General features: G+C 32.7%; 55 protein-coding genes (1 of these 55 running past the window's edge). 13 read left to right on the plus strand and 42 right to left on the minus strand.

All coding sequences use genetic code 11. The annotated features are described in order from the left end of the window. The first annotated feature begins 887 nt into the window (after positions 1-887). Positions 888-1,529 carry an O-methyltransferase gene (locus tag AC13CQ_RS04230; protein ID WP_456865285.1) on the plus strand — a complete coding sequence of 214 codons (642 nt, stop codon included), beginning with the start codon at positions 888-890 and terminating at the stop codon, positions 1,527-1,529. A gap of 81 nt (positions 1,530-1,610) precedes the next feature. On the opposite strand, the gene AC13CQ_RS04235 is transcribed toward AC13CQ_RS04230, so the two are convergent. From AC13CQ_RS04235 to gpmI, 4 genes are all read right to left on the minus strand, one after another. Then, a complete protein-coding gene (locus tag AC13CQ_RS04235) occupies positions 1,611-2,165 on the minus strand; it encodes a phosphatase PAP2 family protein (RefSeq protein ID WP_456865288.1) in 555 nt (184 codons plus the stop codon). Continuing rightward, positions 2,165-2,437: a Sec-independent protein translocase subunit TatA/TatB gene (locus AC13CQ_RS04240; RefSeq protein ID WP_008612208.1), complete on the minus strand. Its 273-nt coding sequence runs from the start codon at positions 2,435-2,437 to the stop codon at positions 2,165-2,167. Before AC13CQ_RS04240 ends, AC13CQ_RS04235 begins: the two co-directional genes overlap by 1 nt. A gap of 119 nt (positions 2,438-2,556) precedes the next feature. Next, positions 2,557-3,123: a thioredoxin family protein gene (locus AC13CQ_RS04245; RefSeq protein WP_456865292.1), complete on the minus strand. Its 567-nt coding sequence runs from the start codon at positions 3,121-3,123 to the stop codon at positions 2,557-2,559. 108 nt (positions 3,124-3,231) lie between these two features. Then, a complete protein-coding gene (gpmI, locus tag AC13CQ_RS04250) occupies positions 3,232-4,749 on the minus strand; it encodes a 2,3-bisphosphoglycerate-independent phosphoglycerate mutase (protein WP_456865295.1) in 1,518 nt (505 codons plus the stop codon). Between the two features lie 225 nt (positions 4,750-4,974). Between gpmI and AC13CQ_RS04255 the strand changes: the two genes are divergently transcribed. Further along, entirely contained in the window at positions 4,975-5,376 is a 402-nt protein-coding gene (locus AC13CQ_RS04255; RefSeq protein WP_008612211.1) for an ankyrin repeat domain-containing protein, read from the plus strand. A gap of 128 nt (positions 5,377-5,504) precedes the next feature. Here AC13CQ_RS04255 and AC13CQ_RS04260 read toward each other — a convergent pair whose 3' ends face one another. The 3 genes from AC13CQ_RS04260 to AC13CQ_RS04270 all read right to left on the minus strand — a co-directional run bounded on the left by AC13CQ_RS04260 (position 5,505) and on the right by AC13CQ_RS04270 (position 7,448). Then, positions 5,505-5,672: a DUF6747 family protein gene (locus tag AC13CQ_RS04260; protein ID WP_008612212.1), complete on the minus strand. Its 168-nt coding sequence runs from the start codon at positions 5,670-5,672 to the stop codon at positions 5,505-5,507. A 198-nt stretch (positions 5,673-5,870) separates the two neighbouring features. Continuing rightward, positions 5,871-6,644: a M48 family metalloprotease gene (locus tag AC13CQ_RS04265; RefSeq protein ID WP_008612213.1), complete on the minus strand. Its 774-nt coding sequence runs from the start codon at positions 6,642-6,644 to the stop codon at positions 5,871-5,873. 87 nt (positions 6,645-6,731) lie between these two features. Further along, positions 6,732-7,448, minus strand: coding sequence for a M15 family metallopeptidase (locus tag AC13CQ_RS04270; RefSeq protein WP_474507503.1), 717 nt, complete (start codon positions 7,446-7,448; stop codon positions 6,732-6,734). 589 nt (positions 7,449-8,037) lie between these two features. On the opposite strand from AC13CQ_RS04270, the gene kynU reads away from it, so the two are divergent. Continuing rightward, positions 8,038-9,312: a kynureninase gene (kynU, locus tag AC13CQ_RS04275; protein WP_337901596.1), complete on the plus strand. Its 1,275-nt coding sequence runs from the start codon at positions 8,038-8,040 to the stop codon at positions 9,310-9,312. 198 nt (positions 9,313-9,510) lie between these two features. On the opposite strand, the gene AC13CQ_RS04280 is transcribed toward kynU, so the two are convergent. The 6 genes from AC13CQ_RS04280 to AC13CQ_RS04305 form a co-directional block, all read right to left on the minus strand. Further along, positions 9,511-10,221: a pirin family protein gene (locus AC13CQ_RS04280; RefSeq protein WP_008612216.1), complete on the minus strand. Its 711-nt coding sequence runs from the start codon at positions 10,219-10,221 to the stop codon at positions 9,511-9,513. A gap of 837 nt (positions 10,222-11,058) precedes the next feature. Next, entirely contained in the window at positions 11,059-11,727 is a 669-nt protein-coding gene (locus AC13CQ_RS04285) for a hypothetical protein (RefSeq protein WP_474506767.1), read from the minus strand. Positions 11,728-11,820: 93 nt separating this feature from the next. Next, on the minus strand, positions 11,821-12,396 hold the full coding sequence (locus tag AC13CQ_RS04290; protein WP_008612218.1) for a Crp/Fnr family transcriptional regulator: 576 nt from the start codon (positions 12,394-12,396) through the stop codon (positions 11,821-11,823). Positions 12,397-12,597: 201 nt separating this feature from the next. Continuing rightward, positions 12,598-12,756 carry a lmo0937 family membrane protein gene (locus tag AC13CQ_RS04295; protein WP_008612219.1) on the minus strand — a complete coding sequence of 53 codons (159 nt, stop codon included), beginning with the start codon at positions 12,754-12,756 and terminating at the stop codon, positions 12,598-12,600. Between the two features lie 548 nt (positions 12,757-13,304). After that, on the minus strand, positions 13,305-13,550 hold the full coding sequence (locus AC13CQ_RS04300; RefSeq protein WP_008612220.1) for a hypothetical protein: 246 nt from the start codon (positions 13,548-13,550) through the stop codon (positions 13,305-13,307). Positions 13,551-13,738: 188 nt separating this feature from the next. Beyond that, positions 13,739-14,833 (minus strand): alkene reductase, encoded by a 1,095-nt coding sequence (locus AC13CQ_RS04305; RefSeq protein ID WP_008612221.1) that lies wholly within the window; start codon positions 14,831-14,833, stop codon positions 13,739-13,741. Positions 14,834-15,107: 274 nt separating this feature from the next. Here AC13CQ_RS04305 and AC13CQ_RS04310 point away from each other — a divergent pair, with 274 nt between their 5' ends. The 3 genes from AC13CQ_RS04310 to AC13CQ_RS04320 all read left to right on the plus strand — a co-directional run bounded on the left by AC13CQ_RS04310 (position 15,108) and on the right by AC13CQ_RS04320 (position 17,577). Further along, on the plus strand, positions 15,108-16,451 hold the full coding sequence (locus AC13CQ_RS04310) for an FAD-dependent oxidoreductase (RefSeq protein WP_008612222.1): 1,344 nt from the start codon (positions 15,108-15,110) through the stop codon (positions 16,449-16,451). Next, the gene (locus tag AC13CQ_RS04315) at positions 16,451-16,798 is read left to right on the plus strand and encodes an avidin-fold protein (RefSeq protein WP_474506769.1); all 348 of its coding nucleotides are present in this window, start codon (positions 16,451-16,453) and stop codon (positions 16,796-16,798) included. The genes AC13CQ_RS04310 and AC13CQ_RS04315 overlap by 1 nt, the downstream gene beginning before the upstream one ends. A gap of 131 nt (positions 16,799-16,929) precedes the next feature. After that, positions 16,930-17,577: an NAD(P)-dependent oxidoreductase gene (locus AC13CQ_RS04320; protein WP_335588229.1), complete on the plus strand. Its 648-nt coding sequence runs from the start codon at positions 16,930-16,932 to the stop codon at positions 17,575-17,577. 2 nt (positions 17,578-17,579) lie between these two features. Here the strand turns inward: AC13CQ_RS04320 and AC13CQ_RS04325 are convergent, their stop codons facing one another. The 3 genes from AC13CQ_RS04325 to AC13CQ_RS04335 form a co-directional block, all read right to left on the minus strand. Beyond that, a complete protein-coding gene (locus tag AC13CQ_RS04325; RefSeq protein ID WP_008612226.1) occupies positions 17,580-19,418 on the minus strand; it encodes an ABC transporter ATP-binding protein in 1,839 nt (612 codons plus the stop codon). A 120-nt stretch (positions 19,419-19,538) separates the two neighbouring features. Continuing rightward, positions 19,539-20,318: a zinc ribbon domain-containing protein gene (locus AC13CQ_RS04330; protein ID WP_474506770.1), complete on the minus strand. Its 780-nt coding sequence runs from the start codon at positions 20,316-20,318 to the stop codon at positions 19,539-19,541. A 5-nt stretch (positions 20,319-20,323) separates the two neighbouring features. Then, entirely contained in the window at positions 20,324-21,418 is a 1,095-nt protein-coding gene (locus AC13CQ_RS04335) for a Nif3-like dinuclear metal center hexameric protein (protein WP_456865322.1), read from the minus strand. A 43-nt stretch (positions 21,419-21,461) separates the two neighbouring features. Here AC13CQ_RS04335 and lpxK point away from each other — a divergent pair, with 43 nt between their 5' ends. Continuing rightward, positions 21,462-22,466: a tetraacyldisaccharide 4'-kinase gene (gene lpxK, locus AC13CQ_RS04340; protein WP_474507672.1), complete on the plus strand. Its 1,005-nt coding sequence runs from the start codon at positions 21,462-21,464 to the stop codon at positions 22,464-22,466. Here the strand turns inward: lpxK and AC13CQ_RS04345 are convergent. The 10 genes from AC13CQ_RS04345 to AC13CQ_RS04390 all read right to left on the minus strand — a co-directional run bounded on the left by AC13CQ_RS04345 (position 22,463) and on the right by AC13CQ_RS04390 (position 33,037). After that, complete coding sequence (locus AC13CQ_RS04345; RefSeq protein ID WP_335588225.1) at positions 22,463-24,622, minus strand: tetratricopeptide repeat-containing hybrid sensor histidine kinase/response regulator; 2,160 nt, start codon at positions 24,620-24,622, stop codon at positions 22,463-22,465. The genes lpxK and AC13CQ_RS04345 overlap by 4 nt on opposite strands. Before the next feature lie 70 nt (positions 24,623-24,692). Continuing rightward, positions 24,693-25,688 carry a type I glyceraldehyde-3-phosphate dehydrogenase gene (gene gap / locus AC13CQ_RS04350; protein WP_008612236.1) on the minus strand — a complete coding sequence of 332 codons (996 nt, stop codon included), beginning with the start codon at positions 25,686-25,688 and terminating at the stop codon, positions 24,693-24,695. Between the two features lie 90 nt (positions 25,689-25,778). Then, on the minus strand, positions 25,779-26,657 hold the full coding sequence (lipA, locus tag AC13CQ_RS04355; RefSeq protein ID WP_008612238.1) for a lipoyl synthase: 879 nt from the start codon (positions 26,655-26,657) through the stop codon (positions 25,779-25,781). Positions 26,658-26,747: 90 nt separating this feature from the next. After that, entirely contained in the window at positions 26,748-27,962 is a 1,215-nt protein-coding gene (locus AC13CQ_RS04360; protein ID WP_008612239.1) for an Nramp family divalent metal transporter, read from the minus strand. Between the two features lie 44 nt (positions 27,963-28,006). Continuing rightward, positions 28,007-28,576 carry an RNA polymerase sigma factor gene (locus AC13CQ_RS04365; protein ID WP_008612240.1) on the minus strand — a complete coding sequence of 190 codons (570 nt, stop codon included), beginning with the start codon at positions 28,574-28,576 and terminating at the stop codon, positions 28,007-28,009. A gap of 261 nt (positions 28,577-28,837) precedes the next feature. Continuing rightward, positions 28,838-29,041, minus strand: coding sequence for a hypothetical protein (locus AC13CQ_RS04370; RefSeq protein ID WP_040879965.1), 204 nt, complete (start codon positions 29,039-29,041; stop codon positions 28,838-28,840). Positions 29,042-29,342: 301 nt separating this feature from the next. Continuing rightward, complete coding sequence (locus AC13CQ_RS04375) at positions 29,343-30,134, minus strand: anti-sigma factor (protein ID WP_008612242.1); 792 nt, start codon at positions 30,132-30,134, stop codon at positions 29,343-29,345. A gap of 5 nt (positions 30,135-30,139) precedes the next feature. Further along, entirely contained in the window at positions 30,140-30,706 is a 567-nt protein-coding gene (locus tag AC13CQ_RS04380) for an RNA polymerase sigma factor (protein WP_008612243.1), read from the minus strand. A 125-nt stretch (positions 30,707-30,831) separates the two neighbouring features. Then, the gene (murB, locus tag AC13CQ_RS04385; protein WP_474506773.1) at positions 30,832-31,854 is read right to left on the minus strand and encodes a UDP-N-acetylmuramate dehydrogenase; all 1,023 of its coding nucleotides are present in this window, start codon (positions 31,852-31,854) and stop codon (positions 30,832-30,834) included. Then, a complete protein-coding gene (locus AC13CQ_RS04390; protein ID WP_008612245.1) occupies positions 31,847-33,037 on the minus strand; it encodes a pyridoxal phosphate-dependent aminotransferase in 1,191 nt (396 codons plus the stop codon). The genes murB and AC13CQ_RS04390 overlap by 8 nt, the downstream gene beginning before the upstream one ends. A 153-nt stretch (positions 33,038-33,190) precedes the next feature. Between AC13CQ_RS04390 and AC13CQ_RS04395 the strand changes: the two genes are divergently transcribed. After that, a complete protein-coding gene (locus AC13CQ_RS04395) occupies positions 33,191-34,528 on the plus strand; it encodes an aspartyl protease family protein (RefSeq protein WP_008612247.1) in 1,338 nt (445 codons plus the stop codon). 69 nt (positions 34,529-34,597) lie between these two features. Here the strand turns inward: AC13CQ_RS04395 and AC13CQ_RS04400 are convergent, their stop codons facing one another. Continuing rightward, positions 34,598-34,987, minus strand: a complete 390-nt coding sequence (locus AC13CQ_RS04400; protein WP_040879607.1) for a DUF1573 domain-containing protein — start codon at positions 34,985-34,987, stop codon at positions 34,598-34,600. Between the two features lie 128 nt (positions 34,988-35,115). Between AC13CQ_RS04400 and AC13CQ_RS04405 the strand changes: the two genes are divergently transcribed. Beyond that, a complete protein-coding gene (locus AC13CQ_RS04405; protein WP_456865338.1) occupies positions 35,116-37,773 on the plus strand; it encodes a valine--tRNA ligase in 2,658 nt (885 codons plus the stop codon). 766 nt (positions 37,774-38,539) lie between these two features. Here AC13CQ_RS04405 and AC13CQ_RS04410 read toward each other — a convergent pair. From AC13CQ_RS04410 to rsfS, 6 genes are all read right to left on the minus strand, one after another. After that, complete coding sequence (locus tag AC13CQ_RS04410) at positions 38,540-38,800, minus strand: acyl-CoA-binding protein (protein ID WP_008612252.1); 261 nt, start codon at positions 38,798-38,800, stop codon at positions 38,540-38,542. 3 nt (positions 38,801-38,803) lie between these two features. Beyond that, positions 38,804-39,451 carry a phosphatidylserine decarboxylase family protein gene (locus AC13CQ_RS04415; protein WP_008612253.1) on the minus strand — a complete coding sequence of 216 codons (648 nt, stop codon included), beginning with the start codon at positions 39,449-39,451 and terminating at the stop codon, positions 38,804-38,806. Beyond that, positions 39,441-40,256, minus strand: coding sequence for a phosphatidate cytidylyltransferase (locus AC13CQ_RS04420; RefSeq protein ID WP_008612254.1), 816 nt, complete (start codon positions 40,254-40,256; stop codon positions 39,441-39,443). The genes AC13CQ_RS04415 and AC13CQ_RS04420 overlap by 11 nt, the downstream gene beginning before the upstream one ends. Positions 40,257-40,301: 45 nt before the next feature. Then, positions 40,302-40,910: an LUD domain-containing protein gene (locus AC13CQ_RS04425; RefSeq protein WP_008612256.1), complete on the minus strand. Its 609-nt coding sequence runs from the start codon at positions 40,908-40,910 to the stop codon at positions 40,302-40,304. A 120-nt stretch (positions 40,911-41,030) separates the two neighbouring features. Then, a complete protein-coding gene (gene ftsH, locus AC13CQ_RS04430) occupies positions 41,031-42,995 on the minus strand; it encodes an ATP-dependent zinc metalloprotease FtsH (RefSeq protein ID WP_335588222.1) in 1,965 nt (654 codons plus the stop codon). 110 nt (positions 42,996-43,105) lie between these two features. Next, positions 43,106-43,471 carry a ribosome silencing factor gene (rsfS, locus tag AC13CQ_RS04435; RefSeq protein ID WP_008612258.1) on the minus strand — a complete coding sequence of 122 codons (366 nt, stop codon included), beginning with the start codon at positions 43,469-43,471 and terminating at the stop codon, positions 43,106-43,108. Between the two features lie 91 nt (positions 43,472-43,562). On the opposite strand from rsfS, the gene AC13CQ_RS04440 reads away from it, so the two are divergent. Then, complete coding sequence (locus AC13CQ_RS04440; protein WP_008612259.1) at positions 43,563-44,294, plus strand: biotin--[acetyl-CoA-carboxylase] ligase; 732 nt, start codon at positions 43,563-43,565, stop codon at positions 44,292-44,294. A gap of 9 nt (positions 44,295-44,303) precedes the next feature. Here the strand turns inward: AC13CQ_RS04440 and AC13CQ_RS04445 are convergent, their stop codons facing one another. After that, positions 44,304-45,068: an ABC transporter ATP-binding protein gene (locus AC13CQ_RS04445; protein WP_008612260.1), complete on the minus strand. Its 765-nt coding sequence runs from the start codon at positions 45,066-45,068 to the stop codon at positions 44,304-44,306. After that, a complete protein-coding gene (locus AC13CQ_RS04450) occupies positions 45,068-45,805 on the minus strand; it encodes an MlaE family ABC transporter permease (RefSeq protein WP_337901583.1) in 738 nt (245 codons plus the stop codon). Before AC13CQ_RS04450 ends, AC13CQ_RS04445 begins: the two co-directional genes overlap by 1 nt. A 181-nt stretch (positions 45,806-45,986) precedes the next feature. Between AC13CQ_RS04450 and pafA the strand changes: the two genes are divergently transcribed. After that, positions 45,987-47,633, plus strand: a complete 1,647-nt coding sequence (gene pafA / locus AC13CQ_RS04455; protein ID WP_456865347.1) for an alkaline phosphatase PafA — start codon at positions 45,987-45,989, stop codon at positions 47,631-47,633. A gap of 256 nt (positions 47,634-47,889) precedes the next feature. On the opposite strand, the gene AC13CQ_RS04460 is transcribed toward pafA, so the two are convergent. The 4 genes from AC13CQ_RS04460 to gcvP all read right to left on the minus strand — a co-directional run bounded on the left by AC13CQ_RS04460 (position 47,890) and on the right by gcvP (position 53,472). After that, complete coding sequence (locus AC13CQ_RS04460) at positions 47,890-48,741, minus strand: glycosyltransferase family 2 protein (RefSeq protein WP_456865350.1); 852 nt, start codon at positions 48,739-48,741, stop codon at positions 47,890-47,892. A 13-nt stretch (positions 48,742-48,754) separates the two neighbouring features. Then, on the minus strand, positions 48,755-49,279 hold the full coding sequence (locus tag AC13CQ_RS04465) for a class I SAM-dependent methyltransferase (protein WP_456865353.1): 525 nt from the start codon (positions 49,277-49,279) through the stop codon (positions 48,755-48,757). A 113-nt stretch (positions 49,280-49,392) separates the two neighbouring features. Then, positions 49,393-50,448, minus strand: a complete 1,056-nt coding sequence (locus AC13CQ_RS04470; protein WP_456865358.1) for a 3-oxoacyl-ACP synthase III family protein — start codon at positions 50,446-50,448, stop codon at positions 49,393-49,395. A 174-nt stretch (positions 50,449-50,622) separates the two neighbouring features. Then, on the minus strand, positions 50,623-53,472 hold the full coding sequence (gcvP, locus tag AC13CQ_RS04475) for an aminomethyl-transferring glycine dehydrogenase (protein ID WP_456865361.1): 2,850 nt from the start codon (positions 53,470-53,472) through the stop codon (positions 50,623-50,625). 138 nt (positions 53,473-53,610) lie between these two features. Between gcvP and AC13CQ_RS04480 the strand changes: the two genes are divergently transcribed. Further along, positions 53,611-54,423 (plus strand): UbiA prenyltransferase family protein, encoded by an 813-nt coding sequence (locus AC13CQ_RS04480; RefSeq protein ID WP_474506774.1) that lies wholly within the window; start codon positions 53,611-53,613, stop codon positions 54,421-54,423. On the opposite strand, the gene AC13CQ_RS04485 is transcribed toward AC13CQ_RS04480, so the two are convergent. Together AC13CQ_RS04485 and AC13CQ_RS04490 are read right to left on the minus strand one after the other, a co-directional pair. Next, complete coding sequence (locus AC13CQ_RS04485; protein ID WP_008612268.1) at positions 54,414-54,674, minus strand: hypothetical protein; 261 nt, start codon at positions 54,672-54,674, stop codon at positions 54,414-54,416. The two genes, AC13CQ_RS04480 and AC13CQ_RS04485, sit on opposite strands and share 10 nt — an antisense overlap. Beyond that, the gene (locus AC13CQ_RS04490) at positions 54,671-55,231 is read right to left on the minus strand and encodes a sigma-70 family RNA polymerase sigma factor (RefSeq protein WP_008612269.1); all 561 of its coding nucleotides are present in this window, start codon (positions 55,229-55,231) and stop codon (positions 54,671-54,673) included. The genes AC13CQ_RS04485 and AC13CQ_RS04490 overlap by 4 nt, the downstream gene beginning before the upstream one ends. Positions 55,232-55,579: 348 nt before the next feature. On the opposite strand from AC13CQ_RS04490, the gene AC13CQ_RS04495 reads away from it, so the two are divergent. Continuing rightward, complete coding sequence (locus tag AC13CQ_RS04495; protein ID WP_474506775.1) at positions 55,580-55,954, plus strand: rhodanese-like domain-containing protein; 375 nt, start codon at positions 55,580-55,582, stop codon at positions 55,952-55,954. Between the two features lie 200 nt (positions 55,955-56,154). Here AC13CQ_RS04495 and lysS read toward each other — a convergent pair whose 3' ends face one another. Then, positions 56,155-57,671: the 3' portion of a lysine--tRNA ligase gene (lysS, locus tag AC13CQ_RS04500; RefSeq protein ID WP_474506776.1), read on the minus strand. It continues 175 nt past the right edge of the window; the window shows 1,517 of its 1,692 coding nt (coding positions 176-1,692); its start codon lies off the right edge, out of view; it ends in the stop codon at positions 56,155-56,157.

Below are 57,671 nucleotides of genomic sequence, written 5' to 3' on the forward strand. Positions count from 1 at the left end.
TACGTTATAAATTTCAGCCACAAATATCACAGATTTATGCCATTTCATTCCTTGAAGAGATATTCAGTAGGGCGATACAATGAAAAAATATTAGTGAATTCGTGGCAATTTTTTATACGTTATAAATTTCAGCCACTAATATCACAGGTTTATGCCATTCTATTCCTTGAAGAGATATTCAGTAGGGCGTATACAATGAAAAAATATTAGTGAATCCGTGGCAATTTTTTAAACGTTATAAATTTCAGCCACTAATATCACGGATTTATGCCATTTCATTCCTTGAAGAGATATTCAGTAGGGCGATACAATTAAAAAATATTAGTGAATTCGTGGCAATTTTTTATACGTTATAAATTTTAGCCACAAATATCACAGATTTATGCCATTTCATTCCTTGAAGAGATATTCAGTAGGGCGTATACAATGAAAAAATATTAGTGAATTCGTGGCAATTTTTTTAAACGTTATAAATTTCAGCCACTAATATCACAGGTTTATGCCATTCTATTCCTTGAAGAGATATTCAGTAGGGCGTATACAATGAAAAAATATTAGTGAATCCGTGGCAATTTTTTAAACGTTATAAATTTTAGCTACTAATATCACAGGTTTATGCCATTTCATTCCTTGAAGAGATATTCAGTAGGGCGTATACAATGAAAAAAAATATTAGTAAATCCGTGGCAATTTTTTATACGTTATAAATTTCAGCCACAAATATCACAGATTTATGCATTTCATTCCTTGAAGAGATATTCAGTAGGGCGTATACAATGAAAAAATATTAGTGAATTCGTGGCTGAAATATTTTCAATACGCTATTGTTTTTAGTTCTATGAGTTGAAACTGAATTAAAAAACCGCTAATTTTGAAAAAAAGAAAGTATGCATTTTTTATCGGACGCTATTGAAGATTATGTAACTAATCATTCTGAAGACGAACCAGCAATTTTAAAAGAGCTGGATAGGGAAACAAATTTAAAAACGCTTCAACCAAGAATGCTAAGTGGTCATTTCCAAGGGCGTATTTTAAGTGTTTTATCAAAAATAATAAATCCTAATACAATTCTAGAGATAGGAACCTTTACAGGCTATTCTGCAATTTGTCTTGCTGAAGGATTGGCTAAAGATGGGATGCTACATACAATAGACATTAATGAGGAACTCTATGTTTTTCAGCAAAAATATTTTGAAAAAAGCGGTTTTAAAGACCAAATAAAGCAATATACTGGAGATGCATTGGAGATAATTCCTGAGATAGACGCAAAGTTTGATCTTGTTTTTATTGATGCAGACAAACCAAATTATGTAAACTATTTTGATTTGATTATTGATAAAATGAATTCAGGAGGAGTTATTTTATCCGATAATGTTTTATGGAGTGGGAAGGTTGTGGAAAAATTAAAGAAGGGAGATAAAAGTACCGAAGCTTTATTGGAATACAATAAAAAACTTAAAGAAGATCCACGCATAGAAACTGTATTACTTCCTATTCGAGATGGTTTAACAGTAAGCAGGGTTATTTAATCTCTCATAGAGAGTTTAGTCCAGAGAGCTCCTATATTTTGAGAACGTATAGTTATTTTTAGAAAACCTTTTGGCTTTACTCTAAAGTTGTAACACCCAACGCTTGTGGATTTTATTAAAAGCAAGCGCAATTAAAACCCCTACTAAAGCACCAATTAAAATATCTGAAGGGTAATGAACTCCAACATAGATTCTGCTGAAAGAAAATAGAATTGGCCAGATATAAAATGCATAAATCCATTTGAATCTATGTTTTAAGATAAGTACAAAAAATGTGCAAGCGGCAAAAGAATTTGCAGCATGACCCGAAAAGAAACTATACGACCCTGGTTCAATAAGAATTCTAATGAGTTCTGTAAACTCATCATTTCCACTAGGCCTTGTTCTGGCTATAATTATTTTTACTAAATGAGTAAGTGTACTTGTAGTTAAAATGAGTCCGATGCTCAATAATAATGTTTTGAATAACTGTCTTCTTTTGTAGGCAATTATAATCAAAACTAAAATTAGAAGGTAAAGTGGTAGCCAAGTTACGGGCTGGGTAACAGTTCTCCAAAAAGTATCGTAGTTTTCTACTCCAAGATTGTTTAAAAAAATTAACAAATCCCGGTCGTACTCCAGGAGTTTTTCAAACATTAAAGTTTACGTTTTACAGAACCTGAAAAATCTTCTATTTCGTCTCTTACTTGACCGATTTCCTTTTGAATATCTTTAGTAAAACTAGTATCGACTCCATTTTTGTCTGCACTTTTTTGGATCTCAGACTTTACTTCATTTGTAGCATCTTTAAGCTGACGCATACCTTTTCCTAGTCCTCTGGCAATTTCGGGAAGCTTATCGGCACCAAAAATCATCACTACTAAGAATAGGATGAATACAATCTCTGCTCCGCTAATAAATAAAAACATATTCCTTGCTTTTTTAATCCTTCATGAGCTTAGCCCAAGACGGTTGATTGACTTTTTGTCAACACAAATATAATGAAGTTTATTTCCAAATAAGAAAACATTTAACTAATCAAATTAAATTATTCAGCATAAGGATTTTTGTATTCTTTTCCTTCTAGAATATTTAACATATCTTTTTCTAATGTTTCGATAGTATATTCTACAATTCTATTTATTTCTTTTCCATCTTTATAAAAGATAAAAGTAGGCACATTTGTAATGTTTAAGCCTTCTTCTAAATTTTCAGGAGTGGTTTTCTCTCGAGTCATGGTTATTAAGGTGAGGTTTTTATACGCATAGTCCGCTTCATCCATTATTTTAAAAAAGTGAGGAACCTCTCTTTGACTATCGCTACACCATGTTCCCATAAAAATTTTAATCTCTAGATTTTTTACTAGTGGTTTAAGGGAATTTATAATTTCTGGAGCTGCTTTATATTCATTATAAGTGTTTACAAACCATTCGTTGTGAGGCTCTTTTTCAAGGTCTTCTCTTGTGTGGTATCCTACAAGAATATCGTCTTTGGCTTTCTCAACTTCAGATTTTTTTGTAGTTGTTTCTGTAGGATTTTCTTTAGATTTTTTTGCTTTTGTACCACAGGAAAAAGTGAAAACAATTACGGATAGCAATAAAATAATTTTTCTCATATGTTTTTTGTGTTTATTCTTTTTTAAAGAAAAGGAGGATTACTATAAAAAAAACAGTCTTTTCGAAGTATAGCTTTTAAGTTTGAAAAGACTGTTTGTGTTGTTGTTTTAAACCAAAGAGTGTCTTGTCATTGCTTCTGGTTGTTCAATTCCCATTAGCTTTAAAATTGTAGGAGCAATATCTCCTAAAACACCATCATTAATTTCTTTTAGTTCTTCATCTACCAAAATTAGTGGTACTGGATTTGTTGTGTGCGCTGTATTTGGACTCCCATCTGGATTGACCATAGTATCGCAATTTCCATGATCGGCAATTACAATAGTTGTGTAGCCATTTTCTGTAGCTGTAGTAACAACATCTTTAGCACATTCATCTACAGTTTCACATGCTTTTATTGCTGCTTTCATAATACCAGTATGTCCAACCATATCTGGATTTGCAAAGTTTAAGCATACAAAATCTACTTCTCCTTTTTTAAGTTCAGGAACAATGCTATCTCGAATTTCATATGCGCTCATTTCTGGTTTTAAATCGTAAGTAGCAACTTTTGGAGAAGGGCAAAGTAGTCTTTTTTCGTTAGTAAAAGGTTCTTCCCTACCTCCATTGAAAAAGAATGTTACGTGTGGATATTTTTCAGTTTCGGCAATTCTAATTTGGTTTTTACCTGCTTTAGAAATAGTTTCTCCAAGGGTGTCTATAATATTATCTTTATTGTAAACTACATGTACATTTTTAAATGTTTCATCATAATTTGTCATCGTAACAAAATACACGTCTAACTTGTGCATATTCTGCTCATGAAAATCTTGCTGCGTTAATGCTTGAGATAATTGGCGACCTCTATCTGTTCGGAAATTAAAGAATATTACCACATCTCCTTCTTCTACTTTTGCAATGGCTTTATTATTTGCATCTTGGAGAGATATTGGTTTAATAAACTCATCTGTTACTCCATTGTCGTAACTTTCTTGCATGGCTTCAAGCGCATTTTTGTAAGGAGCGCCTTCACCATTTACAATTAAATCGTAAGCTAGTTTAACACGTTCCCAACGTTTATCTCTGTCCATAGCGTAATAACGACCAATAACAGATGCTAACCTAGCGTTAGTTTTAGCGCAGTGCTTTTGGATTTCTTCAATAAACCCTTTTCCGCTTTGTGGGTCAACATCACGTCCGTCTGTAAAAGCATGTACAAAAACATCTTTTAATCCGTAAGCATTGGTAGCATCCAAAAGCCCTTCTAAATGTTTTATGTGCGAGTGTACACCACCATCACTTAAAAGTCCTAAGAAATGAACTTTTTTATTATTTTCTTTAGCATATTTAAACGCCTTTTGTAACTCTTCTTCTTGAGCCAATGTATTTTTTTCAATAGCCATATTGATTTTGGCTAAATCTTGATATACAATTCTACCAGCCCCTAAATTCATGTGGCCAACTTCACTATTTCCCATTTGTCCTTCTGGAAGACCAACATTCATCCCGTCGGTTAGAAGGTTTGCATTTGGATATTTTTTATATAAAGAATCTATAAAAGGGGTGTTTGCATTTTCGATTGCTGAAATTTTTGGATCAGGAGATTTTCCCCAACCATCCAAAATCATTAGTATAACTTTCTTATTCATGTCTAATTATTGTTTTCATTCAAAGATACTACTATAAAGTTTTTCTTGAAAAAACATCTATTGCTTTCTTTTAAAAGAAATTAAACCGTCAGAAAATAACTTTAAAACAACATTTATGTAACACTTTGTACATAAATAAGTTAAACAAAAGTTAAAGCAGGGATTGGAGTGAAACATTCTTATTTTACACACGTCTCTTTTATATAACCAGTAAATTTTATAATTATGAAAAAGCTAGCATTTTTATCAGCTTTACTCTTAGCAGTAGGAGTAACATTTGCAAACACATCAAAAAACGAAAAAGATCTAGAAACAACTCATCAGGTTTCTGTAATTACAAAATCGCCTAAAGTTTCTCCATTTTGTATGTCTATTGTAAAAGGAGATTTTGACACTGTAAAAAAACTTATCGATTTAGGGGCAGATGTTAACGCCAAATCTAATGGATTAACACCTGCAATGTATGCCGCTAAATTTAATAGAGTGGATATTTTACAGTTGCTTATTACTAGAGAGGCAAATTTAAAGGCAAAATGTTCTGAAAAAGGGTTAACAGCAATGGATTATGCTGAGCTTTCTAATGCTCAGGATGCTAAAGCTGTACTTGAAAAAGCATTGAATTCTTAACATCTAAACTTGATTTGATTTAAGAAATTTAATTTGATTTAGCGATCAAAAAATCCCGCCAATGGCGGGGTTTTTTTTAATACTTTCCATGCTAATCTAAATTAACATCCTAAGTTTTTTCCAACAAATTATATCGGAAATCCAGTAAACAATCGGTAAAAGAATGCGTAAATAACTACTAAAAGTATCGCAAAGCAAAACCATGAGAAAACTTTTAAAAATGTAGCAACGTATCCATTCTTTAATTCTGAAAAAGAACTAACATAAAGTTCTTTAAGGAGTAAAAGTGTTGTCATACAAAATATTTAAAACTAATTAATAAATAATTTTAGCTTTAAATAGATTATTGCAAAGTTAGAGTGTAGGGACTAAAGCTGATTTATAGAACTCTTTTTTACGAGTTCATACCCTAAATCTAGAAATAATTTTAACAAGAAAAAAAGTGTTAAAGTGAAGAAACGATAAGAAACCGTATTTTTAGTTAAAACGCAAGTTTATAGCGTTTTATACATGTCTATAGCTTCTTGTATTTTCTGAATTCTATTTTCTGGGTCTGGATGTGTGCTTTGAAATTCAGGAACATTATTTGGTCCGGCTGCGCTTTTTAGAATCTCCATAACTCCAATCATTTCTTCAGGTTTATAACCTGCTTGAATCATAAATTTCACGCCTAAGTTGTCGCTCTCCAATTCATCATCACGTCCGTATTTCATGTTTACTACATTGGCAATAACAGCCGCCATTTGTGTGGCCGACTGACTCTCACTTCCTACAGCAACACCGCTTAAGATTCCTTGTGTAAGCCCTTGTTTAGAAATTCTATCCGCAGAATGTCGTCCTACAACATGTCCAATTTCATGTCCTAAAACTCCTGCAAGCTGATCCTCATTTTCCAATTGAGAAAACAAAGCATAGGTAATAAATACCTGTCCGCCTGGAAGCGCAAAGGCATTAATAGTATTTGGATCGGCTAATAAATGAAAATCAAATTGATACGGACTTTCGGAAGCAACACTATTAGTTACTAATTTTTCCCCAACAGCATCTACCATTGCTTGGTATTTGTTGTCTGGATACAGCCCACCATGTTGTTGTGCCATTTGTGGGGCACTTTGCAAACCAATAGCAATTTCCTCTTCTGGAGTAAGAGAGATATGTTGATCTTTCCCCGTATATGGGTTTTTATCCGAAGAAGCACAATACTTTATTATTGCAAATAATGCAATTGCAAGCCCTATAAAAAGTTTAATTCTACTTTTTCCACGCATGATTTTAATGATAAGTATAGAAGATAGCGATTAAAATTACGAAAAAAAGTCACTTCTAAATAAGTTTTTAAGCGTATTATTAGGATATTATTTTAACGCAGGATTAATGTCCATCACGTTGTTCTTTAGGTAGTTATTCATGAAATTTTCCGATAAATACTCACTGCCCAATAAGTTATCCGATTTTAAAATGGCAATAATATCTAAATTTTGATACGCCTCAAGCATCGGTTTAGAAATTGCTTTGTAACTATAATGCCAAGGCTCATATTTAAAACCTTTTCTATTTGGATTGTCTGTATAAACTATATAAAATCCGTAGGTATTTGCATTTTTATCGAGCCATTCTTTCAACTTACAAAAAGGACCAATGCCATGGAATTTATCAGGATCCAAAACATCTCCATTTACTCTTTTATTACCGTCTATAATATCAATATCCGTTCCCCAATGATGTCTCGAAGTTCCAGGAATTGTAGAATATTCAATAATTTTACTAATCGCATTCTCAGGAGTTAATCCGCTGTTAATATTACTTTTATACTTGCGTTCATAGATTGCTTTTTGACGCGCAAAATTTCGGTATCCCGACACAACTCTTAGGTTAATTCCGTCTTTTTGAGCAGCAGTTTTCATTCTTAAAAAAGCATCGTAGGCCTCTTTCTGTAAGCCAATTCCATCTCCAAATAATACTGGACTTCCTTTACCTATTAATAGTGCTTCGCTGTATTTTTCTTGAGCATTTCCTTTGGTAAATAGTAATAAACTAATTAATAGAATATTTAGAATGGAGTTGTTTTTCATTATAAAAATAGTTTTTTGGAGCACTTTTTAATGCCTTATTTATTATTGTTGTTTCCTGCTTTCGCCACTACACGGTAGTTGGCTCAATCAGGGCTAGGAAGTTTCGCTTGGGTTACTTTTGTAAAGATACTAAACCAATTGTGTCCTATTTATTGATGTTGTCTATTTTTTTTATCAATAAAAAATTATTGTTGTGCTATAAAAGTTTACGGAATTTATTGGGCTCCATTTATATCAAGGTTCAAATTGGGTTTTCAAAATAGTCTCCTTGCTATTAATAGGAATGAATAAAAAAGGATTTTAGTAATGTTTTTTCTTAAAGAGAAACGGTCTTGTATTTTTACTCGGACATTAATCCCTCATAGAGGGTCTAATTCCCCAGAGCCTGCGCTGAGTTTACCGAAGGGCTCTGCATTGAAATGAATTAAATTTGTTTCCTTTGAATACCTTGTGGGCTTGCCCCGAGGTAGTTGATTGATAAAAAAATGAACAACATTATTTAGGGTAGAATTAATACAAAACCTAGTTGTGTTCTTTTAAACTTCGTCCTTCCAAATTAAGTCGTTATTTTTGCGAAAACCTCAAGATTATGCAATTTGAAAATACAGCGGAGTTTGCAAAAAAATTGGATGCACAAGATAAATTGGCTTCTTATAAAGACGAATTTATTTTTCCAGTAATTAACGAAAAAGAAGTAATTTATTTTACAGGAAACTCTTTAGGACTTCAGCCAAAAAGAAGTCAGAAATACGTAAACGAAATTATGAACGATTGGGGCGGACTCGCTGTAGAAGGTCATTTTAAAGCAGAAAAACCTTGGTGGGATTATCATGAACGTTTGGCTGCTCCTCTAGCAAAAGTAGTAGGTGCAAAACCAGAAGAAGTAACCGTAATGAATACCCTAACGGTAAATCTTCATTTATTAATGGTTTCTTTTTACAGACCTTCAGCAAAGAGATTTAAAATAATATGTGAAGAAAAAGCTTTTCCATCAGATCAATATATGTTGGCTAGTCAAGTGCGTTTTCATGGTTTTAATCCAGAAGAGGCTATTGTAGAAGTAAAAAAGAGAGACGGAGAAAACCATTGGCATCTTGAAGATATTTTAAAAACAATAGAAGAAGTAGGAGATGAACTTGCGTTAGTGTTAATTGGTGGGGTTAATTATTACAACGGGCAAGTTTTTGACATTAAAACTATTACCGAAGCAGGACAAAAGCAAGGTGCATTTGTAGGTTGGGATTTGGCACATGCAGCAGGAAATATAAAGTTACAATTACATAATTGGGGAGTGGATTTTGCTGCTTGGTGCAGTTATAAATACATGAATAGTGGGCCAGGGAATGCATCTGGAATTTTTGTGAATGAAAAATATTTAGATAGAAAAGACATTCCTCGTTTTGAAGGTTGGTGGGGAACAAAAAAGGAAACACGTTTTTTAATGGAGCCAGAGTTTGAGCCTATGCCAAACGCAGAAGCATGGCAAATTAGTAATGCACCAGTATTAAGTATGGCGCCTTATTTGGCATCACTTTCTTTATTTGATGAGGTAAATATGGATTTGCTTATAGAGAAAAGTAAGTTGCTAACTGCATATTTAGAATTTGTTTTGCATGAAATTGATGTTGAACTTGGAGAAACTACCATTTTTGAAATTATAACTCCTAAAGATCGCGGGTGTCAATTATCGGTATTTTTACATGGACAAGGGAAGGCGCTCTTTGATTATTTAATGAAAAATGGAGTGATAACCGATTGGAGAGAACCAAATGTAATTAGATTAGCACCAACTCCTTTTTATAATTCGTTTGAAGAAATGTATCGTTTCGGACAAATATTAAAACAAGGGATTTTAGAGAATTAAAAATAAATTTATCTATATAAAAAGAGGTCTAAAAAGCATCTAAACTCTAAATGTCATCCAGCTTGTCGAAGGATTTTTTTTGAGTGTTAGTTGTTTAAACTTCGACAAGCTCAGTTCAACAGCTTCAAGCTTAGTTTTACAACTAAGAATTGCTTTTTAGACCTCTTCTATTTTGAAGTACTTTTTTTTGACAATAGCTTAAGACATTGGAATCTCCATTAAAAGCAATTTTGCATCTGTATTAGCAACAATAGTTAATAATTCTACTTCTTGGATTCCTAAAGCATCTCGTCGGTTTAATTTTTCTTCATTTATAGAAACATCCCCTTCTAGAATAAAAGCATAAACCCCGTTTTTAGGATTGTGTAATTTGTACTCCAATTCTTTTTCAGCATCCATTTCTGTTATATTAAACCAAGCATCTTGGTTTATAGTTACCCCAGCATCATCACTATTAGGAGAAACTATTTGCTGAAATTTATTTTTTCTATCTTCTAGTTTTAAACTTATTTGATCGTAAAAAGGCGTTACATTTCTTTTTTTAGGCATTAACCAAATTTGTAGAAGCTTTACTTCTTTATCACGATTTTTATTATACTCACTATGCACAACTCCAGTTCCAGCCGACATAGATTGTACGTCTCCTTCTCGAATTACTTCTTTATTCCCCATACTATCTTCATGCTCTAAGTCGCCATAAAGCGGGATAGTTATAATCTCCATATTATCGTGAGGGTGTTTACCAAAGCCCATTCCCGGTGCAATAGTATCATCGTTTAAAACACGTAAAACTCCAAAATTCATACGTTGAGGATCAAAGTAATTAGCAAAACTAAAGCTATGGTAAGCATTTAACCAACCATGATTTGCGTGTCCTCTAGTGTTGGCTTTATAAAGTGTAGTTTTCATCTCTTTTTAATTATATTTATATGTTTGGTTAGACGTTAATAAGCGACTTTTCTTACAAGTAGAATATTGTTAACAAAGTACTTTTATTAGTGTTTAAATTCAATATTAAATGAATTTATTACAATTAATTTCAAGTAATAAAAATACCTCGCACCCGCTAAGGTGTTTGCTTCTCTAAATACTGAAAAACATTAGTGAATCCGTGGCAACAATTTTCAGTTTCTATAGTTTTGGACACTGATACACGGATGGTATTTGTAGCTTCTTAACTCTAAATACTAAGTACTATGTGCTGAAAAATATTAGTGAATCCGTGGCAACAATTATCAGTTTCTATAGTTTTGGACACCGATACACGGAATGGTATTTGTAGCTTCTTAACTCTAAATACTAAGTACTATGTGCTGAAAAATATTAGTGAATTCGTGGCAACAATTTTCAGTTTCTATAGTTTTGGACACTGATACACGGAATGGTATTTGTAGCTTCTTAACTCTAAGTACTATCTGTGTACTGAAAAACATTAGTGAATCCGTGGCAACAATTTTCAGTTTCTATAGTTTTGGACACCGATACACGGATGGTATTTGTAGCTTCTTAACTCTAAATACTAAGTACTATGTGCTGAAAAATATTAGTGAATTCGTGGCAACAATTTTCAGTTTCTATAGTTTTGAACACCGATACACGGATAGTATTTGTAGCTTCTTAACTCTAAGTACTATCTGTGTACTGAAAAACATTAGTGAATTCGTGGCAAACAAAAAAAATCTTAATACTAAGTACTAGATACTAATATTTATTAATTCGGGGCAAACTGAATTTTATTACTCGGGTTTAGTTTTTAGCAACTTTTACTTCAATATTTGTAAAATATAGTTTAAAAACACCATTTTCATTTTGATGCATGGTGGCAATTTTTATCCCATTAAAATCTTTATAATCTTCCCAAGTAGTCATCATACATTTTGAGGTGCTATTATCCTCACGATATATCCATTCTTTTACTTCGTTATTCTTATCTACATAAAAATCGTAGGCATCTCCGGGAGTATATCCTCCTTGATTGGTGTAAGTAATTGTAGTTTTTTGCAAAGAATCTTTACTAATAGGAGCTATTTCCATTATAGGTTCTTCATAATCAATCCCATCATCCCAAACTAGTTTGAAAGGAGCGAGTAACCAATAAACATCGTTAATAAAATTTTTATCGGCTGCTAGTTCAGCATCACTTAAAATCTGACTCCTTTTAAAAGTTAAAGCTTCCCCGTTTTTTATAAGAGTTATTTCATCCGTTTTCGGTTTCCATTCCCAGCTTCTTTCAAAATGGGCGGTATCTCTATCTACATTAAATGTAAATTTTATTTCTTCAACATTCTTCCATTTTTCAAAGCCATTGGCATAAGCTATTTCTTCTAAAGGATTTAAAGTTTTTGGATTGACTTCTTTTTTCTTGCAGCTTAATGCAAGAACTAAAATAGAGAAGAGTAGGAGTATTTGTTTCATAGGAGTTTCAATTTTTATATAAAAATAGGCATTTTTTTTAATCCATTATAGCGTATTTAACTCTTGGATGTTCTGCACTAAAATCATTTAAAGTTATTTTGCTAAATTTCTTCTTAACCTACTCAAACTTTCTGGTTTAATTCCTAAATAGTTTGCAATAAGGTAATTTGGAACTCTTTGTTCAATATTTGGGTAACTTTTTAAAAAATCAAGATACCGTTCTGCACTATTTTTATCTAAAGCTCCAAGGATTCGATCTTGCATTGATAAAAAGGCATTAGTGAGTTTAATTCTAAAAAAACGATTAAACTTTGGCACTTGTACAAATAGTTCTTCTAAATCCGACTTAGTTATTTTTAAAAGCTTGGTGTCTTCAATACATTCTATATAAAGACTAGATTTTTCTTGCCTGTAAAAAGCTTTGAAATCGCTTATCCACCAATCTTCTATAGCAAATTGTATAATGTGTTCTTGACCTTGTTCATCAAGTTCATAAGCTTTTAAACAACCTTCAACTACAAAGTATTGTGCATCTACTGCTTCATTTGCCTCAATTAGATTTTCTTTTTTATTGAGAGACAACGGTGTTAACAAACTGAAAAAAAATGATTTTTCTTCAGCAGTTAAGTTTATATATTCTGATACGTGTTTGTAAATAGATGCTTGCATAAACACAAAAATAGGAGATAACCGTGCAAAATATATTAAAAAGGGAAAAAAGATTAGTAAGAATATATCTATAAATAAAAAGCCTCTCGATATAAAAACGAGAGGCTTTTTCCCTAAACTAATACCTACTACTATGTAATGATTACTTTATATACGGAGCAAATTTGAGTTTGGATCTTTTAAAAGTATTTTTTTTATTTTTTATGGTCTTCTTCCAGTTGCAAGTCGGTAAAGTATACCTATAATAGCCAATACCAGTAAGATATGGATTAAACTTCCAACAGCTTCTCCAAAGCCAAAATAACCAACTAACCATCCAATAATTAAAATAACAACGATTAACCAAATAATATCTCTCATAATTTTTATTTTTTTATTTCACTAATTTCTTACAAATTAGCAAAGGTTGATTTGTAGGTTTAAGTTAATCAAATGATTGCTTCTTGTAAGACGAATTAACATTGTTTAACGCGTAATTTGCTGTTATTAAGTTTTTTATAGGATTTTGTAAAAAGAAAAACCCCTGCTTTAGGCAAGGGTTCATTGAAATATATATAGACGCTTAAAGCGGTATTTTAAATCCTTTATTGAGGGTTTTATTCCCCAAAGCCTGTCCAGAGTTTACCGAAGGGCTCAACGTCGAAATGGGTTAAATTATTTTTTCTTTGAATACCTCGTAGGCTTGCCCTGAGATAGCTGATTTCAACTCATCATATATACGCCCATAAAAACAGTATAGATTTTTTGTTGCTGTTAAAAAAAAGCAAAAAAAAAGTAGAAGTTTTAACTCCTACTTTTTAATAAGTTGCAAATAAAATTACTCGATAATCGAGATTTAAACCTCGAAAACTATTTAAAATGTCTTATTTCTTTTCTTCTAATAACATTTTATAGTACATTGAAGTAGTTTATTCATCGGGTGTAAGCTTGTTAACCCGTTCTTGGTACTCATTCATAGCTTCTCTAACCATGTCTACATTGTCGGAAGCTCTTTGATGTGCATCTTCCATTACTTTTTCAAGTTTTGGATCTGGATGCTGAAATAAATCTGTTATTACATGATTAATTTTATCAATGCTACTTTCTTGGGTGTTTTTAATATCTTCCAATTTTGAAAGTATTTTTCGCATTCTCTCCAATTTATTTTCACTCATAATTTAATGTTTTAAACTACTATAAGATACGGATTATTTTTTAAAACATTAATTATCAGTTTATTTTAATCCCTCATTGAGGGTTTAATTCCCTAGAGCCTGTCCACAGTTTACCGAAGGGCTCTGCATCGAAATGGATTTAATTTGTTTATTTTGAATTCCTCGTAGACTTGCCTCGAGGTAGTTGATTATTTATAAGTTGGATAATCTGTATAACCTTTTGCTCCTGGAGTGTAAAAAGTATCTTGATCCCAATCTGCAATTGGAGCGTTTAAAGCAAAACGTTCTGGTAAATCTGGATTTGATATAAATGGTTTTCCATAGGCAACTAAATCTGCATTTCCTTCTTCTAACACTTTATTCCCTCGCTCTTGATTAAAGTTAGTATTAATCATTAACGTTCCGTTGTATAATGGACGGTAATGTTTAGCAATTTCAGAAACTAAAAAAGGAATTTCAGAAACATCGGTAAAGGGTTCCGATAAATGTAAATAAGCCAAATTGTAATCATTCAACTTCTCTACAATATAGTCAAAAGTTGGAATGGTTTCTTCATCTGCAGTCATTCCAAAGACTCCATTTAAGGATGGATTTAATCGTATTCCTATTCTATTTTCTGGGAAAACCGTCTTTATTTCTTCTAAAACTTCAAAAAAGAATCTTGTTTTATTTACTATGTTTCCACCATAGTCATCAGTTCTTTTATTAGAACTGTTATTAAAAAACTGATGGAATAAATAGCCATTTGACGAATGAATCTCCACCCCATCAAAACCTGCTTCTTTAGCATTTATAGCTGCTTGTTTGAAATCGGCAATTGTTTTTTCAATATCTTCTTGCGTCATTTCTTTTGGAGCAACGGTATCTTTAAATCCTTCTGGAGTATACACTTTATCATTTGGATTTACAGCGCTTGGCGCTAAAGGAAGCGCTCCATTATGAAAATAAGGATGAGACATCCTACCTACATGCCATAGCTGGGCATATATTTTTCCGTCTTTATTATGAACTGCTTTTGTAACTTTTTTCCAACCTTCTACTTGTGCTTTTGAGTGGATGCCAGGCGTATTTATATAACCAACAGCTTCTTTAGATACTTGAGTTCCTTCAGAAATTATTAATCCTGCGCTTGCTCTTTGCTCATAATAGGTAGCCATTAAATCTGTTGGAGCATTTTCAGAGTTGTCTGCCCTGGAGCGCGTCATTGGCGCCATTATAATTTTATTTTTTAAAGTAAAAGCTCCTAAATTATAACTTTCTAATAAAGGCTGATTTGTTTTCATAGGTTTATATTTTTTTATTTTTATAATTGAAATTTGAATCCCTCATTGAGGGTTTAATTCCCCAGAGCCTGTCCTGAGTTTACCGAAGGGCTCTACGTCGAATTGTCTTTTATTTCTTCTAATTAATACTTCATAAGCTTATTATGAGGTAACTAATTTCAAATATAAGTACAGATAGCACTTGTTGTTATTGACATAGGTTAATAAAACGGTATAATTTGTTAACTTTGTGAAGAATCCCGCATAAGCGGGACTTTTTATATTTTATATCCACATGCAAACGCCAAAAAAGATTGCGATTACCGGAAGCGGACTCGTAGGAAGTTTATTAGCTATTTATTTACAAAAAAAAGGACATCAGGTTGACGTGTTTGATAGACGACCAGATATTAGAACGATGGAGTTTTCTGGGAGGTCTATTAACTTGGCTATGTCTACGCGTGGATGGAAAGCGTTAGAAACCATAGGAATTGATGCTCCCATCAAAGAAATAGCTATTCCAATGGATAAAAGAGCAATTCATACGCCTAATAAACCAGTATATTTTCAATATTATGGAAAAGAAGGTGAAGCTATTTATTCTATTTCTAGAGGGATATTAAATAAAAAAATGATTGATTTAGCTGAAGAGGCTGGTGTAAATTTTGTTTTTAATTCTAAAGTGTGGGATGTTTCTCTTTCCGACGCTATTATTTATACCGGAGAAACAGAAAAAGGGGAGTGGGAAGCACATCCATATGATATAGTTTTTGGAGCTGATGGTGCTTTTTCTAGAATCCGACATAAAATGCAACGGCGTAGTATGTTTAATTACAGTCAGCATTTTTTAAAAACAGGGTATAAAGAGTTGAGTATTCCTGCAAATCCAGATGGAACTCATAAATTAAATGATAATTCTCTTCATATCTGGCCCAGAGGCGAGTTTATGCTTATAGCGCTCCCTAATTTGGATGGAAGTTTTACGTGTACATTATTTATGCCAATTGAGGGAGAAATTTCTTTTGAAGGTTTAGATACCGAAGAAAAGTTAGAAGCTTTTTTTATAAAGCATTTTGAAGATGCTGTGGATGTAATTCCAGATTTAATAAAAGATTTTTTTAAAAACCCAACAAGCTCTTTGGTAACTATTAAGTGTGAGCCTTGGAGTTATTGGGATAAAGTAGCCTTAATTGGAGATGCAGCTCATGCTATTGTACCGTTTTATGGACAAGGAATGAATGCTGGTTTTGAAGATATTACTGTTTTAAATGAGCTTATTGAAAAGTATGGGGATGATTGGCATACTATTTTTAATGAATATGAAGCTTCTCGAAAACCCAATACTGATGCAATTGCAGAATTGAGTTATAGGAATTTTGTAGAAATGAGTTCTAAAACTGCTGATGAAAACTTCTTGTTGAGAAAGAAAATAGAAAAGCATTTTTCTGATAAGCATCCAGAAAAATGGATGCCTTTGTACAGTAGGGTTACTTTTTCTGAACATCCTTATTCTGAAGCGCTTCGTGTGGGAGATTTTCAGAAGGAAATTATGGATGAAATTATGAAAATGGAAAACATCAAAGAAAAATGGGATAGTGAAGAGATAGAGAATGCTATCTTAGAAAAATTATCAAAATAATGAGTCTTATAAACTACAATAATAGGGTTTTTAAAGCCATTTCAAATTCTGAAAACGGACAAACATCCAAAGAAACTATTTTTTATTACAAACAAGAAGGAAATATTCTAACAGCTACATATAGTGGAGGAGTAATTTTAAAAGGGCATTTAATTGGTCTCGTAAATGAAGCTGGAGTGATAGATATGCGTTATCATCAAATTGATATCAATGGAGATATAAAAACTGGTAAATGTATCTCAATGCCAGAGGTTTTAGAAAATGGACGTATAAAGCTTCATGAAAGTTGGGAATGGACTTCTGATGATTTTTCTAAAGGAACATCTGTAATTGAGGAGGTGATTTAAGGATTCTAAAACCGTTAAATTCTATTTAATTAGCCTTGAAAACTCTAATATTTTCAATACATTTAATAAGAGATATTAATTATTTAAGAATAATAGAAATTAACGTATCTTGATATTTTAATTTTAAAACTATGGAAATTCTAGTAATTGGTGCTACAGGAAGAACAGGTCGGCATATTGTAAAGTTGGCAGTTAATGAAGGGCATCGTGTAACTGTTTTTGTTCGTTCTCCAGAAAAACTGGATAGACCTCAAACAGGAGTGAAAGTAGTTCATGGAGATGCTCTAGATGAGGTTGCTATAAAAAACCTTATTTGTAATAATAATTTTGAGGCAGTGGTTATAGCTGTTGGAGCGGATAGTCTCAAGTGCTCGTCGGTACGTACTGAAAGCACCAAAAATATAATAGCAGCTTTAGAGGCTCGAAATAGTAACGCCCGTGTGTGGATAATGAGTTCTGCGGGGGTTAACGAGAGTATAGATCAATTAGGTTTTCTAAGTAAAGCGTTTGCAAAAACAATATTGAAAGGGCATATTTTTGACCATTCTAATCAGGAAAAATTAGTGAGAGGGAGTGCTTTACCTTATACAATAATTAGACCTATGGGGCTGAAAGATGAAACTTTTGAAACCCCTAATTATATTGTTTTAGAGAAAGGAAGAGTTCCTACAAATCATATTTCTAGACTTGATGTTGCTCATTTTATTATTGATAATATAAATAATCCAGCATATTTAGGAAAAGCAGTTACTCTCTGCGATGCTCCAGAAAAAGTATAGTCTTATTGATATCCTGAAGCTTGTAATGAGAAAAGCTCGGCGTATAAACTCTCGTTATTCATTAAAGCTTCATGTGTTCCAATTTCATGAACCTTCCCATCTTTCAAAACTAAAATAGTATCTGCCATTCTTACGGTACTAAATCGATGGGAGATAATAATGCTTGTTTTTCCTTTTGTAAGTCCTATAAAGCGTTCAAATACATCAAACTCTGCTTTTGCATCGAGGGCAGAGGTAGGTTCGTCTAAAATTAAAACATCGGCGTCTTTCATATAAGCTCTAGCGAGTGCTATTTTTTGCCATTGTCCGCCAGATAATTCTTGCCCTTTATTAAATCGTTTTCCTAATTGCTGATTGTATCCTTTTTTGAGTTCACTAACTACCTCCGAAGCTAAGCTTTGTACCGCAGCTTTTTCTATACGGTCTTGATTTTCAATTTCATCAATTTTCCCTACTGCAATATTTTCTTTAACGGTAAATTCATACTTAAAGAAATCTTGAAATATTACTCCAAATATTTTTTGATACTCGTCTTTATTAAATCTTTTTATGTCAATACCATCTAAATAAATTGTTCCAGATGTTGGCTCGTAAAAGCGTAAAAATAATTTTATTAAAGTAGTTTTTCCCGCTCCATTTTGTCCCACAAAAGCCATTTTTTCACCTGCCTTTAGTTTAAATGAAATTCCTTTTAAAACATATTCTTTATTTCCAGGGTATTTAAAGCTTACATCTTCTAAAACAAAACCTTCTTTAATAGTGGAAGGAATCGGAATTTCATTAGAAGTATCTTCTTTTACTTCAATATCGATAAAATCAAAATAGTCTTTTAAGTATAAAGCACTTTGAGAAATTCTGGTAAAGCGAGTGAAAAACCCTTGTAAGTTATTTCGTAATCTATTAAAAGATCCACTTAAAAAAGTAAGTTCTCCAATAGATATATTTCCAGTTAAAACCCTATAAATAATAAGAATGTATGCAGAATAGTAGGAGAGAACCCCTAATAGATTAAATAGTGCTCCATAGGTACTTCTTTTAACAGCCAACTTCTTATTAAGCTCGTAATACTCGTCGGATAAAACTTTAAATCTGTTGGCTACATAGTCTGTTAAACCAAAAAGCTTGATTTCTTTTGCAGTTTTGTCATTAGCTCCTACAAAACGTAAATAATCTAATTCTCGGCGTTCGGAAGTCCAACTTCTAGCCAGGGAATAGCTTTGAGAGCTAAATTTTATTTCATTAATAAAAGAAGGGATAATACTCAAAATAAGAATGGCAATAAGAATAGGCTCAAAATAAATAAGTCCCGCAATTAAAGAAATCATACTAATAACACTTTGTACTTGTGTTAGTATGTTGGACATGAGGTTAACGCGACTTGTAGTTTGGGTGCGGGCACGCTCCAGTTTGTCATAAAAATCGGGATCTTCAAGCTGACTAATGCCTATTTCGTTGGTTTTTTTGATAATGGTTACCGAAGACTTATTGGCATATAAATCGCCTAACAAACTATCTGTTAAAGTTATTAGCCTGCTTATTAAATCGGATATTAAAGCCACAAATAATTCTAAAGCAACATATTTCCATAGGAGCGAATAGTCTTTTTCTGGCGTATTTATTTGTAAGATAATCTCATCAATGATAAGTTTTCCCACCCAAAGTAAAATAACAGGAGCAAAGGCATTAAGGAGTCTTGCAAATGTATTTATGGAATACATAACCCTACTTGTTTTCCATATTTCTGATGAAAAACGAGGAATGTACTTAAAAGCATTAAAAGAATCTCTAATGGAGGTTTTTTCCTTTTTTTTATCTTTTAAAGATTCTAGTTTTCTAGGCAATTTTAAACTGTTTAAATATTATGAAATCTACTAAAGAGATAGCTAGTCTAAATATACAAAAGTTGAAGGATAAAAAAAGCCTCGCAAATTTGCGAGGCTTAAATTATATATCTTAGTGTTTTAAATAGAAGCAAAAAGATCTTCCATTTTTTGTTTTTCTTCTTCGGCAAGTGTTGGGTCTACCAAAATTCTACCACTGTGCTCATCTGTAATAATTTTTTTACGAGATGCAATTTCCATTTGTACTTGTGGTGGAATTGTAAAGAAAGAACCTCCAGAAGCACCACGTTCAATAGCTACAACAGCTAATCCGTTTTTAACACTTCCACGGATTCTTTTGTAAGCAGAAAGTAGTCTTTCTTCAATAAGGTCTTCATAAGAGAGACTCTTGTCCATTAAAGTTTTTTCCTCTTTTTCAGTTTCCTTCAAGATGTCATCAAGCTCTCCTTTTTTGTGCTTTAAGTGATTTTCTCTTTCAGATAAACGCTCTTTAGATTGATTAATCACCTCTTTTTTCTGCTCAATTTGAGCTTTGAATTCTTTGATGTGTTTTTCAGCCAATTCAATTTCTAATTCCTGAAATTCAATTTCTTTAGATAAAGAGTTGAACTCTCTATTATTACGAACATTCTTTTGTTGCTCGGTATATTTTTTAATAGAAGATTTAGACTCCTCAATAAGGTTTTTCTTATTGGCAATCTCTTGAGTGATTTCTTCGAGATTCCCGTTGAGTTTATCTAAACGTGTTCTTAAACCTTCTACTTCATCCTCTAAATCTTCAACCTCTAAAGGTAATTCACCACGAACATTTCTTATTTCATCGATTCTAGAATCGATAAGTTGCAAATCGTATAAGGTTCTTAACTTTTCTTCTACTGTTGCTTCTATTTTCTTTGCCATATTTTTTATAAATACTTGACGGGATTTGTATTACAAACTGATAAAACGACTGCAAAATTAGTGAATTTTTTTGTAAGATACTCAACTAAAAGATTTTTTGTGAACTGTTCGGTTTCATAATGACCAATATCGGCTATAATTATCTTGTTTTCAGCCTTGTAAAAGTCGTGATATTTTACATCGCCTGTAATGTAAATATCAGCTCCAGCCATGACGGCATTGGGAATTGCAAATGCTCCACTACCACCCAAAACAGCTACTTTTTTTATTTTCTTATCAATTAGTTTAGAATGCCTTACACACCCCGTTTGCATACGTTCTTTTACGAATTTAAGAAATTCTATTGGATTTTGTGCAGTTTCCAACTCTCCAATCATCCCAATACCAATGTGTTGGTTTGTATTTTCAAGGGTTGTAACTTCATAAGCTACCTCTTCATAAGGATGATTTGCAAATAGTGTATTTAAAATTTTACTTTCTAAATGCTTTGGAAATGTAATTCCAATTTGAGTTTCTTCTTCAAAATGTGTAATTCCCTTTTCTCCAATTACTGGATTTGAAGCTTCATTTCCTTTAAAACTCCCTTTGCCTTGAATATTAAAACTACAATGGTCGTAATTTCCAATAGAACCTCCGCCTACATTAAAAAGAGCTTCTCGTAATTTGTCTGCACTATTTGTTGGAATAAATGTAATTAGTTTCTTAATAGTACTTTTCTGCGGAATTAAAACTTTTTTATTTTTCAGTCCTAGTACATCACAAATCTTTGCGTTTACACCAACAAAACTATTGTCTAATGCAGTATGTGGGGAATAAATGGAAATATTATTTTTAATAGCTTTTAATACCACGCGCTCTACATAATTCTTTCCCGTTATTTTTTTTAATCCGCTAAAAATAATTGGATGAAAACTAACAATAAGATTACAATTTTTCTCAATAGCCTCATCAACAACTTCTTCAAGTGTGTCTAAACACACTAAAACACCTGTTATTTTTTCGGTTTTATCGCCTATAAGCAATCCTACATTGTCAAAATCTTCAGCATAAGGAAGTGGCGCAATTTCTTCTATGGCATTAATTACATCTTGAATAAGCATACAGTCATTTTTTTTCAAAGATAAAATATTCTAATTTCGCTTTATGCGAAGATGGAGAAAATTGCTCTTACCGGTTTCATGGATATATGGAGCTATCATTTTTTTAAGGAACTACTTATTTGATATTCAGTTTTTCAAATCGGTAAGTTACGATTTTCCTGTTATTTGTATCGGGAATGTTAGTGTTGGGGGTACTGGAAAAACTCCAATGACAGAATATATTGCTACACTTCTTCGTAAAAAATATAAAACAGCCATTTTAAGTAGGGGTTATAAACGTGCTTCTAAAGGTTTTGTTTTAGCAAATGAAAATATTTCTGTTGAAAAAATTGGAGACGAACCTTTTCAATATTTTAAGAAATTGAAAGGGGTTGCTGTTGCTGTAGATGAAGATAGACGCCATGGAATTTCTGAATTAAAGGAAGTTTTACATCCTGAAGTTATACTTTTAGATGATGCTTTTCAACACCGAAAAGTGAAGGCTGGATTAAATATTCTTTTAACCATGCATAACGATTTGTATACTAACGATTTTTTGCTCCCAGCTGGGAATCTCCGAGATTTGAAATCGCAGGCTAAAAGAGCGGACGTTATTCTAGTAACTAAATGTCCGTTAGATTTTTCTTCGGAAAATCAACAACAAATAATTCAGCAATTAAAGGTACAACCTAATCAGAAAGTATTTTTTACGGGGATTAATTATAAAAATGAAGTATTTTCTAATACAAGTTCACTTTTAGTTGATACGCTTAAAGAGAAGGAAATTACAGTAGTTACAGGAATTGCACATCCAGAACCTTTTTTGAAGCATTTGTCTGAAAAAGGATTAAGTTTTAAACATTGTAAATATCCAGATCATCACAATTTCTCAGCTTCTGAAATTGAAGGTTTAAAAGAAAAAGACTTCGTCTTAACTACAGAAAAAGATTTTGTAAGATTGGAAAAACAGCTGGATAATGTTTATTATATGCCAATTGAAACTACATTTTTAAATAATCAAGAAATATTTGATACTCTTGTTTTGGACTTTGTGGCTACAAATTCTTAAACTTGATTAGTGGTTTTTAAAATTGAAGCGCCAATAATTTTATAGAATAAATCTGGCTTAAAAGGTTTTGTAATAATATCATTACAGCCGTAACTAAAGAAATCGTCTGTACTTTCATCAATAGTTAATGCCGTTAACGCAATAATAGGGATATTTTTATCGAATTTTCTAATTTCTTCGGTAGCTTTTAATCCGCTAATTCCTGGCATATGGATGTCCATTAAAATAAGATCATATGTGTTTTCTTTAGCTAATTTAATAGCATCATATCCATTGTCTGCAACATCACAATTAATACCTTTCTTGGCTAGCATTTTTTTAGTAATAACTTGATTGATTTTATTGTCTTCAACTATCAAAAAGTATAAATCTTTTAAAATAGCTTCTTCAAGATCTTCAGATCCTACCTCTATAATTTCGGAAGGATCTGGGGTGGTAAATTCAAGACTAAAATAAAATGAACTTCCCATTCCAATTTCACTTTTCACATTTATGTCGCTATTGAATAAGCTTAATAAACTTCTTACAATGGTTAATCCTAATCCTGTACCTCCATATTTTCTATTAATCTGAATAGAACCTTGAGAAAAACTTTCAAAAATATTTTGCTGCATCTCTTCAGAAATGCCTATTCCTTCATCATTTACTTCAAAATGAATTTTATATCTTCCCTTGTCAGAATTTAGAAGTTTAGCATTTACAATAACTTTTCCGTTTTCAGTAAATTTTAAAGCATTTCCAACTAAATTGATTAAGATTTGAGAAAGTTTAAGTGGGTCTCCAATAAGTTTTTTAGGGATGCCCTGGTCAATATTTAGGATAATTACATTCTTGTTCTCTTTGGCGGTTTGCCTTAGGGAATAAATAACATCTTCGAGGGTTTTATTAAAATCGAAAATTATTTTTTCGGCAACTAGCTTATTAGCGTCTATTTTATTAATTTGTAAGATGTCATTAATAAAATCCAAGAGGTATTCTCCAGAAAACTTCAATGATTTTAGATGTTCTTTTTGACTTGCTTTAGGATCTTCTTCTAATAGTAAATGTGTCAATCCAGTTACGGCATAGAGAGGGGTGCGCAATTCGTGACTAACAGTAGATAAGAATTGACCTTTAGCTCGCATGGCTTTTTCGGCATCTTCTTTTGCTATTTGTAACTCTTTATTTTTTTTCAGTAATAAATCGTTTGTTTTAAATTTTATTTGATTGTTTCTGTATAATGAAATTGTTAAAAGAGAAATAATAATTAACAATGCAGAACTTAAAACAGAGGTGAGTTTGGAGATGTTTACTTTTTGTTGTTGTTCAATTTCATCTTGACTCATTCTTGCAATTACATTGTTTAAAAATTGCGCTTCGTTAGTATGAGCAGCTTCATTTTGCTTTCTTAAAATATCTGCCCCGAAATATTTTTCTTTTATGCTATCTGCTTTTTTGTAATATAAAAGAGCCGCATAATAATCTTCTTTTTTATTAGCAATTTGATATTTTAATAAATTGGTTCCAAGTAGAACTTCTGGGAATTTATGGCGTGCAGCAATTCTTAGAACATTATCTAGTAAAATCCCCGCACTTTCGTAGTTACTGTCCTTCGCATAAATATTTGCTAAAACTAATTGTGAAGCAGCAGAGAGGTAATGTTTTTCGTATTTATGATCTGGAGGAATCATTTTTTGAAAAATGGATTTTGCCTTGTTGTATTCTCCTAATTCATTGTGGGTAAGCCCTTCGTAGAAAAGGACACTGTTTAGTAAGCTTTTATCATTATAGTCAACAGCTTCTAAAGCTTCGTTTATGAGTGTATATGCTTTAGTCTTATCTTGATCTTTCGCAGCTAAATAGGCTTCTAAAATTGCAGTAAGCGCTCTACCGTCATTATATTTATATAAACTGAGAACTTCTCTAGCTTCTTTTAAATAAATTCCTGGATTTATAGGTTTCTTGTATTGAATGTTTAGTCTTGCAGAAAGATTGTAGAAATCTACAATAGATTCAATATTATCAGAGCTAGCAGCTAGCTGAAGTCCTTTTTCTATATCTGATAGAGCCTTTTCATAATCGCCATTATTTTTATACTCATATACTCTTTTTGTGATAGATTCAAGACTATCTTTAAAGGCAATATTAGTCTGTGCACCTATAGAAATAGATGACATTAAAAAAAAGATTATGAGGGCTACAAAGCGCATAATTACAATTAGTGCTATGCAGTAAATATAATTATTTCTATTTAATAAGCTGAATTAAATCGACAATCCGACTGCTATATCCGTATTCATTATCATACCACCCAATGATTTTTACCATTTTTCCGATAACCGATGTCATTTGCGAATCGAAAGTGCAAGAGTATGGACTGTTTATAATATCTACAGACACAATAGGGTCTTCTGTGTAGTCTAAAATATTTTTTAAACTGCTATTGGAAGCATCTTTAAAAGCATTATTTACTGCTTCAATGGAAGTTTCTTTTTTAACATTAAAGGTAATATCTGTTAAAGAACCGTCTGGTACGGGAACTCTTATTCCACAACCTCCTATAGTATCACTAAGTTCTGGAAAAATACTTGTTAAGGCTTTAGCCGCGCCTGTTGTTGTAGGAACAATAGATTGACCTGCAGCACGCGCACGCCGTAAATCACGATGGGGTTGATCGTGCAGGCTTTGATCGGATGTGTAGGAATGTACGGTAGTAATATATGCTTGCTCAATGCCACAAAGTTCTTTTATAACTTTAATCATTGGCGCTGCATTATTGGTGGTGCAAGAGGCATTGGAGATAATATCTTCTGTGCCATCCAAAATGTTTTCATTCACTCCTAGCACTACCATTTTTATAGAATCGTCACTTGGAGGAACAGCTAAAATTACCTTTTTAGCTCCTCCAATAATATGATGCTGTAATTGTTCTCTAGATTTAAATTTTCCAGTAGCTTCAATAACAAAATCAACATTAAAAGGTTTCCAATTAATTGCAGTTAAAGTATTGCAATTTAATAGGGGAAAAGATTTTCCGTCTACAATTATGTGGTCTCTATTGTGTTGAATGTCTTTTTTTAAAACACCATGAATACTATCATATTTAAGTAAATGACTTAATGTATGCGTGTCTGCTAAATCATTTATAGCTACAACTTCTATTTCAGAATTTTCTAAAAGTAATCTGAAAACAGTGCGGCCAATTCTTCCGAAACCGTTTATGGCGATTCTAATTTTTTTCAAGATAATTTATTCAATCCCACTAAGGTGGGTTTATCCCTACTATTGATGAGGGTGTGATTAAAAAAGCCGCCTTTTAAAGCGGCGTCATTTTTATAATATGTGTTTATGTGCTTTGTAAGAAGATCTTACCAAAGCTCCACTTTCTACATGTCTAAATCCTAGGTCTAATCCTATTTCTTCATATTTTTTAAATTGATCAGGAGTAACAAACTGTTTTACAGGTAAGTGTTTTTTTGAAGGCTGTAAATATTGTCCAATAGTTACTACATCTACATCAGCTTTTCTAAGGTCGTGTAGGGTTTCAATAACTTCTTCTTCTTTTTCGCCTAAACCAAGCATAATACCCGATTTGGTTCTATTAATTCCTTGATCTTTTAAATATTTTAAAACAGCCAAGCTACGGTCGTATTTTGCTTGAATTCTAACCTCACGTGTTAGTCTTCTTACAGTTTCCATGTTGTGAGAAACCACTTCAGGAGAAACTTCAACAATACGATCTATATTTCTTTCTACTCCTTGGAAATCTGGAATTAGTGTCTCTAATGTGGTAGTAGGATTCATTCTACGGATAGATTTTACAGTTTCTGCCCATATAATAGATCCCATATCTTTTAAGTCGTCTCTATCTACAGAAGTAATTACAGCATGTTTAATGCTCATAATTTTTATAGAACGTGCTACTTTTTCTGGTTCTTCCCAATCTACAGTTTCTGGTCGTCCAGTTTTTACACCACAAAACCCACAAGAACGTGTACAAACATTCCCTAAGATCATAAAAGTAGCAGTACCTTCTCCCCAGCATTCCCCCATATTTGGGCAACTACCAGAAGTACAAATAGTATGAAGGTTGTACTTGTCTACTAAACCTCTTAATTCTGTATATTTTTTTCCGGTCGGCAGTTTTACTCGTAACCATTTAGGTTTCCCTTTTCTAGGTGGAGCAATGCTACTTGCAGTATCTACACTCATATCGAAATTTTAGACTACAAAGATACAAAGTTAAGTTTGAAAATTAAGTTAATCTGTCATCAACTAATAGGATAAGATTTTCTACTTTTTTTAAAGTGATAAAAGATACCAAATCGAAAATCCTATTAAAAAAATAATCCCAGCCCAACTTAAAACATGCATCGACTTACTGGGTCTCCATTTTTTAGGCATATGTTTAGAAGTAACTAATTTATAGTTTATAATGGCGTAAAAAGGAGCGGTAACAAACGATAAAATAGTAGCAATATCAATAAGCATTTTCATTTCTGATAAAAGAAAAAGTAAAATGCAAATTGTTCCAAGAGCCAAAATTATTATCCAACTTGCAAAGTGGTACTTTCCATCAATATTAAATAGTAGGGTAGTGCTTTTTGCCATAGCTCTTGGAGAAGCATCCAACGTGGTTAAGGTTGTGCTAAACATTGCGGTAAATGCAGCAATGGCAATAATATAATAAGTATATGTTCCTAGGGTTTCTGTGTACATGTTTATAAACTGAAATGCAAATTGTGTTGCACCACTATTAAAGCTTTCATTGGCGCTATGCATTACTAAAGCACCAAGACTTAAAAAGAAAATTCCTAAAATAATGGTGCTGAGGTACCCAATATTAAAATCGGTTATAGAGCGTTTAGTTTTGTATGTTTTTTCCATTTTCTTTTTTTCTAGCGCCCATAAGGAATGCCAAACAGAAACATCTAGAGGAGCGGGCATCCAGCCCATAAAAGCAATAATGAAGGCAAGGCCTGCAGTTTCTGTAGGAATAACTTGAGAAAAACTAAGGTGTGCTGTAGATTTTGATGAGGCTATAAAAATGGCAATTACAGTACAAATGGTTAGGGTTGTAATAATAATTTTCATCAAATTATCTAATAACTTATATTTTCCAAGCATTAAAATAACCATACATATAAGAGTAATAATAATACTCCATATAATTGGGTTGGTAGTAATTCCGAATAAATTAGAGGCCAATCCAGCGGTAACAATGGTTACTGCCGTTTGAATGGTAAACATAGTAGTGAAATTCAGGATAAAATAAAGAAGTAAAACTCCCTTTCCTAATTTTCTGTAGCCATCTAAAAGACTCTCTCCAGTGGCCATGGCATACCGAGGCCCGTATTGAAAAAATGGATATTTAAATAAATGAACTAATAGTAATGCCCAAAGTAGGCCATAGCCATAATCGGCTCCTGCTCTGGTAGATTGGACTAAATGGGACACCCCAATTGCTGCACCAGCAAATAAAAGTCCAGGGCCTAATTTTTTAATAAAGCGTATCACTTTTAAGTTAGTCTAGTTAATTAGGCAGTGAAAGTATAAAAAAATTATTTCTTTTTCTGATGAATAATTTCAGCAAGTAATTTTTTTGCTCTGAGGAGTTTAACCTTTACATTATTAAGAGGCTCGTCTAATTCTTGAGCAATTTCGGTGTATGATAATTCTTGGAAGTATCTTAAATTAATAACCTGTTGATAATGTGGTTTTAATTTTTTTATATGCTGAAGTAAAGTAGCTAGGTTTTGTTCGGTAATTAAATTGTCTTCCGCAGTAGGAGTGTCATCTGCTAGATTGTAGATGCTACTTTCTTCTTGTAGAATTGTTTTATGATTCAGTTCGGATTTCTTCTTGCGAATAAGATCAATATGAATGTTTTTGGAAATGGTAATTAACCATGTTTTAAATTCAAAATCGCTATTGTAAGTGTCTATTTTATCAAACGCTTTTGAGAAGGTGCGAATTGTAATATCTTCCGCTTCATTCTCATTTCTAGTTCGTAATAATTGAAAGCTATACACATCAACCCAAAAATTATCAAGAAGAAAGCTGAACGACTTTTGGTCCCCTTCTTTTGCGCGAAGAATAGATTCTTGAATGTGTTGTGCGGTTACTGGCAATATAATTTTTGTTTTTTTTATTTACTCGATAATCGAGATTTGAATCCCTTATTGAGGGTTTTATTCCCCAAAGCCTGTCCAGTGTTTACCGAAGGGCTCTATGTCGGTAGGGATTAAATTATTTTCTTTTGAATACCTCATGGGCTTTCCCCGAGATAGTTTCCTAAAGATAATAAATAGAAAACAGTATAAAGAATTTAAATGTAGATTCTTACACTTTTAGTAGTTTCTATTTATTAAGAAAGAAAATATCAAAAAAAATTAATTATGCTGAGGTTCTGCTTTGCAGTCTTGCTCATCTGGCATCTTACCACAAAAACTACAAGCTTCTCCTTCTTTGTTTAAAAAAGGCGACTGACTAGCGCATGTTCCAGCAAATTTACCGTCTTTTTTACCCCATATTTTTATAGCAATTCCAGCGAATGCTAAACCTAATAATACTATGCTAATTAATAAAAGTTTCATTTTTGACGCTTTCTTTTTATTGTTTAGACGTAAAAGACTCGAAAAAATTTCATAATGGCCTTTTAAATCCTTCATAGAGGGTTTAAGTTCCCAAAGCCCGCTCTGATTTTCTCCGAAGGGCTCTGCACCAAATGAGTCAATTTATTTCTTTTGAATACCTCGTGGACTTGCCTCGAGGCTGTTAATTTGGTGCAAAGTTACAAAACATCAAAATAAATAGTTACAAAGCTTTCATAAAAAATAAAGCCTCAGCAGTTACGCTGAGGCTTTAAATAAATTTAGTTAGCTTGATTTGTAATCTTTATTTTTCTTCTTCTTCAATTTTTATATTGGCAACTTCACTATCAATAGAAGCAAAGTCATTATTACCTTTAGACTCAATAGTTATTTTGTAATTAGTAGCATTGTCTTGAAAAGGGAGTGCCATTAATTTTCGGTCTGCTTTTTCCAAAACTCCTAAGCTTACCATTTCTCCATTTACTTCAGCCCACATTTTAAACTCTTTGTCTTCTGGAAGGTCGGGCATGGAAACAACGTTTATAGCAGAAATTCTTTCTTTAGAATTGATGTATGCTACAGATCTTAAATTTTTTGCTCTTTCATTTCCGTGGATAACATATTTACGAGTTTCAGGATCATTTAAAACGGCGTATTTACTTTTTATGTTTTCTAATTTAGAATTTGTTGTAACAATGTCTTTCTTTAAATTCTCAATTTGGCTAGCTACTGTATTTTTTTCATTGGAAAGCAATTTGTTTTGCTTCCAAAGGGTAATTGTTGTAGCTCCAAAAAGGAAGGTAGTAATACATGCAGCTATAAAATACCATGGAATGGATTTTTTAGTTGAATTATCACTCTCTATGTCACTTTTTATTTCATCTAAAACAGCCTCTTTTATGTTTAAAGGAGCTTGTTTTGCATGTGCTTTAGCGTATAATTCTAAATTATCTTGTAATGTATTGTATTCCTTTTCTACTTCTGGGTAAGTATCTAAATAGTGTTCTACACGAACTTCTTCTTCATAACTTGTTTCGCCAACTAAATAGCGTTCCAACAAGTCGCTTTCTAAAAATATTTTTACTTCGTTTTTCATGGCTTTCACTTAATTATCAAATAAAACAAAATTGACAACATAGCAGGGTCATATATACGTCTTAGTTCTCTAAGACCAATCTTAAGTCTAGACTTTATAGTCCCTAAAGGAATGTCTAATGCTTCACTGGCTTCTTGTTGAGTCATGCCTTGGAAAAATAAGGCTTCCATAACTATTTGATATTTGTCGTCAAGTGAGCCTAAATGCTTCTTTATATCAATGTGCTCAGGGTTTACACTATCAACTCCTAAATTATATACGTCTGAAACTTCGATTTGGATCTCTTGATCGCGTTTTAAATTCAAACTTCTTATTTTATCAATGGCTGTATTTCGAGTAATGCGAAACATCCACGTAAAAAGCTTAGACTTTTTTGCATCGTAAGTGTCTATTTTCTTCCAAATCTTCATTAAACTTATTTGTAAAACGTCCTTGGCAAGATCTTCGTCTTTAGTTATTTTTAAAGCAACACCAAAGAGCGTGTCTCCATAATATTCATATAAAAGGGACATTCCTTTTTCCTCTTTTTTTTCAAGGAGGGTTATAATATTTTTTTCAAGAAGTTGACTCATGCGATTTTATGCTTATAACATATAAATAGAAATTGCCATTGAAGTTTTATAAATTTCGATGGGGTGACCAAATTTATTAATTTAAACGATAAAAAGTACGTGTACGTATATTTTTCTATTTACGTTTAATAAATATTTACTTCTGGTTCTATATTGATATTGAATTTTTCTTTAACCGATTGTTGGATGCTAAGCGCTAGTTCCCATAGTTCTTTTCCGCTTGCATTTCCGTAATTAACTATCACCAAGGCTTGGTTTTTATGGACTCCAGCATCTCCAAATCTTTTTCCTTTAAATCCACATTGTTCTATTAACCAACCTGCTGGAATTTTAATTTCGTTAGCTGAAACTACATAATGGGGCATCATTGGATTGGTTGCCAATAAATTTTCAAATTGTGCCTTATTAATTATTGGATTTTTAAAGAAACTACCGCTATTTCCTAATTCTTTTGGGTCTGGAAGTTTACTTTTTCTAATACTTATAACCGCATTAGAGATGTCTGTAATTGTTGGATGTGTTACTTTCTTATTTTTTAATTCTGCCTCAATAGCACCATAAGAAATATTGAGTTTATGGTCTGTATTGGTAAGCTTAAAAGTAACCGAAGTTATAATATATTCCCCCTTATTTCTCTTGAAGTAAGAATCTCGATATCCAAAATTGCATTCCTCTTTAGAAAATGGTTTAACTTCCAAGGTTTTAGTATTTAAAGCCTCACAAGAATAAAATACATCTTTTAATTCTACTCCATAAGCCCCAATATTTTGAATAGGAGCTGTACCTACATTACCAGGAATTAATGATAAATTCTCTACGCCACCCAAATTTTGACTGAGTGCCCAGAGTACAAATTCATGCCAGTTTTCTCCAGCTTTAACCTTAACAAGGGTAGTATTACCATTTTCAGAAATAATTTCTTTCCCTTTAAGATTAATATTTACCACTAAATCATCAACATCTTTTGTAAGAAGCATATTACTGCCTCCTCCAAGAATAAACTTAGTTGGGTATTCTTTTAATAAGAACACCTCTTTAAGTTCTTTCAAAGAGGAAACAGCAATAAAATTTTTTGCCTTTACATCAATTCCAAAAGTATTGTATGGTTTTAATGAGATGTTATGAAGAATGGCATCTTGTTTATGCATTGTATTTTTTTAGAGCTTCTTTTAAAATAGTAACTGCTTTTACAAGGTTTTCTTTCTTTAAAACATAAGCAATTCTAACTTGGTCGTACCCAATTCCAGGAGTTGAATAAAAACCTGCAGCAGGAGCAACCATAACAGTTTCGCCATTTAGTTCAAATTCCTCTAAAAGCCATTGTGCAAATTCATCAGTGTTTTTTACTGGTAATTTGGCTATACAGTAAAATGCACCTTGAGGTTTTGCTACTGTTACACCTTCTATTTTATGTAATTCAGAAATTAATAAATCTCTTCTTTCAACATATTCTTCAATAACTTCGTCAAAATAACTTTGAGGAGTTTCTAGCGCTGCTTCACTAGCTATTAAAGCAAAAGAAGGCGGAGATAATCTAGCCTGAGCAAATTTTAATGCAGTATTTATTACTTCTTTATTTCTTGTAATTAAACATCCTATTCTAGCGCCACACATGCTGTAGCGTTTAGATACAGAATCAATAACAATAGCATTATTTTCTAATCCTTCTTCTTGTAGGATTGAGTAATGCTCTGCACCATCATATGCAAACTCACGGTATACTTCATCGGCAATTAAAAATAAATCGTGTTTTCTTACAATAGAAGCTAATTTTTTAATTTCTTCTTTAGAGTACATATATCCTGTTGGATTTCCAGGATTACAAATTAAAATAGCCTTTGTTTTAGGAGTAATTAATTTTTCAAAATCCTCAATTGGAGGAAGCGCAAAATTATTGTCAATTTTAGAAACTACCGGAACTACTTTTACTCCAGATGCAGTTGCAAAACCATTATAGTTTGCATAAAAAGGTTCAGGAATAATAATTTCATCATCGGTATCTGTAATAGAGCCCATGCTAAACATTAGTGCTTCTGAACCTCCAGTAGTAATAATAATTTCTTTCGGATCAACATTTATATCACGTCCAGCGTAATATTTAGCTAATTTAGTTCTATACTCCTCAGAACCTTCACTTCTGCTATATTCTAGTATCTCTAGCGTATTATTTTTAACAGCATCAAGAGCTACTTGAGGTGTTTTAATATCGGGCTGACCAATATTTAAATGAAATACATTGATTCCTCTCTTCTTAGCATCTTCAGCATAAGGAACTAACTTTCTTATAGGGGATTCAGGCATTTTTCGGCCTTTGTCAGAAATTATAGGCATAACTCAAATTTTATATCGTGCAAATTTGCAAAATATATTTTATAAATCGTTACATATACAACGTTCTTCTTGATATTACAAAATGTTAAATTATGATTAAAACTGAAGTTTTTTTAGTAATTTTAAAGGAACGAGCAAGTAAAGCTTGTCGTTATGGCTACTTTAAAGAAACATATTGTATGTGGATTACTGTTTGCTGTTTGCTTTTTTTCTTATGCACAAGGAGGATTTAGTTTAAGAGAAGATGAGAAATTTGAAAAAGTCAAATTTGATTTTGTAAATAACCTAATTGTGTTACCAGTAAAAGTAAATGGTGTGGAATTGTCATTTATTTTAGACACAGGAGTTAATAAACCTATCCTTTTTAATATCACAGATAGTGATTCCGTAGAAATTAAAAATACCAAAGAAATTATTCTTCGAGGTCTGGGAGGCGGACAGCCTATAAAAGCATTGCATTCTAAAGGAAATGTTTTTAAACTTGGAGACGTCTATAATTATAATCAAGATTTTTATTTAATTACCGATAGCGGACTAAACTTTTCTCCTCAAATGGGGTATAAAGTACATGGAATTATTGGGTACGATTTACTGAAAAACTTTGTGGTTGAAGTAGATTATAGTGCAAAGAAAATGAAGTTTTATAATCCTGATTCCTATAATTATAAAAGATGTAATAAGTGCGAAACTTTACCTTTAACACTTGAAGGGAGTAAAGCCTATGTGTATGCCAATGTTAAGCAATATACTGCTATAGACGAGAAAAAAGTAAAACTGTTAATAGATAGCGGAAGTTCTGATGCGCTATGGCTTTTTGAGAATACTGAGGGTGAGATTTCTGGACCTCTTAAGTTTTTTGATGATTTTTTAGGATATGGATTAAGTGGTAAAGTACATGGGAAACGTGCTAGAGTACAGCGGTTTACATTAGGAGAATTTGAATTAAAAGAAGCTAAAGTGGCATACCCTGATGCTGTTTCTATACAATATATAACTTCTATGCGCGATAGAAATGGCTCCATAGGTTCAGAGATATTAAGGAGATTTGATCTGGTTTTTGATTATACAAATGAGCAAATTACTTTTAAACGAAATGGAAATTTTAAAGATCCTTTTAAATATAATATGAGCGGAATTGAGCTTCAGCATAACGGACTAAGAATGGTTAAAGCATTAGTAAGAAATGAAGAAGGATATGCTAAAAATGAAAGTAACAATCAAGGGGTTAAAATATACCTTCAAAAACAATATAATTTTGAATTACATCCTGCGCTTGAAATAGCCGAAATTAGAGATGGTAGTCCAGCAGCCATAGTAGGTTTGAGAGAAGGAGATGTTATTTTACAGGTTAATAAAAAGAATGTGCACAATTATTCTTTGCAACAAGTAAGCGAAATGATGAATGAAAGGGTTGGTAAAACTGTTTATGTAACGGTTGAGAGGAGTGGTTCTACCTTAAAATTTAATTTTAAACTTCAAAAAGTATTATAAATTCAACTTAATTAAAATAAAAAAAGCGATTCCCAAACGGGAATCGCTTTCTATTTTCATTTAAAAAATTTATTTTCCTGTACTATTTGCAACTACAGTTCCTTTAATTTTTAAAGCCACTGTAGGGGTTTCAGCATTGGATTGAACAGTAATAGTTTTTCTAATTGGTCCAACACGGTTAGTATCATATTTAACCTCAATAACTCCAGTGTCTCCAGGAGCTATAGGGTCTTTTGGTTTTTTTGGAATAGTACAGCCACAACTTGAACGTACATTAGAAATAACTAAAGGAACAGCCCCTGTGTTTGTAAATTCAAATACACGAACTCCATCACTTCCTTTTGTAATCTCACCATAGTCAATCACATCGTTCTTAAATTCTATTTTTGCAGTTTTGTCTTGAGCGGTGGCAGTAAAACCAATTACTCCAACAAATAAAAGCATTAGTAATTTTTTCATTGTTTTCAGATTTAAGTGAATATCAAATTTACTTACTTTTAACCACCCCGCAAAATTTATCGATTATCTTTTATAATCTTGCGGATATAGCTACTTTTGCAGTCTTAATCCAAAAAGTGTTCCAAAATATGAATATTCCATCAAAGTATGATGCCAAATCGGTTGAGAGTAAGTGGTATGACTACTGGACGAAAAATGAATTTTTTCGCTCAGAGCCAGATGAAAGAGAGCCATATACCATTGTAATTCCGCCACCAAACGTCACTGGAGTATTGCATATGGGACATATGTTGAATAACACTATTCAGGATGTGTTGATTAGAAAAGCACGTTTAAAAGGCTTAAACGCTTGCTGGGTGCCAGGTACAGACCATGCATCAATTGCTACGGAAGCTAAAGTAGTAGCAAAATTGAAGGAGCAAGGAATTAATAAATCCGATCTAACTCGAGAAGAATTTCTAAAACATGCTTGGGATTGGACAGATGAGTATGGAGGTGTAATCTTAGATCAGCTTAAGAAACTTGGATGTTCATGCGATTGGGATCGTACAAAATTTACAATGGATGACGATATGTCGGCTTCTGTAATTAAAGTTTTTGTCGATTTATTTGAAAAAGGAATGATTTACCGTGGATATCGTATGGTAAATTGGGATCCAGAGGCTAAAACTACACTTTCTGATGAAGAGGTTATTTATGAAGAACGCCAAGGACTCCTTTATTATTTAAAATATACTATTGTAGATGGAGATGGTTCCCTACCTTCGGAGGAGGCGGGGGAGGTTGTAACAATTGCAACTACGCGTCCAGAAACTATTTTGGGAGATACTGCTATTTGTATTAACCCTAAGGATGAGCGTTATTCACATTTAAAAGGTAAAAAGGCAATTGTGCCTTTAACCAACCGTGTAATTCCTATTATTGAAGATGAATATGTTGATATTGAATTCGGAACAGGATGTTTAAAAGTAACTCCTGCTCATGATGAAAATGATAAGAATTTAGGTGAAAAACACAAATTGGAAGTAATCGATATTTTTAATGAGGATGCTACTTTAAATAGTAATGGACTTCATTACGAAGGGAAAGATCGATTTGTGGTTCGAAAAGAAATTTCAAAAGAATTAGAAGAAAAAGGATTTTTAGTAAAAACTGAAAATCATATGAATAAAGTAGGGACTTCGGAACGTACAAAAGCGGTAATTGAACCTCGTTTGTCTGATCAGTGGTTTTTAAAAATGGAAGATTTGGTAAAACCTGCTTTGGATGCAGTTTTAACTGATAAAGAAATTCAACTTTTTCCTTCAAAATTTGAAAATACCTACCGTCATTGGTTAGAAAATATCCGAGACTGGAATATTTCTCGTCAGCTTTGGTGGGGGCATCAAATACCAGCATATTATTTTGGTGATGGGGAAAACGATTTTGTAGTTGCAGAAAGTATTGAAGAGGCACTAACAAAAGCTAAAGAAAAATCGGGGAACACAAATTTAACGGTAGCCAATTTGAAGCAAGACGAAGACTCGTTAGATACTTGGTTTTCTTCATGGTTATGGCCAATTAGTGTTTTTAACGGAATTATGGAGCCTGAAAATAAAGAAATTGAATATTATTACCCAACTAACGATTTGGTAACTGGGCCAGATATTCTATTCTTTTGGGTTGCAAGAATGATTTTTGCTGGTTACGAATTCCGCGATCAAAAACCATTTACCAATGTATATTTAACTGGATTGGTAAGAGATAAACAGCGTCGAAAAATGTCGAAGTCTTTAGGGAATTCGCCAGATGCTTTAAAATTAATTGAAGAGTTTGGTGCAGATGGAGTTCGAGTTGGATTGTTGTTGAGCTCTGCTGCTGGAAACGACTTATTGTTTGATGAAAGCTTATGCCAGCAAGGAAAAAACTTTGCCAATAAAATATGGAATGCCTTCCGTTTGGTTAAAGGTTGGGAAGTTGCCGATATTGAGCAGCCAGCATATGCTTCAACTGCAATTAATTGGTACAAAAATAAATTTCAGCATACATTAATAAATATTGAAGAACAGTTTTCTAAATATAGAATATCTGATGCTTTAATGGCAACATATAAGCTTGTTTGGGACGATTTCTGCTCTTGGTTACTAGAAATGGTGAAACCAGCATATCAACAGCCTATAGATGCAAAAACTTATAAAGAGATAATTGCTTTATTTGAAGAAAATTTAAAACTCTTACATCCATTTATGCCATTCTTATCTGAAGAAATATGGCAACTTATGGCAGAGCGTTCTCCTAAGGAAGCATTGATTGTAGCAAAATGGCCTGAAGTTTCTAAAGCAGATGAAAAGGTAATTGCTGATTTTGAATTTGCTGCTGAAGTGATTTCGGGAATAAGAACCATTAGAAAAGAAAAAAATATTGCTTTTAAGAATGAGATTTCTTTATCTGTAATGAATAATGATGGGGTTTTAAAAACATTCGATTCTATTATTAAGAAGTTAGGAAATATAGAGGAACTTTCTTACGTAACAGAAAAAGTGGACGGAGCTTTATCTTTTAGAGTAAAATCTAATGAGTATTTTATTCCAGTAAGCGGTGCTATTGATGTGGAAGAAGAGATAAAGAAAATAGAGGAGGAGCTAAAATATACAGAAGGTTTCTTAAAATCTGTTCAGAAAAAATTATCTAACGAACGTTTTGTAGGAAGTGCTCCAGAAAAAGTAGTAGCGATAGAAAAGCAAAAAGAAGCAGATGCGCTTGCTAAAATTGAAACGCTAAAAGAAAGTTTAAAGAGTTTGAAGTAGAAAAGTATTTCAATCCCTCATTGAGGGTTTTATTATCCGAAGCCTGCCTTGAGTTTGCCGAAGGGTTCTACGTCGAAATGGGTTAAATTATTTTCCTTTGAATACCTCGTAGGCTTGCCTTGAGGTAGTTGATTTTATAATAGTAAAAAGCCTCAGAATTATTTTATTGTTGTTCGATAAAAAAAGTTAAGATGAGTTCATTAAGAAAAAACGAATAAAAAGAGGAGTTTAGTAATGTTATTTCCAGGACAAACTCATACTTTTTATTTAGCTTTCGTTAAAGTAGTATTAATGGCTAGCGCAACTAAATCCCTTATCCGCAGAATAGTGGCCGAAAGCTCTGAAATCAGGAGTGTAGCGACGCAGCGTTTCGGTTACGGTTTTCCGAGCTCGTTGTCGAAAAAATTCATTGGATAAGGTGCCTTTTTCTTTGTTTCGTTTCTTTTGGGCGAGCAAAAGAAACGAAAAGCATAAAGTCACTGATTGTTGGATTGATATTAGAGCTAGCAAATAATCAATATAGTTCTAAACTAAAGCCTTTTATTCCTACTTATTTTTATGTGAAAGCAATTTTTAAGTTCATTGAAAATAAAAAAAGTGTCAAAATTTGAAATTTAAGATTGATTCAAATGGATCTTTACTGAATTTCACTTTGTTTTGCAAAGTGTGAGTTTGCCCTGTTTAACTTTTTACTTTATAAACTTTTATCTTTGTACTGTTTTATTAAAGCGAAGCGGTCTTGTATTTTAACTCAGGCATTAATGTTTTAATACTTAAAATATTCTTTTACTAAAGCAACATAATGTTCTTTGGCTTGGTCTTCGGTGAGTCCTCGGGCTTGAAAAAGTGCGTTTGCTTTGAAAGCATTTATTATAGATCTCCTGCTACTTGGGGGTTCGCTATTTTGAGTAGCTTTTTTGTAATAGGCATATAGGCGCAACAAAAAATCGGCTGGAAATAAATTTTCATAGCTGTTTACTCGCTCTACAGCCTCTTCAAATTCTTTATGTAGTTCTTCAGAAGTCATTTGTTAATTTGCAATTATATCAACACCACCTTTAACTTTTTGGTTTAAAGCTACTTTAATGTCAGTGCCCAAGGGTAAAAATAAATCTACTCTAGAACCAAATTTTATAAATCCTGCATCGGTTCCTTGAACCACTTCGTCTCCTTCTTTTGCATAATTTACAATACGTTTAGCAAGCGCTCCAGCAATTTGTCTGTAAAGAACTTCTCCATAAGAAGCATTCTTAACAACTACAGTAGTTCTTTCATTTTCTTCGGATGCTTTGGGGTGCCATGCAACCAAAAACTTTCCAGGATGGTATTTGCTATATTTTACAATTCCACTTAATGCGTAGCGAGTTACATGAACATTAATAGGGGACATAAATATGGAAACTTGAATTCGTTTGTCTTTAAAATATTCTTTTTCAAATACCTCTTCAATCACCACCACTTTTCCATCTACAGGTGCGATGATATTTTCATCTGTAATTTGTGTTGTGCGTTTAGGATTCCTAAAAAATTGAAGGATCAAAACTAAAATGAAAAGAAAAACAACTTGAATAAGAGTTTTTAGCCAATAAATGTCAATATAAAATTGAGCTATAATAATGGCTGCTGCAACAAGAATAAAGGTAATCGCAATGATTTTATGACCCTCTTTATGAAACATAATGAAAAATTTGAAGTGTTAAATATGCAAATGGAGCAGCAAATATTAAGCTGTCAAGTCTGTCTAATAATCCGCCATGTCCAGGTAAAATAGCGCCGCTATCTTTTACGCCAGCCAAACGTTTAAATTTGGATTCTACTAAGTCTCCAATAGATCCAGTTACCACCACAACAATGGCTAAGATTAACCATTGTTGTAAATTAAGTTCCTCGCTATAGCAATATAAAACATACGCTGCAACTAAGGCAAATAGTAATCCGCCAACAAAACCTTCGATAGTTTTTTTAGGGGAAACACTTGGGAAAAGCTTATTTCTTCCGATACTCTTGCCTACTAAATAAGCAAAAGAATCGTTTACCCATATCAATATAAAAATACCAATTATTAAAGACTTAGCAAAATGCTGAGCTTGGTATGGAATCATGGTTAAAAAGATACATCCTCCACCTATATAACAAAGAGTGATAATAAATTTTTGGGTATTTGAATAATCTAATTTTCGTTTAGAGTAAAGTCGTCCAATTAAAACAATATTAACTGCAATGCAAATAACGAGAAGTATGATTCTAAGTATTTCTTGTTGATCTATTTCGCCTAAGAGATATATAAAAACCCACCAAAAAGCTAAAAAAGCTAGAAAGATATAATAACCACTTAGTCTAATAATTTTTTTGAATTCATAAATACAAGTAATTCCAAAAATTAGAAAGAGGAAATCAAAAGCATCATTACTAAGAAATACTGCTGCTAATAGTAAAAAAACATAGAGAATACCTGTTAAGGCACGTTTAAGAAGTTCTTTCACACAGTTAGGTTTAAGTTGTTTATATTGTTGCTCTTTTAATAAGGATTATAAATCCTCAAGAAGCAGCAAATATAAGTTTTTTGAACTACTTCCGTAAGTAAGAAAATCATTTTCTTCTTTTATGCTAAAGTGCTTAATAGTAGTTATGTTTGTGGGAATCTGATTTTTATTTTTATTCTTAATGCCTCTTAATCCTTCTCCAATTGTGTCTACAAGCTGACTTGTAGTGGCGAAGATTATAAAATTATCAGGTAAATCGTTTAATTTACTTTCTTTTATTTGATTAGAAGAGATAAGAATTGCACCGTTGTCTGCAACTAAATTCTCACAAGGAGATAATAGTAGTGTTGCATTCTGACACGTATTGCTTTTGCTGAAATTATATTTTTGAAATGTAGTGCTTAATTTAGAATCAATGCAACAAACTTGTTCTTGTGTCCAATTATTTTCAGAAAGGATGCTATTAAAACAATCGTAAATTTCTTCAATAGAGTCACAATACAAGAATTTACCACCATTTTTTTTGAAATTGATTGTAAATTTTTCGTCTGTTGGAAGCTTTATTTCTGGCATAAACTTTCCTCTTTGATCAGTTCCTGTACCAGAAGCTTCCTGTTTTTGTTTTGATCCGAAAAGTTTTTTAAATAAGCTCATTCTTAATTTAATGGGGGAGTTATTTTATTGTTTATGCTATTAATATATAAAAGTATGAAATTATTAACTATAACGTAGAAAACGGGGGTAAATTTTATAAACTACCCCCGTTTGTATAAATTAATTTTCTAGTAACTTTTTTTCTGGACCTTCTTCAAGGTCTCTTCCAAAAGGTCTTTTTCCGAAAATTCGTTCTAAATCGTCTTTAAAAATCACCTCTTTCTCAAGCAAGTGTTCTGCTAGCTCTGTTAATTTATCTTTATTGTCTTCTAAAAGTTTTACAGCTCTTACGTATTGAGCTTCAATAATTTTAGAGATTTCTTTATCGATAAGTTGAGCAGTTTCCTCACTATAAGGTTTTGAGAAATTATAGTCTGTTTGTCCGCTTGAATCATAATAAGTTAAATTTCCTATTTTTTCATTCAATCCGTAAATAGTAACCATAGCTCTAGCTTGCTTAGTTACCTTCTCAAGGTCGCTAAGAGCGCCTGTAGAAATTCTGTCGAACATTACTTTTTCTGCAGCTCTTCCTCCTAAAGCGGCACACATTTCGTCTGCCATTTGTTCAGGATGAACAATTAAGCGCTCTTCTGGTAAATACCATGCGGCACCTAAGCTTTGTCCTCTAGGAACAATAGTAACTTTTACAAGGGGAGCGGCGTGTTCTAACATCCAACTAACTGTTGCGTGTCCAGCTTCGTGGAATGCAATAGTTTTTTTCTCGGTTGGAGTAATAATTTTATTTTTCTTTTCTAAACCTCCTACAATTCTATCTACTGCATCTAAGAAAGATTGTTTGTCTACTGCTTTTTTGCCATTTCTAGCAGCAATTAGAGCAGCTTCATTACAAACATTTGCAATATCAGCTCCTGAGAAGCCAGGAGTTTGTTTAGCTAAAAACTCTGGATCTAAAGCTTCAGAAGTTTTAATAGGTCGTAAATGAACTTCAAAAATCTCTTTACGCTCACGAACGTCTGGTAGGTCTACATATATTTGGCGGTCAAAACGACCAGCTCTCATTAATGCTTTATCTAAAATATCTGCACGGTTGGTAGCGGCCAAAACAATTACATTAGTATTGGTTCCAAAACCATCCATTTCGGTTAGCAATTGATTTAGAGTGTTTTCACGCTCATCATTACTACCAGTCATATTATTTTTTCCTCTAGCTCTTCCGATTGCATCAATCTCATCAATAAAGATAATTGCCGGAGATTTATCTTTAGCTTGTTTAAATAAATCACGAACTCTAGAAGCCCCAACTCCTACAAACATTTCCACAAAATCCGAACCAGATAAAGAGAAAAAAGGAACCTTTGCTTCTCCAGCTACTGCTTTTGCTAATAAGGTTTTACCTGTACCAGGAGAACCTACTAATAAAGCACCTTTTGGGATTTTACCTCCTAGCGAAGTATATTTTTCAGGGTTTTTAAGGAAATCTACAATTTCTTGCACTTCCTCTTTTGCACCTTCCAATCCAGCTACGTCTTTAAACGTTACTTTCATATCTGTTTTTTCGTCAAACAAGCGTGCTTTAGATTTTCCAATATTAAATATTTGTCCGCCAGCACCACCTGCGCCTCCACCAGACATTCTTCTCATAAGGAATAACCAGATACCAATTATTAGTACAAATGGTAATAGCGAAAGTAGTAAATCGCCAAAAGCGTTAGATTCTGTATCATATCCTACGGATGTTGATAAGTTATCTTCGGTGATGGTTTTTTTAATATCATTCTCAAAATTCTGAAGATCTCCATAGTTTAATATGTATTGAGGAACTTGAGAAGTAGAGGGGATGATGGATTTATCCGCTGTTTTTTTATGAATCTCTTTATCTTGAGCTTCTTTTGTTAGATAGACTCTTGCCTGTCTAATGTTTGTAATAATTTCAACTTTACTAACATCTCCATCTTTAAGGAATTCTTGCAATTTTGCAGGAGTAATATCTGGGGGTGTTTGCCAGCTACTACCTCCAGAGAAAAACTGTAGACCGATGATGAAAACTAAAATAGCTCCGTAAATCCAGTACGAACTGAATTTAGGTTTTTTAGGGCTTGAATTGTTGTTATTTTCTTTTGCCATTAATTTTTTCTTATTCAACCCAAATATGGGTATTATATTTCGTTAATAACGAAAAATGTTTACTTTTAATTCACCTTAATAATTGTGAAAACTCTAGAAAGCTAAATTGCTTAGTTTGAGATTGCGGTTACTTTTGCGTCTCCCCATAATCCTTCGATATCGTAATATTCTCTTACATGTTTTTGGAAAACATGCACCACTACATTTACATAGTCCATAAGCACCCATTCGGCATTGTCTGTACCTTCTATGTGCCAAGGCTTGTCTTTAATTTCGCGACTAACAATTTTTTGTATGGAATTTACGATGGCATTTACTTGAGTGTTCGAAGTACCATTACAGATTATAAAGTAATCACAAACCGTATTCTCAATATCTCTTAGGTCTAAAATATTTACGTCATTACCCTTAACCTCTTCAATTCCTTTTAAGATAAATGTTATTAATTGATCTGTGCTACTATTCGTTTTTGCCATTAAAAATTTTTATTTTCACAAAGTTATTATTTTTTTAGTTTTTGAACTATTCAAATTAACATAACATTACATATTTAATGTAGTTATTTCTATGAATTTAATCAAACTTGATGCCATCGATTCTACAAATTCTTTTTTAAGACGCTTAGCAGCGCATAAAGAATTGGAAGATTACACTATTGTTACTACCGAAAAACAAAATGAAGGAAGGGGTCAAATGGGGACGCAATGGGTGTCCGAACCGGGGAAAAACCTTACTTTTAGTGTATATAAGAAAATTAATTGCTTGCAAAAAGAGGAGCAATTTTACCTGAGTATGGCTATCTCTTTAGCTATTTATGATGCATTAACTTATTTTGGAATTCCACATTTAAAAATAAAATGGCCTAACGACATTTTGTCAGCAAATAGTAAAATATGCGGTATTTTAATTGAAAGTATCATTAAAAAGGGAGAAATGAGTGCTTCCATTATTGGTATTGGTCTTAATTTGAATCAAACAAACTTTGATGGCGTAACCAATGCTTCTTCTTTAAAATGCTTAACTGGGGTGTTTTATAATAAGGAAGAGGTATTGTTAAAAATAATAGAGCATATTAAAAAATATGAAGAGTGGGTTATTAACCGACAGTTATTTAAAATAAAAGAAACCTTTGAGAGTCAGCTTTTTCGTAAAGATAAACCTTCTACGTTTAAACTTAAAAATGGAGATTTAATAATGGGGTTTATAAAAGGAGTAGCCAATAATGGCTGTTTAATAGTATTATTGGAAGATGAAGTTTTAAAAGAATTTGATTTAAAAGAGTTGAAGTTGCTTTATTAAAAGAAGTTTTTAGTTGTCTTTGATGTAAATTTCTCTCACTTTTTTAAATAAATCAGAGGAATATACAAAACTAGTAACCGCTTCATTATCGGTTCTAAATATTTCTTTATTGGTTCCTTCCCATTCTTTTAACCCATCTTTTAGGAATACAATTTTTTCGCCAATTTCCATAACAGAATTCATGTCATGCGTATTAATTACTGTTGTGATATCAAATTCTTGAGTAATTTCTTGAATTAATTGGTCAATAATAATAGCTGTTTTCGGATCTAAACCAGAATTGGGTTCATCACAAAAAAGATATTTCGGGCGATTTACAATTGCGCGAGCAATAGCAACACGTTTCTGCATTCCACCAGAGATTTCAGAAGGTAATTTTTTGTGTGCATCTATTAATCGTACTCTTTCTAAGACTTCGTCAACACGATCTTTCATTTCATTTCTTGGAAACTTTGAAAACATTCTAAGCGGAAACATTACATTTTCTTCTACCGTCATCGAATCAAAAAGTGCACTTCCTTGAAATACCATGCCCATTTCTTGTCTAAGATCTGTTTTTTGGTCGTCGTCCAATTCAGAATAAATACGGTCATTATAAATAATATTACCTTGATTTGGTTGATGAAGACCTAATAAACATTTCAAAAAAACAGTTTTTCCAGATCCACTTTGCCCGATAATAAGATTTGTTTTTCCCTTATCAAAGCATGTGGAAATCCCTTTTAATACTTCAGTGTCCCCAAAAGATTTATGTACATTCTCTACTTTTATCATTATCCAAGCAACATTTGAGTTAATAAATAATTCGCAATAATAATGGCTACACTGGTCCACACAAAAGAGGAAGTACTCGCTTTTCCTACTTCTAAAGCTCCTCCTTTCATGTAATAACCATAAAACGAAGGGATTGTAGCTAGAATAAAGGCAAAAACAATAGTTTTAATAAAAGCATAAACTACATGGAAAGTATCAAAATCTACTTGTAGACCTCTTATAAATTCGGCACTCGTACTATATCCTCCAAAAACTACAGCCATCCAACCTCCTAAAATCCCCATATACATTGCAATTGCAATTACAAATGGATAGAGTAGCAGTGCTATAATTTTAGGAAACACCAAATAGTTTAAAGAGTTTACCCCCATAACTTCTAGGGCATCAATTTGTTCTGTAACACGCATAGTTCCAATACTGGAAGTAATATAAGAACCTACTTTTCCTGCCATAATTATAGAGGTAAAGGTAGGTGCAAACTCTAGAATAACCGATTGCCGAGTTGTAAAACCAATAAGATATTTAGGAATTAAAGGGTTGTCTATATTTAAAGCTGTTTGTATTGCAACAACACCTCCAATGAAGAACGAAATAAAAATTATAATACCTAAAGACCCATAAATTAAATCGTCAATCTCTTTATAAATAAGTCTTTTAAGGATGCTCCACTTTGTAGGTCTGCTAAAAACTTCTTTTAGCATTATAAAATACCGACCAATATTTTCAAGGTATATCATGTATCAATTATCGAACAGCTAAAGTAAAAAAATAAAATCACATCTCTTTTAACCTACATTTAAAGTTCTAAAAAAATTAAATGAGTAATTTTGGCAAAATAGATATTTTATGCAAAGTTACAAAGCTTAAAAAAGGCTATAAAATATGCTATTAAATTAAAGATATAATTTATATAGACACATGAAAAACACCTATTTATTCGGGTTACTATTTTTTAGTTTCGTTACGTTACAAGCACAAAAAAAATCAGAAGATCAACCTTTTACAAAACCAAAAGTGGTTGTAGGAATTGTTGTTGATCAAATGCGTTATGATTATTTAAATCGTTTTTGGGATAAATATCAGGATGGCGGTTTTAAAAGAATGATAAATGAGGGATTTAATTGTAAGAATAATCATTTTAATTACATTCCTACTAAAACTGCGGCAGGACATGCCTCTGTTTATACAGGGTCAACACCAAAAACGCATGGAATTATAGGGAACGATTGGTATGATAAAAACGAAGACAGGTCGGTTTACTGTACGGAAGATGCTACCGTAAATTCTTTAGGAACAGTTACCGATGCTGGTAAAATGTCTCCGCGTAGAATGTTGTCTAGCACCATGACAGACCAATTGAAGTTAGCAACTGCTTCTAAAGGAAAAGTTATAGGAGTTTCTTTAAAAGATAGAGGTTCTATACTACCTGCTGGTCATGCTGCGGATGCTGCTTATTGGTTTCAAGGAAAAGAGGAAGGACATTGGGTAACTAGTACTTATTATATGGAGGAGCTCCCAAAATGGGTTGAGAAATTTAATAAGTCTAAGGCTGCCGAGAACTATAAAAAAGCTTGGAAGCCACTTTACGATATAGATACTTATACCGAAAGTATTGAGGACGACAATATATATGAAGGTGCTTTTTCAGGAGAAAAAACGCCCACTTTTCCACATGATTTACCTAAGATTTGGAATGAAAATGGAAAATTTGACTTGTTAAAAGGTGTTCCTTTCGGGAATTCTTTAACAGTAGATTTTGCAGAAGCAGCAATTGAAGGGGAAGATATAGGGAAAGATAATATTACAGATTTTATTGCAATAAGTTTCTCTGCTACCGATTATGTAGGACACCGTTTTGGGGTAAGCGCTAAAGAAACTGAAGATACATATTTGAGATTGGATCAAGATTTAGCACGTCTTTTTACTTATTTGGATAAAGAAGTAGGGAAAGGCGAGTATACCGTATTTCTAACAGCAGATCATGCGGCTGTAGAAGTACCAAGTTATTTGGAAAGTATGGAAATTCCAGGAGGGTATTTTAGTAAAAAGGAGTTTTTCGATCCGCTTAACGCTTTTCTAAAAGCAAAATTTGGAAGTGATAAATTGATAAAGAATTTCTCTAATGAACAGTTGTTTTTAGATCAAGATGTTGTTAAAGCACTAGGTGTTAGCGCTACAGAAATTGAAGAAGCAATTGTTAACGAGGTTAAGAATTACGAGAATGTTGCAGAAGCATATACAGGGACTGCCATGAGAAATCAAGAATTTACCAAAGGTTTGGCAAGTAATTTACAAATGGGTTACAATTTTAATAGATCTGGAGATGTATTACTTGTTTTAAGTCCGGGGTATATTCCTTCGTCTTCCCGTACAGGAACTACACACGGGTCGGGTTATGCCTACGATACGCACACTCCATTGTTGTTTTTTGGTAAAGGAATTAACCATGGTGAAACAGTAAAACGCACTGAAATTCCAGATATAGCAAACACTATTTGTTCGTTATTGGGAATTGCATTTCCAAGTGGAAAAAGTGGAGAACCAATTCAAGAAGTTATAAAATAGTTTTTAGGAGCTATTTCCCGCTTTTTGCTATATCTTTTTTATGAAAAATAAAAAAGGATGTCGCTTCAATCGGGGCTAAAGTATAGAAACTCCAAGGGTTTAAATGCCTTTGGAGTTTTTTTAATCCTTTATAAAGAGGCTGATTTCCTAAAGCCTGTTCTGAGTTTATCAAAGGGCTCTGTGTCGAAATGAATTAAAATTGTTTCTTTTGAATATTTCGAGGTTTACTCCGAGGTAGTTATTTCTTAATGAGAATTTAAAAAAGTTTTTTCTTAATGTTTTTTATGCGGTAATCTCTTATAAAAGCACCTTCTTTTTCAGAAACAATAAAAGGAGTTTTGTTCTTTTTCGCATCAAAAAAGCCCTTCATATTGTCAATAAAAGTTTGTGACTTTTTTTGTTTAAGAGCCATTTTTATGGAAGCTATTGCGGTAATAAAAAAACCATAGCGCATGGTATACATGGCTTTTCCTTGTAGCAATTTTGCTTTTTTATTGTAAGATTTCCCTGTAGGGCGTAGGTGTTTTACTTTTAAATTACTATCTGTAAAAATAGCAAACCCATGGTGTTTTGCTAGCAATTCATCTACAGTATCCCAGCCCATTGCGCATTTTAAATATCCTATAGCATTAAAGCAAGATTTTGTATACGCTTTAAAAGCTCCCCGAACATGATTTTTATCCATAGGGTGGTTTAATTTCCATGTTCCATTATCATCCTTTTCATACACAAATCCTCCAGCAATTCCTATGTTTTCTTGTTCTCTGAATATGGTAGCTATTCTTTCAAAATAATTCTCTGGTAGAATGAGGTCGGCGTCCAATTTTACTATAAAATCATAAGATTCATCCAATAACAAAAAACCTTTATTAAAAGCATTAATAACTTTGCTTCCAGGCATGTGTTCGGAAGTAGAGGTGGTGTTTAATTTTTCAATAAAAGGATATTCCGTAGCAAAAGAATTGATAATAGCTTCGGTGTTATCTGTAGAATTATCATTCACTACAATAACTTTTTTAGGAAGTAGGGTTTGTGTTACCAAACTATTTAAAGTGAGCTTTATAAACGCTTCTTCATTGTGCGCAGGGATAACAACGTAATAATCCATAGAAAGATTTTAGTTATTTTTTTCTTTCAGCATATACAATATAATACCTATTTGTAAAGTAGCGTAGTAAGGGTCTAAACCCTATTTTTTTTACGGGATTAGTCCATTTATCTCGTTTTTTAATCTCCCATCCTGCTTTTTCTAAAAGCCAATCAAACTGCCAGTCTTCAAATTCATGGTAATGTCTATCCCACATATCGGTTTTACTGCGGTAAGCAGGAGAAAACCATAAACGTAAGGGAACGGATGCTACTAATTTAGCTGCTTTTATATTCTTTAAAACATTGTATGGTGCAATTAAATGCTCAAAAATTTCGAAGGCAGTTACCACTTCTGCATCGCTATTTACTACATTAGTAAAATCTGTATCTAAATCCTCTCCCTTTGTATTTTTTATAACGTAACCCCGTTGTTGCATTAAATCGCTAAACGGATTAGCAACCCCTAAGTCGAGAATACTAGCAGGTTTAGGAACGGAGGATTCTAAAAATTCTATAGTTTTTTTATAGCGTTTATTCGGGAAATTATTTTCGTACATTCTATTGCTTTGCTTTAGGTTTTTAGACATAATCACCTATACTCCTGCAAATATAGTAATCCGTTTTAATACATCTATTGTTTGGTAATTTATAACTAAAGGCTATTAGTTACTTAAATTTTATAGGTAATTGCATTGATATTCATTCCTGCTCCAACACTGGCAAACATTACAATATCCCCAGTATTAACTTCTTGATTTTCTATCATTCCCTTTTTTACAGAATCGAATAAGGTAGGAATTGTAGCTACAGAACTATTTCCTAGTTCATGGATATTCATGGGCATTATGCCTTCAGGAATCGTTTTGTTATAGAGTCTGTAAAAACGTTTTAAGATAGCTTCATCCATTTTTTCATTTGCCTGATGAATAAATATTTTCTTAACGTCTTCAATAGCTGTGTTGCTTTGGTCTAAACAATCTTTCATTGCTTGAGGAACGTGAGTTACGGCAAATTCATAAATTTTTCTACCATACATTTTTATATATTTTGTACTATCGGCAGTTTGATTGTATGATTTTCCGAAGAATAAATAATCGGCTTCATTATAGGCATAGGTGGCAGAAAGATGGGAGAGAATTCCGGTGTTATTAGGAGTGGCTTCTAGAATGGTAGCTCCAGCACCATCAGAATAAATCATAGAATCCCGGTCGTGTATATCAATTACTCTAGAGAGTGTTTCTGCTCCAATAACCAGACATTTTTTTGCCATTCCTGCTTTTATAAATGCTTGCGCTTGTACTACGCCTTCAATCCAGCCAGGGCAACCAAAAAGTACATCATAGGCTACGCATCTAGGGTTTTTTATCTTTAGGGATTGCTTTACTCGAGATGCAATACTTGGTACAGCATCGCTTTGTGTAGTGCCATGCTTTATATCTCCAAAATTATGAGCTACAATAATATAATCAATCGTTTCTTTATCGGTTTTTGCATCTTCGATAGCTTTTTCGGCAGCAAAAAATGCAATATCGGAGGTTGCATAATTGTCTTTTACATACCTTCTATTCTCAATACCTGTAATGGCTTTGAATTTTTCAATAATCACTTCATTTGAATAATTAATAGGACTTCCGTCGGTATTTAAAAATTCAAATTTTGAAAACGAGCTATTTGTCGTCACTTGGGTAGGAATATAACATCCAGTTCCAGTAATCTTTACATTCATTGAGAATCAGTTTTATCAAATATACAATGTATTAACATAAGATACTATGCATGCATAATTTATTTTACGATGTTCATTAGACTTAAAGGTATTGAAATATTGTTTTTTATAACAAAAAAAAGCCTTTCAAATAAATGAAAGGCCTTCTGAATGTATAATGTTTATGGGCTTTTTCTATGCCTCAATATAATCTTCAATAGGAGCACATGTACACATTAAATTACGATCTCCATAGGCTTCATCAACACGTCTAACGGTTGGCCAGAATTTATTATCGGTAATATAATCTATTGGAAATGCTGCTTCTTCTCTTGAATAAGGGAAATCCCATTCTGAGGCAGTTAGCATTTTTAATGTGTGCGGTGCATTTTTTAAAACGTTATTTGTTTCTCCTTCTTCTAGTGCTTCAATTTCTTTTGTAATAGAAATTAAGGCGTCACAAAAACGATCTAATTCTGCTAGGTTCTCACTTTCTGTAGGCTCAATCATCATTGTTCCTGCTACAGGGAATGATACTGTAGGTGCGTGGAAACCATAATCAATAAGTCTCTTTGCAATATCAGTTACTTCTACTCCTTTTGCTTTAAAAGGGCGACAATCGATAATCATTTCGTGTGCTGCTCTCCCTTTTTCTCCCGTATAAAGTACATCAAAAGAACCGCTTAATCGATTCTTAATATAGTTTGCATTTAAAATTGCCATACTAGTAGCTTGTTTTAAACCTTTAGCTCCTAACATTTTTATATATCCGTAGGAAATTAAACAAACTAATGAGCTTCCCCATGGGGCTGCTGAAATTGCATCAATAGCATTTTCTCCGCCAGTTTTGATTACTGGATTTGAAGGTAAAAACTGAACTAAATGTTCTGCAACACAAATAGGACCAACTCCAGGACCACCACCACCGTGAGGAATGGCAAATGTTTTATGAAGATTTAAGTGGCATACATCTGCGCCAATTGTTGCAGGATTTGTTAAACCTACTTGTGCATTCATGTTGGCACCATCCATATATACTTGTCCGCCGTTATCGTGGATAAGTTGTGTTATTTCTTTAATAGAGGATTCAAAAACTCCGTGCGTAGAAGGGTATGTTACCATTAAAGCAGCAAGTTCTTCTTTATGCTTTTCAGCTTTTTCACGTAAATCTTCAATATCAATATTTCCTTTTTCATCTGTTTTAGTTACTACTACTTTCATTCCTGCTAAAACTGCAGATGCCGGATTAGTACCGTGTGCAGATGCTGGAATTAAACAGATGTTTCTATGCTCTTGGTTACGCGATTTATGATAAGCCCGAATTACTAAAAGTCCGGCATATTCCCCTTGAGCTCCAGAGTTAGGTTGTAGTGAAGTTCCTGTAAAACCTGTTATTACATTTAATTGCTCCTCTAGAGTTTTTAAAACTTCTTGATAACCTTGCGCTTGCTCTATAGGTACAAATGGATGGATATTTCCCCACTCATCCCAACTTATAGGAAGCATTTCTGAAGCAGCATTTAGCTTCATGGTACAAGAACCTAAGGAAATCATAGAGTGATTTAAAGCTAAATCTTTACGCTCTAATTTTTTAATGTAACGCATCAAAGCAGTTTCTGAATGATACGAGTTGAATACTTCATTCTCTAAAAACGGAGAAACACGAGTACTTCCGTTAAGAATACTAGAGTTTTCAACTAAATGATCAATCTTAACAGTATTTTTTCCTGCTGCATCAGCAAAAATTTGAACTATTCTATTTAAATCGTTAAGCGTAGTAGCTTCGTTTAATGAAATAGCAACTTTATCGCCATCAACATATAAAAAGTTTACGTTTTCTAATTCAGCAATTGGTTTTACATGATGCCCATCTGCTTTTATTAAAATAGTATCAAAGTACGATTCGTTTAATTGCTCATACCCTAAACTTGATAAAGCGTTAGAGAGTGTAATAGTTGAATTATGGACTTTATCTGCAATATATTTTAATCCTTTTGGTCCGTGGTAAACAGCATACATTCCAGCCATAACAGCTAGTAAAACTTGTGCTGTACAAATGTTAGATGTTGCTTTGTCTCTTTTAATATGTTGCTCTCTAGTTTGGAGCGCCATACGTAAAGCACGGTTTCCATCGGTATCTTTAGTAACTCCAATAATTCTACCTGGAATGTTACGTTTGTATGCTTCTTTTGTTGCAAAAAAAGCAGCGTGTGGACCACCATAGCCTAACGGAATACCAAAACGTTGCGTTGTTCCAACAACAACTTCTGCTCCGAATTCTCCTGGAGGGGTTAAGTTTACCAAACTTAAAATATCTGCTGCAAAGGCTACTTTTATGTTATTGTTATTTGCTTTTGAAACAAATTCGGAATAATTAAAAACAGCTCCATGTTTTCCTGGGTATTGTAAAAAAGCTCCAAAAAATTCTTCTGAAAAATCAAAAGAAGTATGGTTGCCTACAACTAATTCTATTTCTAATGGCGTGGCATGAGATTTTAAAACAGAAAGCGTTTGAGGTAAAATTTCATCAGAAACAAAGAACTTATTTATTTCCTTTTTTTTCTGATCTCTACTTCTCGCACCAAATAACATCGACATGGCTTCTGCTGCAGCCGTTCCTTCATCTAATAAAGAAGCATTTGCTAATTCCATTCCAGTAAGATCGCATATCATAGTTTGGAAGTTTAATAAGGCTTCCAATCTACCTTGAGCAATTTCTGCTTGGTAAGGTGTGTATGCAGTATACCAGCCTGGATTTTCAAGAATATTTCTCTTGATAACAGATGGCGTAATTGACTCATGGTAACCAAGGCCAATGTATGTTTTAAATACTTTATTTTTAGTTGCCAGTTGTTTTAGATGCGCTAAATACTCATACTCTGTCATTGCTTCCGGAAGGTTTAAGTCCGACTTTAATCGGATACCATCTGGAAATGTCTCATACAGGAGCTCATCCATATTTTTAACACCAACTGTTTTGAACATAGTGTTTAAATCATCTTCTTGGGGGCCAATATGGCGGGTAACAAAAGAATCTGTTTTCATTATAACCGTCTAAAAATGTTTTAATTTGCGCAAAAGTACATATTATATTGGTTTAAAAAAGTACTTTTAAAACGGCTTTAACGAAAGTTTATAAACAGACTGTTAACTAAACCCTTTTTATATAGTTATTTTGTTGATATGAAACTACTTAAACAGGTTTTTGATTTTTATTTGGACTCAAGTATTCATGTGGCTTTGGCGGTTTATGCATTAGCTAGAATAACAATGTATAATTTTAATATACCTTATGATGAGGTTATAGCTTTAGCACTTTTTTTTGGTACCATTGTAGAGTATAGTTTTATAAAGTATAGTCCGCTTGCAAAACATTATGTTTTTGTGACCGAAAAATACATTAGAACTATTCAAATATTTAGTGGTGTTTGTTTTTTAGTAGCAATGTATTATGTTTTTCAGTTGAATTATAAAACACTCATTGCTGCTTCTGTGTTGGTGATTTTAGCTTTTTTATATGTGGTTCCAGCAATTTCAAGAGAAAGAAATTTTAGAAGTTTAAAAGGGGTGAAAATTTATATTGTAGGGATTACATGGTCTGTATCTACAGTTGTTTTACCTCTTTTAAATAATGAAGTAGCTATTTCTACGGATGCGTATTTAGAGTTGCTTCAGCGTTTTGTATTTATTATAGTGCTAATGATTCCTTTTGAGATTAGAGATTTAAAAACCGATGAAGATTGGTTGAGAACCCTCCCTCAGGTATTGGGCGTTAAGGGGGTGAAAATTTTAGGAATAATTTTAATAGTTGCTTTTTGTGGACTTAGCTATTTAATGAAGGATATGTCTAGCAAAAGTCATTTAATAGAAATTATAATAAGCTTTTTACTACTTTTTGCAGTGTTATTTTCAAAAAAAGAACAGGCATCTTACTATTCTAGTTTTTTTGTGGAAAGTATTTCAATTGTATGGTGGTTACTCCTTATTTATGCTTGAGATTGAGAAGTATTTATTTTTTCCTTCATCTCATTTTTTTTCTGTGTATCCAAAGTTTTAATTTCAGCTTCCTGGCAAAGTTTAGTTAAGTTAACATTACGTTTGCTGTAGGACTTTGTAGCCTTACACCATAAAATGCGTAAATTTAATTTTAACTTCTCTAAAAATGTAGCCTCACCATATTGCATTTTATCGCAAATGTGTTTTGCTTCTTCACAAGATATAAGAAGATTATTTTTTTTAGTACTCATTTTTTAAACCAATTATTTTCTAAACAGTCCATTAAATTTGTTCTTGCTCGATGAACTATTACCCATAAATTAGACGCAGAGATATTTAATTCTTTACAAATATCTTCTGTATCCATGCCTTGAATTGTTTTTTTTATAAAAACATCTGCCTGTTTTTTAGGGAGTTTCATTAAGCATTCTTGTATTGCCATTCCTAACTCCTTATTTTGTAAAGCGTCTTCAGCATTAATATCAAAAGGGTCTGCAACAGTGTCCTCAAGCCAATCGCCTTCTTGATCTTCACGATTGGAATAGCCCATTTTAACTTCAGCTTTTCCTTTAGTAGAATTTATTTTTCGATAATGATCAATAATTTTTCTTTTAAGAATAGAAATGAGCCAAGTACGCTCGGCGGCCTCACCTTTGAAGTTTTTAGCAGATTTTAATCCTGCCAAAAAGGTTTCTTGTACCAAATCTTCAGCAACAATAGTGTCGTTCACTCGTGTTATGGTGTAATTATAAAGATAGTCGGCATATTCGTCTACCCACTTCGAAGGATCTAGTTTGTTTTTAGGCACGCTAAATTTAATTTACTTCAAAAATAGGATAAAAACTTTAATAAACACTTTTGTGGATTTACATTTTAAATTTTAACCACAATACACGGATGTATCATTCCTTAACGATTAAAGAAACAAGACTGCTTCGATATAAGGGAAAAGACTAAATTTTAACTTTTATAAAATAAGTAGTTTAATAAATTTCTATTTACTTTTATCGGGGAACAATCAAAAAAAACATTTGTGAATTTGTGGCAAACAGAATTTCAGGATGCATACAAACTATGTACTTTTAAATTTAGTTGCTCAGTGGAGGGATTATTTTGATGTTTCATATAGTCATTAAAAACAATTTAAAATAAGCACATGAAAAAAGAATTTTTATTTTTTTTATTGATGATACTCGTTCAGGTTGCTTACGGACAAGTAAAGAACAAAAGTATTATTGAGTTTAAAGAGGTTGCTTCTGAAGGTTTTGTATTAATAGACGTAAGAACGCCAGAAGAGTACGCACAAGGATTTATAGGTGGAGCAATAAATATGGATATGAAAAATGAAAGTTTTGTTTCTAATATTCAGCAAATAGATAAAAATAAAAAAGTATATCTCTATTGTAAAGCAGGCGGGAGAAGTGCCAAAGCTTCTAAAGTTTTAGATTCTTTAGGCTATAAAAATATTATTAATCTTGAGGGTGGATTTGATGCTTGGAAAGAGGAAGGAAATGTATTTGTAGAACAGTAAAGGGTATTTTATATAAAAATAAAGAGGGTGTGTATATAAAATAAAGAGGGTGTGTATAAAGTATTGTGCTATTATTTTGTCAGTCTGAGCTTGTCGAAGACAGTTTGCGCCTAGGAGCATATAAACTTCGATAAGCTCAGTTTGACAACTTCAAAATACTTTATACACACCCTCTTTTTAGTGTTTTGTTAAGAGTTTATTTATAAGACTTCACAAAACAAGTTGTCATCGGTTTTAGAAACCTTAACTACTTTGTGTTTTGTAAGTCCTTTTATGGTTTTGTCCCATTTTTTATTACTCAATCCAGATTGCTCTTTTAGATCGTTAAGAGGCATTTTAGTTTCTTTTTTCAGTAAATCAAAAACTAATTTTTCATCTTCACTCAAAGCTACTTCTGCTTTTTTCTCTGGACGCATTTGTGGGAAGAAAAGCACTTCTTGGATAGAAGAGTTGTTGGTTAAAAGCATAACCAAACGGTCTATTCCAATCCCGATTCCAGATGTTGGAGGCATTCCGTATTCCAATGCACGTAGAAAATCTTGATCTATAAACATTGCCTCGTCATCTCCTTTTTCAGAAAGTTTTAATTGCTCTTCAAAACGCTCTCTTTGATCTATTGGATCGTTTAACTCTGAATATGCATTAGCTAATTCTTTCCCGTTTACCATTAATTCAAAACGTTCTGTTAAAGCAGGATTGCTTCGGTGTTCTTTGGTAAGCGGACTCATCTCTTTTGGGTAGTCGGTAATAAATGTTGGCTGGATGTAATTGTGTTCGCATTTTTCGCCAAAAATCTCATCTATTAATTTCCCAATTCCCATAGTCTCATCCACAGGAATATCAAGTTTTGTACATACCTCTCGAAGCTCTTCTTCATTCATTCCAGCTACATCAAAACCAGTATGGTCTTTAATAGCTTGTAAAATTGGAACACGAGGGTAGGGTGCTTTAAAATTAATTTCGTTAGCGCCTACTTTGGCAATAGCAGTTCCATTGGCATCGGTAGCAACTTTCTCAAGTAACTCTTCTGTCATGTTCATCATCCAGTTGTAGTCTTTGTAAGAAACATATAATTCCATTACAGTAAACTCTGGGTTGTGAGTTTTATCCATCCCTTCGTTACGGAAATCTTTTGCAAACTCATAAACCCCATCAAAGCCACCAACAATAAGTCTTTTTAAATACAGCTCATTGGCAACACGTAAATAAAGAGGAATGTTTAAAGCGTTGTGGTGTGTAACAAAAGGTCTAGCGGTAGCCCCTCCAGGAATTGATTGTAAGATTGGAGTTTCTACTTCTATATAATCTCGCGAATTAAAAAACTCACGCATACTTGTTGTGATTTTTGTACGCTTTAAAAAAGTTTCTTTTACATGCGGATTTACAATTAAATCTACATAACGTTGACGGTAGCGAAGCTCTGGGTCATTAAATTCATCAAATACTTTTCCTTCACTATCAACTTTAGGTAAAGGTAATGGGCGTAACGATTTATTTAAAACCGTAAAGTTTTTAACCATAACGGTCATTTCTCCTACTTGCGTTTTAAATAGTGTCCCTTCAATACCAATAATATCACCAATGTCGAGTAATTTTTTGTAAACATCGTTGTACAATGTTTTGTCTTCTCCTTGGCAAATTTCATCTCTATTAAAGTACAATTGAATACGACCTTCAGAGTCTTGTAATTCGGCAAAAGAAGCTTTTCCTTGAATAC

Source organism: Galbibacter sp. L-19, from assembly GCF_056857615.1.

Excerpts from the sequence above, each read along its gene's own strand:
- AC13CQ_RS04265 (WP_008612213.1), bottom strand. The coding sequence starts at position 6,644 with ATGCGTGGAAAAAGTAGAATTAAACTTTTTATAGGGCTTGCAATTGCA.
- gpmI (WP_456865295.1), bottom strand. The coding sequence starts at position 4,749 with ATGAATAAGAAAGTTATACTAATGATTTTGGATGGTTGGGGAAAATCT.
- lpxK (WP_474507672.1), top strand. The coding sequence starts at position 21,462 with ATGCGAAGATGGAGAAAATTGCTCTTACCGGTTTCATGGATATATGGA.
- AC13CQ_RS04255 (WP_008612211.1), top strand. The coding sequence starts at position 4,975 with ATGAAAAAGCTAGCATTTTTATCAGCTTTACTCTTAGCAGTAGGAGTA.
- kynU (WP_337901596.1), top strand. The coding sequence starts at position 8,038 with ATGCAATTTGAAAATACAGCGGAGTTTGCAAAAAAATTGGATGCACAA.
- AC13CQ_RS04465 (WP_456865353.1), bottom strand. The coding sequence starts at position 49,279 with ATGTACGAAAATAATTTCCCGAATAAACGCTATAAAAAAACTATAGAA.
- AC13CQ_RS04405 (WP_456865338.1), top strand. The coding sequence starts at position 35,116 with ATGAATATTCCATCAAAGTATGATGCCAAATCGGTTGAGAGTAAGTGG.
- AC13CQ_RS04345 (WP_335588225.1), bottom strand. The coding sequence starts at position 24,622 with ATGTCATCTATTTCTATAGGTGCACAGACTAATATTGCCTTTAAAGAT.
- AC13CQ_RS04380 (WP_008612243.1), bottom strand. The coding sequence starts at position 30,706 with ATGAGTCAACTTCTTGAAAAAAATATTATAACCCTCCTTGAAAAAAAA.
- AC13CQ_RS04315 (WP_474506769.1), top strand. The coding sequence starts at position 16,451 with ATGAGTCTTATAAACTACAATAATAGGGTTTTTAAAGCCATTTCAAAT.
- rsfS (WP_008612258.1), bottom strand. The coding sequence starts at position 43,471 with ATGGCAAAAACGAATAGTAGCACAGATCAATTAATAACATTTATCTTA.
- AC13CQ_RS04295 (WP_008612219.1), bottom strand. The coding sequence starts at position 12,756 with ATGAGAGATATTATTTGGTTAATCGTTGTTATTTTAATTATTGGATGG.
- AC13CQ_RS04320 (WP_335588229.1), top strand. The coding sequence starts at position 16,930 with ATGGAAATTCTAGTAATTGGTGCTACAGGAAGAACAGGTCGGCATATT.
- AC13CQ_RS04450 (WP_337901583.1), bottom strand. The coding sequence starts at position 45,805 with ATGATATACCTTGAAAATATTGGTCGGTATTTTATAATGCTAAAAGAA.
- AC13CQ_RS04440 (WP_008612259.1), top strand. The coding sequence starts at position 43,563 with ATGAATTTAATCAAACTTGATGCCATCGATTCTACAAATTCTTTTTTA.
- AC13CQ_RS04390 (WP_008612245.1), bottom strand. The coding sequence starts at position 33,037 with ATGCCTATAATTTCTGACAAAGGCCGAAAAATGCCTGAATCCCCTATA.
- AC13CQ_RS04280 (WP_008612216.1), bottom strand. The coding sequence starts at position 10,221 with ATGAAAACTACACTTTATAAAGCCAACACTAGAGGACACGCAAATCAT.
- pafA (WP_456865347.1), top strand. The coding sequence starts at position 45,987 with ATGAAAAACACCTATTTATTCGGGTTACTATTTTTTAGTTTCGTTACG.
- gcvP (WP_456865361.1), bottom strand. The coding sequence starts at position 53,472 with ATGAAAACAGATTCTTTTGTTACCCGCCATATTGGCCCCCAAGAAGAT.
- AC13CQ_RS04300 (WP_008612220.1), bottom strand. The coding sequence starts at position 13,550 with ATGAGTGAAAATAAATTGGAGAGAATGCGAAAAATACTTTCAAAATTG.
- AC13CQ_RS04495 (WP_474506775.1), top strand. The coding sequence starts at position 55,580 with ATGAAAAAAGAATTTTTATTTTTTTTATTGATGATACTCGTTCAGGTT.
- ftsH (WP_335588222.1), bottom strand. The coding sequence starts at position 42,995 with ATGGCAAAAGAAAATAACAACAATTCAAGCCCTAAAAAACCTAAATTC.
- AC13CQ_RS04460 (WP_456865350.1), bottom strand. The coding sequence starts at position 48,741 with ATGGATTATTACGTTGTTATCCCTGCGCACAATGAAGAAGCGTTTATA.
- AC13CQ_RS04285 (WP_474506767.1), bottom strand. The coding sequence starts at position 11,727 with ATGAAACAAATACTCCTACTCTTCTCTATTTTAGTTCTTGCATTAAGC.
- AC13CQ_RS04260 (WP_008612212.1), bottom strand. The coding sequence starts at position 5,672 with ATGACAACACTTTTACTCCTTAAAGAACTTTATGTTAGTTCTTTTTCA.
- AC13CQ_RS04245 (WP_456865292.1), bottom strand. The coding sequence starts at position 3,123 with ATGAGAAAAATTATTTTATTGCTATCCGTAATTGTTTTCACTTTTTCC.
- AC13CQ_RS04290 (WP_008612218.1), bottom strand. The coding sequence starts at position 12,396 with ATGCAAGCATCTATTTACAAACACGTATCAGAATATATAAACTTAACT.
- AC13CQ_RS04370 (WP_040879965.1), bottom strand. The coding sequence starts at position 29,041 with ATGAAACTTTTATTAATTAGCATAGTATTATTAGGTTTAGCATTCGCT.
- AC13CQ_RS04485 (WP_008612268.1), bottom strand. The coding sequence starts at position 54,674 with ATGAGTACTAAAAAAAATAATCTTCTTATATCTTGTGAAGAAGCAAAA.
- AC13CQ_RS04235 (WP_456865288.1), bottom strand. The coding sequence starts at position 2,165 with ATGTTTGAAAAACTCCTGGAGTACGACCGGGATTTGTTAATTTTTTTA.
- AC13CQ_RS04330 (WP_474506770.1), bottom strand. The coding sequence starts at position 20,318 with ATGGCAAAGAAAATAGAAGCAACAGTAGAAGAAAAGTTAAGAACCTTA.
- AC13CQ_RS04335 (WP_456865322.1), bottom strand. The coding sequence starts at position 21,418 with ATGCTTATTCAAGATGTAATTAATGCCATAGAAGAAATTGCGCCACTT.
- AC13CQ_RS04470 (WP_456865358.1), bottom strand. The coding sequence starts at position 50,448 with ATGAATGTAAAGATTACTGGAACTGGATGTTATATTCCTACCCAAGTG.
- AC13CQ_RS04400 (WP_040879607.1), bottom strand. The coding sequence starts at position 34,987 with ATGAAAAAATTACTAATGCTTTTATTTGTTGGAGTAATTGGTTTTACT.
- AC13CQ_RS04240 (WP_008612208.1), bottom strand. The coding sequence starts at position 2,437 with ATGTTTTTATTTATTAGCGGAGCAGAGATTGTATTCATCCTATTCTTA.
- AC13CQ_RS04425 (WP_008612256.1), bottom strand. The coding sequence starts at position 40,910 with ATGAGCTTATTTAAAAAACTTTTCGGATCAAAACAAAAACAGGAAGCT.
- lipA (WP_008612238.1), bottom strand. The coding sequence starts at position 26,657 with ATGAGTGTAGATACTGCAAGTAGCATTGCTCCACCTAGAAAAGGGAAA.
- AC13CQ_RS04395 (WP_008612247.1), top strand. The coding sequence starts at position 33,191 with ATGGCTACTTTAAAGAAACATATTGTATGTGGATTACTGTTTGCTGTT.
- AC13CQ_RS04305 (WP_008612221.1), bottom strand. The coding sequence starts at position 14,833 with ATGAAAACAAATCAGCCTTTATTAGAAAGTTATAATTTAGGAGCTTTT.
- AC13CQ_RS04270 (WP_474507503.1), bottom strand. The coding sequence starts at position 7,448 with ATGAAAAACAACTCCATTCTAAATATTCTATTAATTAGTTTATTACTA.
- AC13CQ_RS04415 (WP_008612253.1), bottom strand. The coding sequence starts at position 39,451 with ATGTTTCATAAAGAGGGTCATAAAATCATTGCGATTACCTTTATTCTT.
- AC13CQ_RS04410 (WP_008612252.1), bottom strand. The coding sequence starts at position 38,800 with ATGACTTCTGAAGAACTACATAAAGAATTTGAAGAGGCTGTAGAGCGA.
- AC13CQ_RS04230 (WP_456865285.1), top strand. The coding sequence starts at position 888 with ATGCATTTTTTATCGGACGCTATTGAAGATTATGTAACTAATCATTCT.
- AC13CQ_RS04375 (WP_008612242.1), bottom strand. The coding sequence starts at position 30,134 with ATGAAAAACGAAGTAAAAATATTTTTAGAAAGCGACTTGTTGGAACGC.
- AC13CQ_RS04310 (WP_008612222.1), top strand. The coding sequence starts at position 15,108 with ATGCAAACGCCAAAAAAGATTGCGATTACCGGAAGCGGACTCGTAGGA.
- AC13CQ_RS04445 (WP_008612260.1), bottom strand. The coding sequence starts at position 45,068 with ATGATAAAAGTAGAGAATGTACATAAATCTTTTGGGGACACTGAAGTA.
- murB (WP_474506773.1), bottom strand. The coding sequence starts at position 31,854 with ATGCATAAACAAGATGCCATTCTTCATAACATCTCATTAAAACCATAC.
- AC13CQ_RS04480 (WP_474506774.1), top strand. The coding sequence starts at position 53,611 with ATGAAACTACTTAAACAGGTTTTTGATTTTTATTTGGACTCAAGTATT.